This is a genomic window from Affinundibacterium flavidum, assembly GCF_014284175.1.
In the GTDB taxonomy this organism is placed as follows: Bacteria; Pseudomonadota; Gammaproteobacteria; order Burkholderiales; family Burkholderiaceae_D; genus Undibacterium; species Undibacterium flavidum.
Map to the genome: position 1 here is coordinate 57,672 of NZ_JACOGA010000001.1, position 57,671 is coordinate 115,342.

Here is a 57,671-nt window from a genome sequence, read left to right on the forward strand (position 1 = left end):
TTGGCGCATTCGATATTAAGTTTTATGTTTAATGCAGCGATATTGGGATTTTCTATCAACATCGCCGCTGGCATCGTTGGCAATTAGGCTTAACGGAAACGAAGTAGAGAGTGAATAACGAGTGAATTACCAGCGACGATGATCATGACCATGCTGACGGTCGTCCTCGTCATAACGTTCACGATACTCCCGATATCTACGTGAGTCATGGTGGCCACGATGTCGAATAATATAGATGGGTTGGGCATAGCGAGTTTCGACATATTGGTGCTGATAATACGGAATGGCAGAGTTCAGCGAAATGGGAATGCCGCCAATACGCATGTCGATTCCAAATGGCAAACGGACACCAGAATACCAACGTGTACCATCGAGCCAGAACCAGGTGCGTGAATGAGGGGAGTAATAACTGCGGTACTCGGGGTAGTAAATGTGTTCGTAGGTACGAACATTGCCAGACGGATAGCTGGGGCGATAATCATAACGATCATGTGCTGCTGCTTGCAAGCTAATTGCACTGCTAGCAAAGAGGAGTATGCCGAGTAAGCTATGTTTAAGGGTATGGGTTTTCATTTCTTGCTCCGAAAAGATCTGGGTATGTCCTTAACGATGCGGTGGCCAATTCGCCGACATGGATTTCTGATGAATTTGCAACAAGATGTTTCAGTTCGGCGTGTTCGGATTGTTGGTCTTTGCTCAATATGTACAACTGATTGAAATTTAAACAATCGAATTTTGCGAGAACTGCGTAAGTCTTGCTATGATGTTTGCTTTCCTCTTTTGCAGACACTTATAAGAATTGTTATGTTTGAATTTTTATCCAAATTGGTTTCCCGCCGTTCGTCGAATCAAGCTAAGGCGCAGATAGCTACCCAAACTTTGCAGCAAGCGCAAATCAGTGAAGTCAGGCAGAAAACGAAAGAACAAGAGCGGCAACAGTATCTGCAAAAAATATCAGCCAGTGTTAATAATGAAGCCAGTCTTCTCGATTTGCTGAGCGCATGCGACTTTGCTGATGGGCGATATCTGGCGGCGCAACACATACACACCCAAGAATATCTTGAGAAAGCTTTGCAAGTCACAAGAAAAATTGATAACCGTGCGGCCAAACTAATTCAAGCACGACTCGATGAGTTCCGTCAGCAACAAGAATCGCTAAGACTTGCACAGGCTTGTGTGCTTCAGGCAGATAATTTGCTGGCGCAGACAACGGTATTAGCAAACCAACTGGTTGAGTTGGATAAGCAAGCCGTGCAATTAGTTAATTTTCCAGTCGATTTACTTGCTTCTTTCGAAGACAAACGTCGCACTTTACAAACGCGCTTGAATGCTCAAGTTGATTTGCAAAGGCAATTATTGCAGTTGGTTCAAGACATTGATCAGGTGGGGGATTTGTCTGTAATTGATGGAGATGCTGCAGTCAGATCTTGGACACTGGTTCTGCAAGCGTGTATTTCCAGCCCTATTGCAGCCGCTTTGCCTAAGACATTGTTGCAGGACGCACAAAATAAGCTGACACATTTTGAAACGTCATGGAAAAAATGGCAGCAAAGATCCCTGGTCGGACAGGAAATGCCTGCACCGATCAAGCAGGAATCCGTTAGCCCAGAGTTTGCTGAGAACGGTGAATCGGCCGATCCGGCGCAAGCCGATTTGATTGCTCAAGCCCCCTTGGCCGCTTTTACGGAGCCAAATAAGCCGCTAATTAAGCCGCTAAGTAAGCAGCTAAGTAAGCAGCTAAGTAAGCAGCTAAGTAAGCAGCTAAGTGTAGGGGAAATTGAAGAATTGCTGAGTCGTTTTGAAGCGGCACTAGCTCAGGGAAGTGCGCAAACAGCGCGTCAAATCGAAAAAGAATTGCGTGAAATTGACACTAAACGCCATGATCGTCAATTAGGGTTAAGTGAAAATTTGAAAGAGCGTATTAATGCAGCTCGCAAAGAGCTTGCGAATCTGATGTCATGGGCAAAGTGGAGTGGCGCTGTTTCGCGTGATGAGTTAATTGCGACTGCGGAAAAATTAACGTCTCTCAGCCTCAGTCCGCAAGAAATCGTTGATACCGTTTCAGCCCTGCGCGAGCAGTGGAAGCAAATGGAGAGTACTAATGGCGGCGCACCAAAGGAATTATGGTTGCGCTTTGACGCTGCCTGTAAGTTAGTCTACGCACCTGCGGCCGCACATTTTCAGTCGCAGGCCGATTTGCGCAAAGAGAATCAGGTCAAAGCTGAAGCTTTGTTGAGTCAATTCGCTGATGATGCGGAACAGATTTTAACGACCTTAAATGATTGGAAAATGTTGCGTTCTAAGATTTTGGATATGCAACAGGCGTGGAAAAAAGTTGGGCATGTGGATCGTAAGGAAAGAGCGCGTCTGGATAATGAATTTGAACGATTATTGAATTCCTTAAAAGCACCTTTGGAGCAAAGGCAGCAAGAAGAAATTCAGTCACGCGAAAAAATGATTGCGGAAGTCGAGGCGCTAGATATTCATCAAAAATCCTCACAAGATCAACTTCGAAGCTTGCAGCAGCGTTGGCAGGTACAAGCGACCGCTGTTCCGCTGCAACGCAAAGATGAACAACGCTTGTGGGAGCGTTTTCGTGCAGCATGTGACGGTATATTTGAGAAAAAGCGCCAACTCGCAGAGTCTGCTGACCAACAACGTGAGAGCAATCTCAAAGCGAAGCAGGCGATTTGTCTGGAATTGGCAAATGCCGATTGCACTGAGCAACATGGTTTGCGACAAATAATGCATAAGGCGAATCTTGCCTGGCGTGAAGTAGGGTATGTGCCACGTGCGCAAGAACAAGCGATTGAGAAAGAGTTTCAAGCGCAGTTGCAACGTCTGCAGGCGGTAATTACGCATCTGCAAGCGCAAGAAGCGCAACAACATGTACAAAAAATTCAATCCGGTTTAGCTATTTGTCAGGCGTTGGATGTAGCGATGGAAGCGGATACTTTGTCGTCCGAAATGCGGGACAGCCTCATCGCTGAATGGCAAATGCTTGCTCTGCCTGCGAGTAAATTGGGAAAAACTTTGATTTCCCGATTTGATTGTTCAGTGAATAGTTCGAAAAACATGTCGAATACCGATTTAGCGCAATTCAAGAAACAACTGTTGGAGAACGTGAATCAGTATGATGCTCTGTGTTTGCATGCCGAGATCTTGTTAGGGATAGAAAGCAGCGCCGTAGCAAGTCAAGAACGATTGAAGAAGCAAGTTGAAGTACTACAGTCGGCATTGAGAAGTGCCGACAACAAGTCACAACTGCAAGACTTGTTGGCGCAATTAATGCGTTTGTCAGTCAGTCAAACCGAGGTGCGCAAACAGCGCCTGCAGAACGTGATTGCGAGCTTGGATTTGACACAGATCATTGCTTGATTTTTGTGCTTTAGAAAGGAATATTATGCAGCTATATAGTTATTTTCGTAGTTCAGCTTCGTACCGTGTGCGTATCGCGCTCAACTTGAAGGGGATTGATTGCGAACAGGTTCCCGTGCATCTGGTGAAGAATGGTGGTGAGCAGTTTTCTGAATTATTTAAGACAGTGAACCCAGAATCTTTGGTACCAGCTTTAGTCGATGACCATGAAGGACAACAAATCGCTTTGAGCCAATCCTTAGCGATTATGGAATATCTTGAAGAAAAATATCCTGCTCAGCCCTTGTTGCCAGAAGATATCGCTGATCGTGCTTATGTGAGAGCCTTATCATTGGCAATTGCTTGTGACATTCATCCAATTAATAACCTGCGTATTCTGAAATACTTAAGCGCGAATTTCGCTGTAACTGATGAGCAAAAAAATGCATGGTATCGTCATTGGTGCGAACTAGGTTTGAAGACTTTCGAGCAACGCCTAGAGCATGACGCACGGCGCGGACTGTTCTGTTTTGGTAATCAACCGGGTATGGCAGATTGTTGTCTAATCCCGCAGATTTATAACGCGCAACGCTTTCAATGTGATTTGAGTGCTATGCCGATTATTATGGAGATTAATCAACGCTGTCTGGAGTTGGATGCATTTCAACGCGCGGCACCTGCAGCACAAGCTGACGCTGAATAAGAAAAAAGTCAGGAATCTTTATAGGATTTCCTGACTTTGATCGTAACAAGACTTAATTAATTCGGAAGCGCACCTGAGTCTACGCCAGAATCCAGCACTTCATTGAGCATGCTGATTAAGATAGAGCGCGTTAGCTTAGATTTTGTCGCGTAGCCATCGATCGCATAGTTGCCCATGATATTTTCTTTGGCATAGCCTGGTTGCCCTGTTCTTAATACGATGCGTAAATTTTTACGGGATAAATCTTCGCGTAAAATATTCACTAGCTTTAAACCTGCATCAACAGTTTCCATCACAACATCTAATAAGATCAATGAAGTGTCAGGATTATTTTCTGCCACTTCTTGCGCCTCTCTTGCTGAAAAAGCATGTAAAAATTCCAGAGGCTTTCCATGAATTTCTACTCCGCTTAGCGCTAACACTGTGGTGTCATGTACATTGCTATCGTCGTCAGCGATCAGAATTTTCCAGGGAGATATCACCGATTTTGCAGGATCATTTTCATCGGTTTCAGTCAGGAAAATGATATTGTCTTCACTGTCGTCGTCAGACAATAAGATATCATCACCACAACTATCGACTGTTGCATGAACAGATGCATGAGCTGATGCATGAGATATCGCGGGCTTGCCACTCGATGTCGCACTGTGCCTGATAGTCGCTTGACAGAATGTGTGCGAATTCCAGCCGGGCTGTTTACTGCTATGGCGCGTTTCCATCAGTAGCTCCCTGAACGTGGATGTTTTTACAAACTTCAAATCAATAATATGTGATACACAGTAAGGAGACAAGCCTTACGTTGTGAAAAAAAGTAAAATCTGAATAGATTGTACTTGAGCCTTAACCTTGAAGCTTGATCAAAAGCTTGGTCAAAAATTTTCTTTGTTATTCTTTGAGTCTATGATTTCTGATAAGTTCACGTAAATGCCCATTATTTTGGATGTCTATTTGTTGTCCGCATATTATTTATTGTTGTTGCTATTTACTTTTCATTTTTAGTTTGGAAATCTACAAATTTTCCAAGAAACCTATCCAAATTTTGTTGATTGTTTATGAAAAAAATATTATTTCTTATGCTGCTTGCTCCGCTACTTGGCGGAATGGAATTGGTTTGGGCGAAGGATTTTTATGTCAAGAATCCCGCGATCGATGTAGAGCGTTACCGTTATTTCATTGAGTTGAATGACAATGATGCTCAGATTAAAGGTCGGGCAATGATACGGATTCATGCATTGTCCGCCTTGCGTGAGTTTGAATTAGACCTTGGGCAACGCGACGAGTCGGGGAAGGGCATGGAAGTCTCTTCAGTCCGTATGGCTGGCCAGACTCTGGTTGCACAGCAAAATGGCGACAAGCTCAAAATTCAGTTGGCCGAAACCTTAGTGGCGAACACGTGGTTTGAAATTGAAGTTACTTATCAAGGTGAGCCGAAATCGGGACTATTTATCAGCAACAATAAATTTGGCGAACGCGTTTTTTTTGCTGATAATTGGCCTGATCATGGCCATCAATGGCTGCCAAGTATTGATCACCCAAGTGATAAAGCGGCAGTGGAATTTATTATTACAGCGCCGATGCAATACGCCGTGGTTGCGAATGGCTTAAAGATAGAAGAGAGCAGTTTGGATGGGAATCGCAAGCTCACACATTGGCGTGAAGATGTACCGATTCCTGTCAAAGTGATGGTGATTGGCGTGGCTCGTTTTGCGATGCAAGAGAGCGCTCGCCTGAACGACATTTCTGTTACGAGTTGGGTCTTTCCGCAAAATCGTCAGGAAGGTTTTAACGACTATCAAGTCGCGGTCAAGGCACTCGATTATTTTCAAAAAAATGTAGGACCTTATCCTTACAAAAAATTGGCGAACGTCCAATCCAAGACGCGCTTTGGCGGCTTAGAAAATGCCAACACGATCTTTTATTTTGAGAATTCCGTCACTGGAAAAGGCGAACAAGAGGCATTGATTGCGCATGAAATTGCCCATCAATGGTTTGGCAACTCCACCACTGAAAATGACTGGCATCATGTTTGGTTAAGTGAAGGCTTTGCGACTTATTTTGCCAACCTTTATATCGAGCATACTTTTGGTCGTGAAGCTTTCGTCAAACAATTGTTAGCGAATCGGGAGAAGGTGCTTCGTTATCATCAAAAAGTAATGCGACCCATTATCGATACTAGCATTCAAGATCCCAAGTTTGTCTTGACGCCAAATACTTATGAAAAGGCAGCTTGGATGTTGCATATGCTCAGGCACCAATTGGGCGATCAGGTTTTTTGGCAGGGAATACGCGCTTACTACGCGAAATTTTCTGGCAAAAATGTGCTCAGTGCGGATTTTCAAACTGTGATGGAGCAGGTATCAGGTAAGGATTTGTCGACCTTCTTTCAACAATGGCTGTATCAAGCCGGCTACCCTAGTTTACATGTGCAATGGAAATACGACGCGCCTACCAAGACTTTAAAATTGCATGTGGAGCAAATGCAAACGCAGGCGCGATTTGACTTTCCTTTGGATATTGCTGTGCAAACTCGTGACGGCAAGATGGAATTACATACGGTGAGAGTAAATAATAAACTTCACGATTTTAGTATTCCTCTACAAGGAGAGACTAAAGCGATCAGCCTTGATCCTTTGGTAAAGCTATTATTTGAGGCTAAGATTGAAAACAGATAGTTGGTGCTAAATCAGAAACAAAGGTCAGAAGCTAAGTTGTATTAGTTCAGGCGCTAAGGTCAGTACCTATGGCTAGAAATGAAAAACGTCGGCGCAGAGTGATCAGAGCCGACGTTTTTTATTGCGAAGATTTTTTTAATAATTCTTCTTAGTAATCCGTGTTAATTGAGTGAGCAATCTGGTTACTCAATTAGACGCTTACTCTTTGGATTTCTCAGCGGATGCACTTGCTGCAGGTTTTGCAGCAGGCCAGGCCACACCGGTCCAACTCGCATTCAAAGCTTTTTGCTCTTCTGTCACGGCATCGATTGCTTTAAGTTTTGCTTTGCCTTTCACCTGGCGGCTAGGTGTGAGTGTAATTTCACGTAACTCATCACGGCGGAACACGGTAAGCTTGATCGGTGTTTGCTGTAACAGCCACAGCTTATCGTTAATATCTTTTGGCGTCAGGCGCAAACCGTTTGCTGCAACCAGCGTATCACCCGCAACTACGCCGGCTTTCCACGCAGGGCTATCACGTTCCACTTCGATCACGACGGGATGATCGCCAGTGTCGCGGGTACGCCACCCAGTGAACCATTCTTCTTTTTGTTCATCTTCTTTGCCACCCTCAACGAGGTAGCGCAGACCGACTTGCGGCAAAAGGTTTGTGAACGGAATTTCTCCGGTGCTGTCGACATATTTTGCCCACCAAGCTGACCAGTCATTGCCGGTAACATGCTTGAGAGCCGTACGAACATCGGCTTCAGAATAACCACCTTTGTCGACAGTGTGGTGTTGGTATAAATATTGATGAACGTGCTCGAAGCCTTTGGCGCCTTTGGTTTGATGGCGAATTTCGATATCCATCGCCCAGCCCAATAACATACCTTTGCTATAGATATTCACTGAAGCATTGCGGGCACGTTCGCCACCTGCGTCGATCCAGGTGTCAAAGCTGGATTCCGCCGCGCTCTGTTGGAAGCGACCAGGTTGATGTTCATATGCTTGTAAAGCCTTCGCAAACTCTTCCATGAATTCATCACGATTTTGCAGCCCGGCGCGCAAGGTCAATACTTCTTCAAAATAAGAAGTGTTTCCTTCAGCCATCCAAATTAAGCGCGAATAATTTTCTTTCTGATATTCGTAAGGCACCATTTCTTTTGGGCGATAGGCTTTCACATTCCATGTGTGAACGAATTCGTGAGCCGCAGTGCGAATAAAACTTAAGTACTCTTTGCGCGGCGCAAATCCCCAGCGCGATTTTTGTATCACCGTTGAATTGATATGCTCAGTTGCGCCACCCACGCCATCGGTCGCATGCACGATAAATAAATAGCGCTTAAATGGAAACGCGCCAAACATCTTCCGACCTTCTTCGACGACTTTTTTCAAATCGATCGCCATTTTCTTGCCGTCGTAATTGCCGCGTCCCCAGATCGCTAATTCGATGGTGTGACCGTCTACATCAAAACTGTGGAATTCATGCTCGCCAGTCTCAATCGGGGAGTCAATCAATACGTCGTAGTTCTTCGCCACGAAGCAGTGATCGCAGCTACCCTTGTCCATGCCTGAGCGAGAAATCCAGTTTGATGGCATATCTAGTTTGACGCTAATCGCCTGGCTGCGAAATGGTGCGGCGTACATCAAAATACCGCTGGCATCCAAGTACGCGTGGGTATCATCGATGTGTTGCGTGCGTTCGCCTAAAGCATTCGCATACACTTCATAAGAAATTTTGACGGTATCGCCTGGTTGGGTTTTTACCTGCCAGGTGCCTTTATCAGTTTTCATAAAACTGAGTGGCTTACCTTTTCCGTTCGTTGCAACAAATTGTCGAACATTCTTGCCTAGGTTGAGAATTTCGTAACGACCAGTACGCCAGATTGGCATTTGTACATCTAGCGATTTCCCGCTGACGGCTGGAAAGTCGATATTCACTTCCGCCAAATGTTGCGCAGGGTTGGTGATTTTGATTTGGTATTGAACATCCGCAAAGGCCGCAGGTGCTGCCAGGGCGCAAGTCAGTGCAAGTGAACTAAGTAGAGTCTTTTTCATTGTCTATTTACTTTGTTTTAATAGGTTGATCTGTGAAAAAAGCAGTGCATAGCAAGCATGAATGCAAACTAATTGATTGTCAACGAAGAGCGTAAAGTGAAAATTTATTTTTATTATTTGTGTGCTTCAAATTGACAATGTGAATCAAGATACAATCAATTTTAATTCGGAGTCGAAGCAAAAGAATGCCATTTGTATCGAAGTGAGGTAGCGAGAGATTAATTAATCAAGGCATTGACTGAGGAGAGTCAGGATATTGTAAATAGCGGATTCCTTCGCTTGGTGGAGATAAAAATGGAAAATTTAGAAAATATATTTTCAATCAAGCTTTGATCTTCTTTTTCATTTACGCATAAAGTAAGCTCGCATAAATGACGTGGTTTTCTGAATTCTAGAGAAGAGAAGGGGACTCGCCGCCCTGTACACTATGAGCCTGTGTGTTATGAAGTGGCGTATGGATAAAGGGTTTTGGTCTAATTAAAGCCAAGCAAAGTTATTGAGCACCTCACAAATCCGCTCTCACTATTTGCAACAATGCACTTTTTGTCGAGTCGGTTAAATATTTAACTTGGGAAACATACTATCTTGAGTCAGTATTCATGAGGGTTTCAATAGAGTTGAAACAAATTGCACATTTTTTCGTGGTCGGTTATCTTTTCATTTTGTAAAATTAAATCGCGTAGGTTCCGATGACTCGTCTCGTACTAATTGCCCTGATTCTCGCCGTCTCCATCGCCGCGAGAGCTGGCGAGCCCACCTCTAAAATTAGACCGTCAGAAACTAGACTATCAGAATCTGTCCTACGCGCGGAGATGGAGCGCGGGTGCAAGGAAGAGGCGGCAAAGAGGCGGCACACTTTTGACGACAGACGAACAACGCCATACTTGAAATGGGCCACAGGCCCGTATCTTGGAAATACATTTTGCGCGTGCATTGCCGAGAGATACGTGAGGAGATTACCTCAAGGAGGGCCGCGTGAGGAAGAGTCCGAGGTGGACAATTCACGCGTTCTCGAGGCGTCGTACTCGTGCCTTCTTGCGGAGTGGCAGCAGACGTTTCCAGATTGGTGTCCCGCAATCCTCAGTGAAATCAACGGACAGATCGGAAAAGGACGGACTAAGTCTTCGGCTCAAGTGTGCGGGTGCGTTCGGCAGCAGCTAGAAGCGTTGGAGCCGGGACAGCTTATGGATTTCGCCAAGGCAAATAGAGCCGACTACATAGAATTTCGCCGCACGGGCACTATTTCTGAGGCGCGGAGTCCGTCTATCTTCGCGGGACTAACCAAGTGTGGAGTTGGCTCTCGCCAAACAAATACACAAGCCAAGTAGCAGGAGCTTTTCGATGGCGAGACCTAACCCTTCCATCTAGCGGAAGCGCAACTGTATGCCACGCATGGCCCTCATTTCATTTTGCTCCATGCGCGTCCTGCCGCTGCGCGCCGCTCATGTCAAGCGTTATGTTTAAGGATAAATTTATTCTCAATCTAACCTCAAGCTGTCCGCTTGCGGTCAATCTCTTGTCTCGTTTTCCTAGTGAATACAGGGCTTTTTATTTGCCATGTCGATTGTCGCTTCAGGCGATCTTCGAGAGTTGAAAGCGGTTATAAGCACATGATGATTAAATAGTTAGATGAATTGCGCCAAGCGATTGAAATGGCAAAGGACGTGCGACCAATTCAATCATCAGAATTTTTATTTTGCAATCGTGATGGTAAAGGATATTTTAATGAGGCAACTGGTAGGGCAGGCGGCTGGGAATCCTTGTGGCGTGGATTTTTTGCTCGTGTAATGGCAGAAACCAAAATAACAGAGAAATTTACCGAGCATGACTTGCGCGCTAAATGCGCTAGCGATGCTAAAACCTTGGAACATGCGGCAGCTCTTTTGTCACATGCGGATAGTAAAATCACCGAACGAGTGTACAGGCGAAAACCTGAATTTGTGGAGCCGCTACGGTGAAAAATAGTAATTTGAATAGCGCAATCAGTTTGAATAGCGCAAAAAATAAGGCTCTCACGTGGAGAGCCTTATAAATTCTGGCGGAGAAAGGGGGATTCGAACCCCCGGTAGGCTATGAACCTACGCACGCTTTCCAGGCGTGTGACTTAAACCACTCATCCATCTCTCCGATTTCGTCAAACGCCTTAAATTGCTCTAAGCCATTTGGTAAGCTCGAAAGTATAACAGTCAAATACGTGTTTGTAAAACCTTTCTTCGATCCGTGCGGCATTTGTCGAGTGGGGATGCTAGGTGTAACGATGTTTTTTATTGAGCTCTTCGCGAGGATTTTACTGTCTCAAAGGCTATAATCTCGCCCCATGAACTTATTAAAAACTCTCGCTGCAATTAGCAGCATGACCATGCTGTCGCGTATTACGGGATTGATCCGTGATGTTTTGTTTGGTGCTTATTTTGGTGCTGGCGCCATGATGGATGCTTATGTCCAGGCATTTAAGATACCCAATTTTTTCCGGCGATTGTTTGCAGAGGGGGCTTTTTCTCAGGCATTTGTGCCGATTTTAGCGGAGTATCGCAATCAAAAAGGTGAGGATGAAGTCAAAGAACTGGTCGATCATGTGGCGACGGTTTTGGTTTGGGCTTTGTTGTTCACCTGTGTGATTGGAGTAGTCGGTGCGCCCGTCCTTGTCGTGATGTTTTCCTCGGGTTTCTTGAATTCGCCGACTAAATTTGATTTGACGGTGAACTTGACCCGCATCATGTTTCCGTACATCGGCTTCATGTCTTTGGTGGCTTTGTCGAGTGGTATTTTGAATACTTGGCGCCGTTTCAAAATTCCGGCGGTCACCCCCGTCTTGTTGAATCTCTCCTTTATCTGCGCAACCTTATTCTTGACTAGCCATTTGCGGCAACCGATTTACGCCTTAGGGATCGCCGTTTTTTTCGGTGGCGTTTTGCAACTGGCGATACAAATTCCATCGTTGATTAAAATCGGCATGCTGCCGCGTATCACGGCAAATCCGGCATTTGCCCTACGTGACCCGAAAGTCCGCCGAGTGTTGCGTCAAATGGGACCTGCGGTATTAGCGGTGTCGGCAACGCAAATTAGTATTATGATTAATTCGACTTGGGCGTCTTGGTTGCCTGATGGTAGTGCTTCTCAGCTTAGCTATGCTGATCGACTAATGGAGTTTCCATCGGCGATGTTGGGCGTGGCCTTGGGTACGGTGTTATTGCCGAGTTTGTCTAGTGCTAAAGCGAATGCCGATACGAAAGAATATTCAGCGCTGCTCGATTGGGGGTTGCGTTTAACCTGTCTATTAGCCTTGCCTGCTGCAGTGGGTTTGTTGACTTTGTCGGATGCCTTAACTGCGACTTTGTTCCACAACGGGAAATTTGATGCGCATGCTGTGCATGAAACTGCAAAGGCAGTCTCCGCCTATGGTGTCGGCTTGACAGGTTTAATTTTGGTGAAAATATTAGCGCCGGGCTTTTATGCGCAACAAGATATTCGTACACCAGTAAAAATTGCGTTGATCGTCTTAGCGGTGACGCAGGTATTGAATTTACTATTTGTGCCTTTTATTCAGCAGGCAGGATTGGCATTGTCAGTGGGTTTGGGGGCTTGTGTGAATGCCTTTCTGTTGTATCGAGGTTTGCGTCGTCGTACTATTTTCGTGCCCGAGGCAGGGTGGTTGAAGTTCCTGTTGAAATTGTCGGCAGCATTGGTGTTGATGGCGATTGTCGCTCTGGGATTATCTATGCAAGTTGACTGGATTGGTCACCAAGCGCATAAATGGATGCGTGCTGGAATGATGGGGGGAGTGATCTTGACTTGTATGCTGATTTATTTTGCAGCACTATTTGTGATGGGCTTTCGCGTACGAGATTTTAGAAAAGTATCGCGCTAGTTCCTTGTTTCATTCTGTATGGTGAGCGCCAATAAAAAAGAGAAGCATTGCTTCTCTTTTTTTTGTAGTGACGATCTAAGCAAGATTTAGCCAAGACTCAGCCAATATTTAACCGCCTATGGTTTCCCATTTTTCTAACGCAGCCATCAGTAATTCGTCAATTTCCGCAAAGCGTTCATTGAGTTTTTTGATGGCGTCTGGCGTCGCATCTTTATAGAAATCACCATCGGTTAGTTTTTCAGAAATTGCCTTTTGCTCGGCTTCCAAATTGCTGATCAGGTTAGGCAATTCATCCAATTCCTTTTGCTCTTTGTAACTGAGTTTTTTCGGCTTGGCTTCGGCTTTGACCGCTGGCGCCGTCATGCTACTTACGGGTGACTTGTTATCACTTTTCGGTTTGCTTGGCGCAGCCACAGCTTTGCCTGCTGGTGAGTTTTTGTAGGTTTCCCAATCGGTATAGCCGCCGATGTATTCTTTCCAAAGGCCATCACCTTCGGACGCGATTACTTGCGTGACCACGTTGTCGAGGAAGGTTCTGTCATGGCTGACTAAGAATACGGTACCTTCGTAATCTTCCAACAGCTCTTCAAGTAATTCTAGAGTGTCAATGTCCAAATCATTGGTCGGCTCATCGAGTACCAAGACATTGGCTGGCTTGGCAAACAATCGCGCCAATAAGAGACGATTACGTTCGCCACCGGACAAAGTCTTGACTGGTGAACGTGCACGCTCAGGTGCAAATAAGAAGTCGCCGAGGTAAGACATGACGTGCTTGCGCTGCCCATTGATTTCTACAAAATCGCTACCCGGGGAAATTGTTTCTGCCAAGCTGACTTCTTCATTGAGTTGCGTACGCATCTGATCGAAGTAAGCAATTTGTAGTTTGCTACCTTGCTTGACTGTACCGCTATCTGGTTGATCTTCGCCCAAGATTAATTTGAGCAAAGTCGTCTTGCCTGCACCGTTTTGACCGATCAAACCTATCTTATCGCCACGCATAATAATGCTGGAGAAGTCATTGACGATATTTTTAGGACCAAAGCTCTTGCAAACATTTTCCAGTTCCGCCACGATCTTGCCTGAGCGTTCGCCGGTCGTTACGTCGAGACGTACCTGACCTTGTTGATCACGACGCGCCGCACGTTGCAGGCGCAATTGCTCAAGGCGTTTTACCCGACCTTCATCACGTACACGACGGGCCTTAACGCCTTTGCGTATCCAAATTTCTTCTTGCGCCAAAAACTTATCAAATTTTGCCGCTTCAACTTCTTCGATTTCTAACTGTTCTTCTTTGCGAACTTGGTAGGTCGTAAAATTACCAGGGAAAGACGTGATCTTGCCGCGATCTAATTCGATAATGCGAGTCGTCACATTGTCCAAGAAGCTACGGTCATGGGTAATGAATAGCACGCTACCTTTGAAATCTTTTAGTAAGCCTTCTAGCCATTTGATGGAAGAAAAATCCAGGTGATTGGTCGGTTCATCAAGTAGCAATACATCCGGCGCGCTGACTAAGGCGCAAGCTAAGGCTACGCGTTTTTTCATACCGCCAGAGAGCGTGCTCATGATCGCATCTTTAGATAAATTTAATTTGTCTAAAGTCGTTTCAACTGTATTACCTAAACTCCAGGCGTCGGCCGCGTCGAGTTGCACTTGAATATCATGCATGCGCTCCATTAGCGCTTCATCATTATCACCACCGAACTGACCGGTGATCGCTTCGTATTCTTGCAATAGCTTTGGTAAATCACCTAAGCCAGAAGCCACTGCATCAAACACCGTCTGATCTGGATCAAATTGCGGTTCTTGCTCAACATAAGCAATTTTGATATTTTGCTGCATGACCAAGAGGCCATCGTCGAGCTTAAATTTGCCTGCGATGATTTTGAGCAAAGAAGATTTACCCGTGCCGTTACGTCCGATCAAACCAACCCGTTCTGATGTTTCGATGGAAAATTCTGCGTGATCGAGGAGGGCAACGTGACCAAAAGCCAGTTGTGCATTGCTAAGAGAGATGACTGCCATAAAAATACTTCTGCCGAGCTAAAAAGAGCCGATGCGTGTAGATGATAAAAACGAGGAAAGGCGCTATTGTACGCTAGTTGCATTCGGTTTCACCGATTGCGTTTGATCGCATTTGATTGTTGTTGGTCTGTCAGGTAAGATGGCGGGCTTCGTTTGTTGCGGTGTTTTTAATTTTTAACCAATGAACGAAGGAGTCCATGAAAAGGCTTTAGTCGGGATGCAGTGCAAGGCGACTCCCGCAGCAATACGAAAGTATTGCGAGGACAGCCAACACCGCAATGCGCCCGAATAATGCCTTTGCATGGATTTCGAAAGTCTCTCCGTAGCACAATGGATAGTGCACATGCCTCCTAAGCGAACTATTCTACGCTTAAAAAAATAAAAAACTGAATAAATTCAAGCATTTAAATACTTTCGAGTCCCTTCGTTTCCCCTAATTTCGTGTCCCAATTTGTCCCAAATTTGTCCCAAAAAGTTTAAGCTATTTTGTTCGGACGAGTGAAATTCGCCAAGACATATGATTGACGATTAAAATAACGAGTATTGCGAATGGAATTTACAGCTAGTATTTGACTGGGTGTGAAATGGTATCGCCAGCAGGAATCGAACCTGCATCTATCCCTTAGGAGGGGATTGCACTATCCATTGTGCGATGGCGACCCCAAGCCCATCATTATAACCTTTTCAGCAGTTTTATGAGTGAGAGAGAATGGAAATTCAGAACCAACTAATTGAACATCTCAAAGGCAAGACCAATGGCAAACTTGTGATGACCCCCAAGCAGTTGGCGGAAGAAATCCCCATCTCACCAAAACAGCAAAGCAAACTCAGGGAAGAAAAGAAGTTCCCGATTCCACATCAAAACATTGGACGCAATGTTTACTATTCCATTTTCCATATCGCTGATTTTTTGTTGACTGGCTCGGTGCAGCAAACTGCGGAGCCAGAGGTTAAACTCAAAAAAGAAAAAACAGCGCCGAAGAAGGTAAGCCCTCAAACTTCCAGTGTGAATTTGTCGCACTTATTTTTGCTCAGGGCATTCGCTGGAAATCTATTCGCTCAGGCAGAAGAGATTACAAATCTTGCTGAAAATATTTTGAAGTACCAAAATTCTGCCGAAATGGTTGAGCGATTTAGCGAAAAATTTAAGCCCAAAGGCACACTCAAAGATAGTGATGAAGAGAGCGATGGAAAAATTTAAGTTAGCTTGATAAGCGGTTTAGGGAAACAGCCAAGTCAGTCGGATGGCATTTTTGTTTTTTCAGCTTCACGACGTATACCGCGAACAAAATAAGAAATTGGTGTACCAAATTGTTTGCTCGGAGGTCGTCATAATTTCTTCATGTCTTCCAATAAGTTGGATTTCGTTTGTTCGCTGGGGTAGTGCTGTCTAATCTGTTGCTACTAGATTTTTATACGACCATTCCTCAGTATTCAAGAATTCTGCAAGGGTTGCGCCAAACGAAACTTGTTCTTTGACCGCCTTGGCCAGCACACCTCTTACCAAATAATGGCAATGGGGCAGTAATTCATTTTTTTTGAGGCTTAAAACATATAGGGCAATCGTGGTGATTATTTGACCTGCACTCAGGGTGATGACACTACTGTCCTTCACAATTGATTGATTGTTTGCTGTGACCCATTCGCCGGAGAACCTTTGTTCCCAGTTTGACCCCAAAAGCCGTTCCCAATTTTGCTCAGAGTCCGTTAGCCATTTGGGTATGTTGTCTATGGATTGAACATCTTTTGCTGTCAATGCCAGCACATTGAAGTCCTCATGCAATTCTTTGCTGCGGTCTTCGGATATTAAATCCCATAGCTTTTGAAGATCAATATCACGAGGAAACCGGTGCGAAAAGATGACCATGACCCGTTGGTGAAACGACCAACTTTCATCAGGGGTTACACCAGTGATCTGATAAATTTCACTATCCACCACTTGCTGGCAAATTTCCATATTACCTTCAAGAATTTCCCACAATGGAAATCCATCTGGTCCCGAGTAAAACACGTCGGCAGTGCCAGGCAGAATTTTTTCAACTTCTGCAATAAATTTTGATTCTGGTTCAGTCTTTCTATTGTCGTGGCGTGACCAGCGACTTGCATCCGTTAGCAAATTTCTAAATTGAAGAAAAACGACTAAATCAGAAATTTCATTCTGCTTTGCCGCTGCCATTACAGCTTCCATCCAAGTCTTAATTTTCAGTCCCTTGACGCCTACAAATGCGCCATTCACTTTTTTGCTAGTTTTCATCGTAGTGAACTATTGAGTAAATTCTTCATGATGTAAGTATCTCAAATGCCGTGTAAAAGTACTATTGGTAATTTTGAAAACAAGTTGTCTCCAAAAGATCTTTCCAACTCCTCATTCCATTGCCTATTCAGTTTTTGCACGTTATCGCCCATAACGTGCAATCAAATTTAATGCATTTTTTATAAAATGGCAGCAACACTTGTTAAGGGAAAAAATATGAACACTGAAAACAATGATGACTTTGATTTTGATCTCTGGCTTAGCGCATTTGAGTTCATCAGAATTGGTAGTTTGGCCGAAGCAGTTTTTGCACGTTATAGCCCATAACGTGCAAACAAATCCAATGCATTTTTTTATAAGATAACAACATCAACACTTGATAAAGGAAAAAAATATGAACACTGAAAACAATGATGACTTTGATTTTGATCTCTGGCTTAGTGCATTTGAATTCATTAAAACTTGTAGGTTGACCGAGGACGAATGGAACGACCATTACAACACCGTAACCGAGGACGAATTCACGAAAAACGGCTGCCCATCGTGCAAATATGAATGCGAAAAAGACTTTGGGGAGTTAACGCAATATGTGATTGGTTACTGGGATATGGGAGAGTTCAACGAGGTCATTTTTAGTGCCTTCAACGAAGAATTGGCGATAGAGTGGTTTAAGGAAAATTATGAGCCTAGAAGTCGCTACGCACCTTATATCGCTCGTTGTGAAACATTTTGCGAATCGGAAAGACGTATTAAATCTGGCGATACAGACCTTCCGTATGACGGACAAATAGATCGCTTTGAAAATTTTGGCAATGCCTATTACGAAGCACTATACAACTGATTAAGCAGTACATTCAGCGATAAAGAATCATCGCTCAACAAGGTAGTTTTGTAGCACAAGGAGAAGTAAATCAACATTTAAACGAAAGGAAATCGTATGCAAGTAATTAAAGAAGCAATAAAAAATAAACAAACTTTGATGATCTGTTACAAGGGATTGCCAAGAATCATTGAAGCCCATGTTTATGGCGCAAATTCAGCAGGACATGAATTCGTGCGAGGCTATCAAATTGGTGGGACAAGTTGTACTGATGAAGTAGGCTGGAAGCTATTGGACATCAGAAAAATTCAAGCTGTTACTATCATTCCCGATCAGCATTTTGCCAATCCAAGGCAAGGTTATGTCAGAAACGACCCTGCAATCACCACCGTCTATGCACAGGTGTAAAACAGCATAGAAATAATTAACCCACGACAGGTAACAATGAAAGTGGGTTAGTAGTTGCAAAAAATTAGCAACAAAAATACAGCGACGAAATTTCCAAAAAATAGAGCGACTTTGCCGGGAGTAGCGGCAATCCAAAATCTCAAGAGCAAATCTGAGATCTGGAAAAAAAACAAAACAATCCACTATTTTTAAAGGAAAAATTATGTCTATCAAACACAAAAAACACCCAGTCCGTTCCGCCATCTCCGGCATCCAAACAATCAAAGATGTCGCTGATGCAGCAGGCATTGTCTTGGATAAAAATCTTTCACCAATCAGCTTATCTCTTTGGGCAAATTTGACCGAGGGGTTATATGAGCACATGACGGGCGAAGCAATGGGCATTATGTTTGCTTTGATTATTGATATTGCCCACAAAGGCTATTCCGTTACTGATATTCAGTCCATCCAGTGCAATCAGTCGGGGAATAATTTTTCTTTGAAGTTGTACTTCAAGGACGAATCCGAATGTTCAGCGACTTTGCACTAATAGCGATTCACTCACAATCACAGCGACGCACCTATGTGTAGAACCCTGTTGCCGCAGGGTTCAAGGTGACACAACGGTTCAGGTCTGCGGGTGCAGGCTATGAAGTTCCACCGTATCCATGGAAAACAAAAACTCAAAATATTGGAGAACATTATGAACACAACAGACAATTTGAACGAAGAATTTTTTGACCCGTTTGGCGATACGCCTCCCACCGTGGGAGATTCAAATAGGGATGTTAAAGATGGTAAAACTGTCGATAAATTCAGTGGGATTGCAAGCGAATTGGCTTTGCTTCGCGACTTGCAAGAGTTCCGTAAAAAATATGCGATTATCAATCGGACAGGAAAGACTTATGTCTGCTGGGAAGACAAATTTTTGCAACAATTGGAATTCCAAAACATCGCAGACTTTCACAACTTTCATGCCCACCATTTTCATTTTATCCCACAAGGAAAAGCAAAATCAGGCAAAGTGCGTGAAGACAAGAAGGTGCTTGTCACACAAGCCTTCCTTGAAGATAAATTGACGACTCGCTATGAAGGAATCGTCTTTGATCCCTCAGAGTCGTGCGGTAAGCATTACTGGAATTTGTGGCGTGGATTTAAGGTGCAAGCCAAGCAAGGTGATATTTCCCTTTTCTTGGATTTAATTTCCGCCTTGTGCAATGACGATCAAACTTGTATCACCTATCTATTGAACTATTTGGCACACATGGTTCAAAAGCCTGCCGAATTGCCAGAGGTTGCCATCGTAATGCGAGGAACTCAGGGTATCGGTAAAGGCTCACTCATGAAAACGATTGGCGAATTTACCGATAACTATAAACACTTATCTTCAACCAACAGCTTAACTGGCACATTTAATGGTCATCTCTTGAATGCTTTCGTTATTTTTGCAGATGAAGCCGTGTGGGGTGGCGATAAATCAGCAGAAGGACGATTGAAAGCAATGATTACCGAAGGCACGAATACGATTAATGATAAAGGGCGACCTGAAATTCAAGTCCGTAATTATTCCCGTATTTTCGTTGCATCTAATGAGGAGTGGTGTGTGCCTGTGGGTGAGGAAGATCGTCGTTTCTTTGTGATTGATGGTAGCCCTCGTTATAAGGGGAAAACAAAGCCAGGTGAGTTCTTTTATCAATACAATGAGTGGATTAAGAATGGCGGTCGTGAAGCGATTTTTTATGCCCTTAAACATCGTGACATCTCAGGATTTTCACCACGAGATTTTCCAAATACAAAAGCACGTATGGCATTAATGATTCGTAGCTTACCGATGCCGGAGCGATTCATTTATGAAGTCTTGAATGGTACAGCCTTGGTGGAAGAAAAAACGATTGTGAAGACTCCTGATGGCTCCCATAGCCGTTGTTATCGCAATGCCTTTTATGCCGATTGCCTAGAATGGTGCGACAGCCAAGGTTTTCGGTTTATGCCTAGTGCAGATGAAATGGGGAAAGCCATGAGCAAGGTATTTGCCTTTGAGCAGGACAACCCTAACTGGCGATCCAATTGGAAGAGTAAAACACAAGGATATTTTTACCAATTGCCAAGCCGAGCAGAAAGTATGAAGCGATTCGCTCAAAATATTTGCAGGGCTGAGCCAGCGATGGTTTTCTTTGACTATGAAGATGAAAACGAGTTGAAAACCAACGACGATAAATCCAATATCGTCAGTTTTCAGAAGCTGGCTTAGTTATTTCAAGCTGCAACCACCAAAGAGCCGAAAGGCTCTTTTCCATTTCTGGGACTGCGATATTTGATCATGCGGAATGCGCAGAACCGTAAAAATTAATGCCGGCAATACTCTTATTGTGAAACATATGCTGGCATTAGCTTTTCAGCGAGAAGAACCGTAAGAGTCAACAGTCATGCATGTTTCATGGAGTAAAACAGGTTCTGCACGAATGATTGAAATTAGGTGCAAGTAAAAAGCTCTATCGCTTCTCAGCTCTTCTTCTTTATATCAATTATTTAGAGTAGAACCGCAGAACCTATGGGAACAGTAATGTGTGCCAATGCTGTCAAGGTCCTATGTAATTTTTTTAAGAGTAGAACTGCGCGGAACGATAATGCGACATTCTCGCCGAAGATAATAATTTGCTTTTTTAAAAATTGCAGTGATCAATTTTTTATAACGAAAATTTGCAGCCTGAAATACTAAACAAGCGATGTGCAAAATAGTCAATTAAAAAAAATTATCGTCGTGCTGATGTTTGAGGTGTCAATAATCTAAGGGCGCCGTGCTTTAGAAATGAATCGCCTTTACTGTTCCTGTCTCTCAGTTCTTCAAGAAGCTCCCTCATAACAGATATCGTAAGTAAGCTACCTTTTGAAAATTTCAGAAGATCTTGATTCTCCCTATATCCAGATATTTCAAATGGATTTCTTTTCCAGCTTGAATAATTACTGATTAAATCAGATCTAAAATTTTTGGAGCGCTCATGGGGATACCAAGTTCCATAATCATGTCGGTAATTAATTTTGTTGCGAACAAAGGAAAGCCAATTGGATGAATGGTTATGATTGTCTGTTTGGAGGATCTTACGCAAATCATCTAAAACCAAAGCTACATCTTGACGCTCCGACACAGTTGACGCACTAGATTTACTAGAGAGTACCTTTTGCTCAAGTTCCCTAAGAAGAATTCCAAATTGTTTCCAAGCATCCTCATGCGATCCCTTGGCTTGTTTACTCATACGAAAGACGTTGTTTGCAACATCAATTTCTACTCGATATAGTTCATCGGAGACCCTGCTATTTGTATTACCCGTGCTATTGATAATTTTGTTTAAAGTCTTAGATTGTGCCGAATCAATCTTTGGAACACAAATTGCAAAAATTCTGCAAATTGCATGACATGCAAAAAAAGATGCGTAATAACTTCTTATAAGCGACCACGCAGTTGATCGAGTCAATTCGTTTGGGTTATCTATGCCGTAAATTGTTTCGAAGGCAGCGATTGCCATTCGGTTAATATCGTGTGCAACTGCATTCTTCAACTCATCAAAATCAATCGGCACAAAGAGCAAATCTTGATTGCTGTCAACTCCTTGAAAAACATATTTACCTTCACTTAACCATGCTTTGAAAGAAGTCGTTGATTTGCCAGAGACTTCATTTATACCCGCCATCCAATATGGGCGAAGAACTTCTGCAAAAGTTGACATTAATTACGTCCGATTAAAGAGAAAATGCTTTCGATAAAGGAGTAGTCATCAATTCTACGATTGCTTTATATGATTTTAACCTCGTAGAAATTTGCACCTTAGTAATTTTTGCAAAAACGGGTTGCAGGACTTCAATAAAATTCTCCATTTTGTAGTCTCCTTCGAACCGATCTTTAACCCTAGAAGCAACTTCTGGGAAAAATGATATAAAGGCTTTAAACGCTGTCGGATTAACTAACAGTTCTTGAGCACCAAGCTTTTTTAATCCTCTATAAACTGCCGATAAGTAGGCGTTAAAAATTTCATATAACTCGTCAATATCTTTACCTAGCAAAATATCATTAACCGTCAAGAAACTGGCGTTAAACGTAGTACGTGTTAGTTTTCCTCGAGCTTTTTCATGAGGTGAAAGAAGTCCAGTTAGTACACTATCTGAACTCTGATGAAAGGTGTCAAAAAGTTCGCGTAGTAAAGATTCGCTATCTTTTTCCAAGTCGGCAAGGTGTTTTATATCGAGCAAAAGTTCATTGGGAACGGGCTTCTGCTTGGTGTTGATATCAATGAATAAGCGCGTTTCCTCTTTTCGAGAAAGTTTTTCATAAATAATTACGGGGACTCGCAAATGACTTGTAGCAAGATTGTATCCCCAAATACGGTGCTGTCCGTCAAGCACTAGAAATGCCTTGGGGTGTTTTTGGAATCGTAATGCACGTCGCCCAGCTTTTATCTCTAACTGTGCTTCTTGTTGCGCCGACAAAATAATAGCATTTGGCACAGTGCCAAAGCCACTATCAACATAATCCGCAATTTCTTGGGCCCTTTTCTTATCTAAGACCCGTTGAAAGCCTGTCTCAGGATCTTCATCTCGGGTGGTGACAAAGCATGTTTTTGCTAGAACATCCGAGGGTAAAGTTAGGCTATAAAACTTATATTTGTTCTGAGTAATAAGACTAAATGTAGCATTTACTTCTTCATATTGTTTTTCGGCCATATAAACTCTCGATTGATAATAGGTATGTTCCAAAGTGTGGGACATATGTCAAAGAAGTGTCTCGCATCGTGTTTGTGTAATTTCTAAATAACGACGAGAAACATCAATACCAACGGATTTTCGTCCATAAGATAAAGCAGTATACATTGTCGTACCAGTGCCACAAAAAGGATCCAATACAATTCCATCTTCAGGACATGTTGCTTGTATAGGAATCTTGCATAAATCAACTGGATAAGGGGCAAAATGTTCAGTTATTCCATGCTTCGTCACCGGCAATATGTCCCATACATCACTTAATTTACTTCCCTTTGGATGATACTTAAGAAAGCAAAAACCTTTGTCTCGTAATTCTCTCGCTCTGCCTGAAACCTTGTGGTCATCAGAATGAGTTGCTCTATGGTGTCCCCTGATAACCATTCGAAAATCTGCGATTTTCCCACTCACTACGTCGGTCAGCATTTTATCTAAAGCTGAAAAGGCGGCTGCTTTTTCTTGCTCCGTTAGTTCAGTCGACAATTCAATTTGTCTTTTATACCGGACTCCAGAAACACCAGTTGCCGATACGATTGCGCCCTTAATTACTTTAGACTTTCGAGGTCTAGATCGTATCGCGTCAGAGTCGTAAAAGTAGCCTTTGGGTTGTTTTACAAAATGGAATAAATTTTCATGGACATTCCCAAGACGATCTTTTGTATTGTCCATGCCCCCTTTTAATTTATTCCAGATCACGCTGTTGCGTAAAATCCACCCTTGGTTATCAGTCAATTCAAAAGCAATTCGCCAAGGAACCCCAACTAATCCTTTTCCGTTATAACTGTCTCCAATATTTAACCACAGAGATCCTGTTGGTTTTAGTACTCGTCTGAGTTCGAGAAAAATCATACTCAACTTTGATAAATAATCGTCAAAGTTTTTCTCTAATCCTATTCCACCACTATCATATTGACGTTTTCCCCAATAAGGTGGTGATGTCATTATTAAGTCTATCGATTCATCAGGGAGTTTGGAAAGCACAGTTAATGCATCACCTAACAGCAACAACGGTTTAAGGGGTAGGTTCTGTGAGACATATTTTGAAAATGCTCTTCCAGGATATTTTTCTATGATTTTGGACATCAATATGAAGGTAAATGACAAAAAATATTGATCGAGTATCGCACAAGTTAATTTTGTGATTTCAAGATCGCTTTTGTAGTTCAAATGGCACTTTTTAATTTTCTGTAATCATGATACATCTCAATTGTTATTCTGTCGAAAAATCAATCAGTCCAAAGACAAACCATTGAAGCCAAAGTCAGAAGAATCATTTTCTACTCCAAACAAGGCATAGTCTCTTGGTTCCAGCATGCCAGCCGAAATCAATTCTTTCCCCAGTTTTTTCAAATCGTTATCTGCCAGCTTAATCACATAAGCCCCTGCCAAAATTTTTCGTCTGGTATCGCGTTTTCTTTCTTCCATAGCCTCACGATTTTTTGTCTGCTGAATTCGGGCTTCAAGCTCCGCTTTCTGTTGAAGTAATTTATTCAAATTCGGTTTGCTCATTTTTTTCATCTCCTATTTTTATTGTTTTGGCGTTGACATTTCAAATTCACGCAGTAGTACTACAAATAACAAACAAAAAAGAAACGTCAAGAGCAAAACAGCGAAATGCGCACTTATACGTCGTTACTCGACGTGTGCTCAAAGCTGAAAGCGAAAACGTTCAGGAGAATTGAAATATGGCGATTTACCACCTGAGTGTAAAACTCATTACCCGTACCACTGGAAGAAGTGCCACCGCAGCAGCCGCATATCGTGCTGGTGAGAAAATTCTAGATAACCGCACTGGTCAAACTTTTGACTATTCCAGAAAAAAGGAAGTCACTTATCGCCGTATCTTCGCACCACCGAATACACCGCAATGGATGAAAGACCGTGAACAGCTTTGGAATGCCGTAGAGCAGTCTGAAATCCGAAAGGATGCGCAAGTGGCCCGCGAGATAGAAGTCGCCTTACCGATAGAATTAAGCCCGTCACAGCACATTATTTTGCTCGAACGATTTGTACATACACAGCTCACCAGTAAAAAAATTATTGCGGACGTTTGCATTCACAATAAAAAGGGTAATCCACATGCCCACATTCTGCTCACTACCCGCGACATCAATATCACCAATGATGGCTTCGGCAAAAAGAACCGCGATTGGAATAGTAAAGAGCAATTGGAAGAGTGGCGCGAGCAGTGGGCGAAGCACTGCAATAGAAGACTGTCCATCGCAAGCAGCAAATCCCGCATTGACCACCGTAGTTTGCAAGATCAGGGATTAGACCAAATCCCAACCGTGCATGTCGGTGCAAATTGTCATGCAATGGATAAACGATGCATAACTTCAAAACGAAAGGAACTCAACACACTAATCAAGGAGAAAAATATGAGTAACGAAAAAAATAAACAATTCATCGCTTCATTAAAATTGGAGGGGGAGGCGGAACTAGTTCAAGAAGAGATTGTTCAAGCAAAAAAATCTAAGCACTTGTTCCTAAACCCTACCGACTTCAATAATAGTAAAAAATACCGCGAGGCGATTTTTGCAAGAACCTACATTCCGATTTTGTTGGAGATATTTGCAGACCATTGCACTGGGGTGGATGAGATTGAAACCGATATTGGCACATGCTTTCGAATCAATCTTAATGGCGGCGGAAAAGTCTTTGATTATGGCAGTCAAATCAAAGTGGCGAATGGTACGGATGAAGAAATCAAGGTCGCGATAAAGTTAGCGGTAGAAAAAGGCTGGCAGGGAATCCACTTAACGGGTAGTGATGATTTCAAGTCAAAAGTGTTCGTTGAAGCCGTTTTGTCAGGTGCATTCCCACCAGAAAAAATCACGGGCTATAAACCTAGCAAAGCAGATCTTGAAGTCGTTCGCGATTGCAAACCTACATTAAAGATTACCAACGACAGCAGTGTGATAAAAAGCTATGTCGTTGAGAAATCAGATGGCAGTGGCACAAGTAGTGCTGAACAAGCTCACCTTCCACGATTGAAAATTTGACTTAGATTGCTGGACAGTCTCATAATAAGACTAAATTTAGTCCAAAATTGGATTTATTGCTAATTTAGCACTAGGAGCAATCATGAAGCTGTCCGAGCAAATCAAACCAATCTCATTCTTGAAGGCAAATGCCGCTGAGATAGCAAGGGATTTCAGCGAAAACCACAGCAACCCTCTGATTATTACTCAGAACGGCGAAGCGAAGATGGTCGTCATGGATATCGATAGTTATCAGAAGCAACAAGAAACCATGGCACTTCTAAAAATCCTCGCACTAGGCAACAAACAAATTGAAGAAGGTAAGTTCCAAGATGCCGATTCTTTCTTTGCTGAGATGGACAAGGAAAACCAGCAATGAGCTACAAAGTCCAAGTCTTAGCTTATGCCAAGGACGACTATCGTGAAATACGCGGCTATGTGAAGAGAAAATTTGGCGATCAGGTTTGGGTGGCTGTCGAAGCTGACTTCAAGAAAGTGCTCAAACAGATAGCCGAGATGCCACTTGCTGGCTCTGTTCCTGAAGAAATTGAAGCGATTGGACTTGTTCATTATCGTCAACGACTAGTAGGACAAACAAGAATCATCTATCAGATAAAAGAAGAAGAAATTTTCGTCCATATGTTTGTCGATACGAACAGAGATTTTCCCACTGTCCTTTACGACAGGCTAATGAGCAGATAAATGCTCACATTAATCGAAATACCAATCTGGTAACAAAAAAATCATTGATACCGTACACACACCGTGTTTTAACATTCAAATATAAAAATCTATGGCAATCAAAAAATCAGAACTCTACTCCTCCCTATGGCAAAGCTGCGATGAACTACGTGGCGGTATGGATGCCAGTCAATACAAAGACTATGTTCTGGTCATGCTGTTTATTAAATACGTTAGCGACAAATATGCAGGTGTGCCGTTCGCGCCGATTACCATTCCAGCAGGTGCCAGCTTTAAGGATATGGTGTCACTGAAAGGAACCAGCACCATTGGCGACGACATCAACAAGAAAATTATTGCACCCTTAGCAGATGCAAATAAATTGTCGGACATGCCCGACTTTAACGATGCCACTAAGCTGGGTGACGGCAAAGAAAAAGTAGAACGACTCACTAACTTGATCGCTATCTTTGAGAAAAAAGAACTCGATTTCAGTAGCAACCGTGCCGAGGGTGACGATATTCTAGGCGATGCCTACGAATACCTGATGCGCCACTTTGCCACCGAAAGCGGCAAGAGCAAAGGTCAGTTTTATACACCTGCCGAAGTCTCAAAAGTTTTGGCACAAATTCTCGGTATCGCCAATGCGAACACCAGTGCCAATACCACCGTATATGACCCGACCTGTGGTTCAGGATCATTGCTATTAAAAATTGCTGACGAAGCTAAAACAGAAGTCACGCTGTACGGTCAAGAAAAAGATGCTGCCACCAGTGGTTTGGCACGCATGAATATGATCTTGCACGACAATCCAACAGCCGAAATCAAGCAAGGCAATACACTGGCTAATCCATTGTTCTTGAATGAACAAGGCAGTCTCAAAACCTTTGACTATGTCGTCGCTAATCCACCGTTCTCAGATAAACGCTGGGGAACGGGTGTGGATGCTTTGCACGATATTCACACTCGTTTCCAAGAATACGGCGTGCCACCTGCCAAGAATGGTGACTATGCCTATTTGCTACACATTATTCGTTCGCTCAAAAGTAGTGGTAAAGGTGCTTGTATTCTGCCGCACGGTGTTTTATTCCGGGGCAATGCCGAAGCCGTAATTCGCGAAGCCTTGATTCGCAAAGGAATCATTAAAGGCATTATCGGTTTACCTGCCAACTTGTTTTACGGCACAGGCATCCCCGCTTGCGTTATCGTGATTGATAAAGAAAATTCACACAATCGCAAAGCCATTTTTATGATTGATGCCAGTAAAGGTTTTATCAAGGACGGCAATAAAAATCGCCTGCGTGATATGGACATTCACCAGATTGTCGATGTATTCAATAAGCAAACAGAGATCGATAAATACAGCCGTATCGTGCCGTTTGATGAAATTGAAAAGAACGAATTCAATCTGAATATTCCACGCTATATCGACAGTTCAGAACCAGAAGACTTGCAGCATATTGATGCCCACCTGCTTGGTGATATTCCCAAGGCGGATGTGGATGCACTTCAAGCCTATTGGGATGTTTACCCGAATCTCAAAGCAAGTTTATTCACAGCATCGAGCCGCAGCAACAACTTCTATGCGCTCGCGGTCAATAAAGACGCCATCAAAACCACGATTTATCAGCATCCAGAATTCGTGCAATTCATGGCACAGATGAATGGCGTGTTTGAGCAATGGCAAACCAGCACCACCGCAATGCTCAAAGATTTACAGCAAGGACATCACCCCAAGCAAGTGATTCATGCGATAGGTGAAAGCTTGCTCGCTGCCTATACCGACAAAGCTTTACTGAACAAATACGATGTCTTTCAGCATTTAATGAATTACTGGTTTGCGGTCATGCAAGACGATTGCTACCTGATCGCCAGCGATGGCTGGAAGGCAGACACTTATCGCATTCTGGTTGAAAACAAAACCACCAAGAAAGTCAGCGACAAAGGCTGGACTTGCGATCTGGTGCCGAAAGACTTGGTGATTAACCGTTATTTCGCGACAGATAAAGCAGCGATCCAGGCTTTGGAAGCGGAGAGCGAAAGCCTCAGTAGCCAGATCACCGAACTGGAAGAAGAACACGGTGGCGAAGATGGCTATTTTTCCGAACTCGATAAAATCAATAAAGCCAATGTCGCTGCACGCCTGAAAGAAATCAAAGGTGATGCAGAAGCAAAAGATGAAATCGCCGTTCTGAGAAAATATCTGGATGTAACCGAAGACTTAGCCGCGATCAATAAAAAAATCAAAGAAGCGCAAAGCAAATTAGATGCCGCAGTACTGGCACATTATCCGACGCTGACCACAGAGCAAATTAAGGTTCTGGTGGTGGATGATAAATGGATGCGAACCATCGCCAAAGATATTCATACCGAGATGGATAGAATCAGCCAGCGATTGACACACAGGATTAAAGAGCTGGCGGAACGTTATGAAAAGCCGTTGCCCGCGCAAACTGAAGCAGTCGCAGACTTAGAAAAAACAGTGCGGGCGCATTTGGCGGAAATGGGGTTTGTATGGAAGTGAAATCGGGCTATAAAAAAACTGAAGTTGGGATCATTCCGGAGGATTGGCTCGTTAAAAAATTTAGCGACCATGCGGATTTTTTTTCAAGTAAACGTATTTTTGAGAGAGACTATGTTTCTTCGGGTATTCCATTTTATCGAGGTAAAGAAATATCATTACTTATTGATGGCGAAAAATTAGTTGAAGAATATTTCATAAGCGAAGAGAAATATGAGTCAATTAAGCGTCAGTTTGGTGTGCCACAAAAGGGGGAAGTTTTAATTACTGCGGTAGGAACCTTGGGAAACGTATTTCTAATTTCGTCGACAAATCCATTCTATTTTAAAGATGGAAATTTGATTTGGTTGCGGAATATTAAAGAAATTGATTTAGATTATTTTGTCGCACAAATCCGCAATAATCGAAAAAGTATAATTAGCGGTGCAATAGGAAGCTCTCAAAAGGCTTTGACTATGGTTGTATTGAAGGAGACACAGTTCGTTACTCCCTCTGACATCAACGAACAAACCGCCATAGCCAATGCCCTAAGCGACGCCGATGCCTTGATAGGCTCGCTGCAAAAACTCATCGCAAAAAAACGCCAGATCAAACAAGGGGCGATGCAGACCTTGTTTAATCCTTATGAAAATGGGGTGTTGAAAGCGGGTTGGGAAATGCGAAAATTGGGTGATATTTGTAGTCCTTCAAAAAATCGATATAACCCTTTACTCGCTAAAGAAAACTGCAAATGTGTAGAGCTAGAACATCTTTCACAAGGAAGAGGTGTGTTACTTGGGTACGTTGACTCAAAATTACAACGCAGTCAGAAAGCAGTATTTCAAAAGGGCGATGTCTTATTCGGGAAGTTACGCCCCTATTTGCGTAAATATTGGTTTGCCGAGTTTGATGGCGTATGTTCTACAGAAATCTGGGTATTGAAGGCCAGCAATGACATAAAAAGCGAATGGCTTTATTACTTGATGCAGTCTGACAGAGTTATAGAGGCAGCAAATCAATCTACTGGAACGAAGATGCCGAGAGCAGAGTGGCATACAGTTAAAAACGTAGAGATATATATTCCAACTAATGACGATCAACAAAGCGAGATCGCTAGCATTCTATTGGAGATGGATATGGACATTGCATCCTTAGAAACCAAGCTCGCCAAATACCAGCAAATCAAACAAGGCATGATGCAGAACCTGCTGACAGGAAGGATACGATTAGTATGAGTCTCGCCCCAACTTCTAGCGGTGCTATTGGTAAGCCAGAGCGTGCTACACAAAATCGTGTGGTGGCTTTGTGTCAGAACACCTTAGGCTATATCTATCTGGGCAATCTGGAAGATAAGGCTGATAACAGCAATATTGATGAAAGTTTGCTGAACACGTATCTGCGCAAACAGGCGTACACCCCTGAGCAAATCAACCGTGCCATCTATGCTTTGCGCATCGCCGCCAATAACCATAGCCAGAACCTGTACGCCAATAACAAAGCTGTGTATGGCTTATTACGCTATGGAGTGGATGTCAAAACCGAAGCCAGCGCACCGACCGATACGGTGCAATTGATTAACTGGAAACAGCCTCAACAAAACGATTTTTATATTGCCGAAGAAGTGACCGTGTATGGTAATCATGAAAAGCGCCCAGACATTGTGCTGTATGTGAACGGCATTGCGATTGCGCTGCTGGAACTCAAAAACAGTCGTGTCTCGATTGGCGATGGCATACGTCAAAGCTTGGTGAACCAGAAGCCTGAATTTATCGGTGATTTTTTTAGTACGGTGCAGTTTGTGTTTGCTGGCAATGATTCTGAGGGGCTGCAATACGGCACCATTGGCACACCCGAAAAATTCTTCTTGAAGTGGAAAGAAGACGAACAAGACAACGACGGCTACAAGCTGGATAAATACCTTAGCAAAATCTGCGACAAACAAAGGTTGATCGAGCTGATGCATGATTTTGTCTTGTTTGATGGCGGTGTGAAAAAGCTACCGCGTGTGCATCAATACTTTGGCATCAAGGCGGCGCAAGAGCATGTTCGTCGGCGTGAAGGCGGTATTTTGTGGCATACACAAGGCAGCGGCAAAAGTATTTTGATGGTGCTGCTGGCGAAATGGATATTGGAAAACAATGCCAAAGCCCGTGTGGTAGTGATTACCGACAGGGATGAGTTAGACAAGCAGATTAAGCGTGTTTTCACTGATGCCGAAGAAAAAATAGAACAAGCCAAGAGTGGTCGCGATTTGATGAGCTTGCTGGCTAGCCCCAGCCCACGTTTGATTTGTTCCTTAGTGCATAAATTTGGTAAAAAAGACGTAGAGAATTTTGAGCAATTCATCAAAGAATTAGAAAGCCAACCTACCCAAGCCGTGGGTGAGTTGTTTGTGTTTGTTGATGAATGTCACCGCACACAGAGCGGCAGATTGCACCGTGTGATGAAAGCTTTATTGCCCAATGCGGTGTTTATCGGCTTTACGGGCACACCTTTGCTAAAAAAAGACAAATCCACCAGCCTGGAAGTGTTTGGTAAATACATTCATACCTACAAATTCAACGAGGCGGTAGAAGATAAGGTGGTATTGGATTTAGTCTATGAAGCACGTGATATTGACCAAAAACTGTCATCACAGAAAAAGGTCGATGAATGGTTTGCTGCAAAAACCCGTGGTTTAAATGACTTCCAAAAGTTTGAACTGAAAAAACAATGGGGCACGATGCAAAACGTGCTGAGTTCACGTTCTCGCATGGAAAAAGTCGTTGCCGATATTATTTTTGATTTTGGCGTGAAGCCGCGTTTAAGTTCGCAAGCAGGCAATGCGATTTTAGTGGCATCCAGTATTTACGAAGCCTGCCGCTATTACGAGTTATTTCAAGGCACTTCACTAAAAAACAAATGCGCGGTCATCACTTCTTATAATCCACAGACCAAAGACATCACCACGGAAGATACGGGTGCGAATACCGAAACCGATAAAGAAACCATTTACAAAATTTATACCGAGCTATTGAAAGATGTCGCTGCCAAGCCGGGTATGAATAAGACCGAAAGCTATGAAGAGACAGCGAAGGAATTGTTTCTGAAACAGCCTGCTAACATGAAGCTGCTGGTGGTCGTTGATAAATTACTTACTGGCTTTGACGCACCGAGTTGCACTTATCTGTATATCGACAAGCAAATGCAAGACCACGGCTTGTTTCAGGCGATTTGCCGTGTCAATCGTCTTGATACGGACGATAAAGAATTTGGCTACATCGTTGACTATAAGAAGTTGTTTGAAAAAGTTGAGAATGCAGTCGCCGTCTACACCTCAGAGCTGGACTATGACGGTTTTGAAAAGGACGATTGCGATATTTTGTTGAAGAATCGCCTTGAAACAGGACGCGAGCGTTTAGACACTGCCATTGAAGAACTAGCTTTATTATGTGAACCAGTTAAGCCACCCAAAGGCGATCTGGAACATATTCATTATTTCTGCGGCAATACGGAGGTCGCCAGTGACTTAAAGGAGCGCGAAGTTCAACGCACGTCGCTGTATAAAGCCATCGTTACCTTGATTCGTGCCTATGCGAACATCGCTGACGAAATGCAAGAGGCTGGATACAGCGAAACGCAGATTCAAGACATCAAGGCTTTGGTGGATCACTATCTGAAATTGCGTGAGTTAATTCGCCATGCCAGCAATGAAGTGCTGGACTTAAAAGCCTATGAAGCCGATATGCGGCATTTGATTGATAACTACATTCAAGCCGATGTACCAGAAGTGATTTCACCTTTTGGTGAGATGCCTCTGATTGATATTATCGTCAATAGTGGTATCGCAGCAGCCATCAACGCACAGCCTGACGGTATTAAGGGCAATAAAGACGCGGTGGCTGAAACCATTGAAAATAATGTGCGTAGCAAAATCATCAAAGACCATTTGCTAGACCCTGCTTATTTTGAAAAGATGTCTAAGCTGTTGGATGAAATTATCAAACAGCGTAAGCAAGGTGCATTAGATTACGAGGACTATCTCAACAATATCGCGGAGCTTGCCAAGAAAGTCGCACAAGGTTTTGCACCGACTACACCGCCAGCTTTAAACACCCAAGGCAAACGGGCAATCTACAATAATTTGGGACAAGATGAAGGTATTGCCTTAGCTGTTCACCAAGTGATGGCAGACTATGCACCCGATAATTGGAAAGACAATCGGGCGAAAGAGCAGATCGTCAAAGGCAAGTTGTACGAGGTATTGGGTGATGTGGAAAAAGTGGAAGCGATTTTCCCGATATTGAAGCAACAGCACGAGTATTGACGCATTTTAAGAACAAGTAAGCATGAGAACCGCCACACATCAATTCAAGCTGGGCAATATTCCCGTTGCCGTGAGCATGAAAGATATTAAGAACGTGCATTTGAGCGTACACCCGCCAGAAGGACGGGTGAGTGTGTCTGCTCCGTTAGGGATGACGAAAGATACGATACGTGTGTTTGTGATTTCTAAACTAGGGTGGATTAAACGTCAGCAAACCAAACTCAGACAACAAGAACGTGAAGCCCCAAGGGAATTCATAAATCGTGAAAGCCATTATTTCAATGGTGAACGATACCTGCTAAAAATCGTGCCTCTCGCACCCTCGCAAGGTGCTGCACATGTTCAACTCAAACACAAAACCATGGAGTTGCATATACGCCCCGATGCGAGTACGGAATTACGAGCGACAGTTTTCAGTGAATGGTATCGGCGACAATTGAAATTAGCTGTGCCAAGCATCATCGCCAAATATCAAAAAATGATGAAGGTAGAGGTGGCTGAATTCGGCATCAAGAAAATGAAGACCAAATGGGGCACATGCAACCCGAATGCCAAACGAATTTGGCTCAATTTGGAACTGGCAAAGAAGCCCCCAGAGTGCCTGGAATATATTGTTGTTCATGAGATGACACATCTGCTTGAACCGAGCCACAATGACCGATTTGTCGCACTGATGGACAAGTTCATGCCGAAGTGGAGATTTCACAAGGATGAGCTTAATCGTTTGCCTGTTCGGCATGAGAGTTGGGGGTATTGAAAAGAGGCTGCCGCTTGTGTAGGAGCCCCCAAATTAATTAAGACATTAAATTTTGGGGGGCGATTTAAATATTCGTCAGTTCCTTATGCCGTTTAACTGCATTGATTTAGAGAAAGTAGATTATCAGTCCACTTGCCGTCGGCATAGGTTCTAATATGCGCTCTCCGACCAGGTGTTGCCTCGACAACGCCAACCTGCGCAACATTGCCTCGTGAGTCCTTTACATAAAATGTATCCGTGTTACTTCGGATGCGTCGAATCACATCTTCAACGGTGAGCCGCTTCATTGACCATGCTGAATTCCCAACATGAGTTATGTGCTCGTGTGATGATTGTGGATTGGTTTTTGTAATACAAGTGATTTGACAATTTGCCATAGTCGTTCCCTATAAAGTTAAAAAATATTGGGAAGAACGCCTGAAACCAGACAGTATGCTTGACATACCAATGGTATTGACAGAAACTTTGTCTCGTTAACTCAAAGGACTGCCATTTCGTAGTTCTTTTTCAAGGGCGGTTCCTAGGCCGTCCTTGATTCCCAAAAAATAAATAACACTATATGTAGTGAGCATTATTTATTTTCGACTAAGTCTAGTGGTGTTTTTTGTCGTTTGCAAGCAGTACATCCTTTTTGAGAAATATATTTTCACTTAGGATATATTTCAAACTACTGTATATAAACGCAGTATATAATATTGGGCTACGTTCTGTTTTTTTAAATAAATTAGTTTAAAAAAGTGCCATTTGGTACATGTGCACGTTTAATTCAATGACTATGCCCGCATTCGCGTTGGTTTTCCTTCCTATCTAAAATAATTTCTTGCCTCTTCCGCGAAGCCTTCAAGAATTCGCTGCCCGACGAACAATCAGATTTTGTGCGATTGTTGATTGCGGATTGCCATACAAGGTCGCCAGCACGTCCTAAAATGCAGGTGAGATTGCATCACCAGTGCCAAACCCCTTGAAGTGATTAGCAAGCCCCAACGCATGCCCAAACTCGTGAGTCACAATGTCCTGTGTCACGTCGCAGTGACCATTTCCAAGATTGATGAATACAGGGCTTGATGCAATTCCATACTCGCCGTTGGGCTGGATCATATTTCCGATACCGGGACCTTCTGAAACATTTGCGCAGTAGCCTTGATAATTGGTCGTGCCCGGCGGGACATAAGATGTGCCATAGCTGATCTGAATGAAATTCTCATTAGCCGGCTTCACTGAAACTGGTTCTAAAACCAAGACGTTCCTCAACTTCGTGTTGATTTGTACTATGGCATTGTTCACCTTGTTCGCATAGTCCTGTTCTGTCGTATTCCCATTAGTCGGTGCTGGAATATAGACGAGAACATGTCGGTTTGGTGTTGATAGCCACCTCCAAGTTCCTGGTGGTTTTTGCAGTGAAATAAAGTTCGAGAAAAAATCAATATTGCTGGATTTGAGATTGACAATAATCTCGGTATCAGTTGCGGTGGTGACGGTAAGCTGATTATTGCCATTACCGCTGCCTGAATTACCACCGCCACATGCTGATAATGCGACAGCAAATAGAGTTGCTGTCATGAAGCTGAATTTCATGTTGTGATCCTTGGGTTTAAATTAATCTTTGAAAATCGGAGTGGTGATCTGGCGACAGCTCTTTGGTCGCTTCAACTGATCAGCGTCGATAAAAAAAGGTCCTGAACTCGTCGTCCCTGCGAATACCAAATTCTAGTTCCACATGAACATATGAAGATTGGGCATGTCCGCTGTTGCAACTGACTGATTTCGTCATGACACTAAAATCTTTATTGACCAACTTCTGCTTTCATTTGCTTAATCAAATTTGATTTTTTTGAAGCAAGCCAGAATAGATACAGGCTGATTGGCATAGTCAGAATAAAACCGAGCATGATTATTCCTATGATGATCAAGCCATTTTTTTGTTTCGAGAATGCAGATGGAATAAAACCAATTGGCTCTTTGTTTTCGGTTTTTATTCCGTAGATATACAAGGGATAACTTGCCTTATCGTAAAACTTCACCAAATACAGTTCCATTTCATCACCAACATTTAAGTAGTTATCAAGAGTAGAGCTGATGGCAACATTCTGAATGGTTGTTGTACGACCGTTTTTTTCTTTAATCTCAATTACGGTGTAGTTTTTTGCCAGATTGGTTGCGATTGAATTCCCCAGCATTGTGATAATACCGCTTATTTTTTTAAAATTTTTAGCCATATTTTCCTCGTGCATGATTTGATAGCAAAGTTCTTTCGTTTGGTAGTAGACCTAAAAAATCAATTAAAAATGATTTAATATGTCATTTTACAATAACGCATTGAATTATTCCAAGGTTGACGTAAAAAGATCACACTTCATGCTCTACTATGACGGGGTGTGTCATGCCACAAGAAGAAATTAGCCCAGAAAAACAATTGGCTCGTGAAGTCGGCGGGATCATTGCGATTCGCAGAAAAGCCAAAGGATTGACTCAGGCACAATTAGCCGAGCACATGGAGATTGAGAAAGAAACCGTCAGCAGAATAGAGACAGGGCACATCGCGCCGACACTGGCACGCCTGGCTCAGATTGCCAAATTGTTGGATTGCGAAATCAGCGATTTGCTGAAAATCAGTACACCTGATGTGAGTGACCACGCATTGGCGCTGATGAATCGCATGGAAAGTTTAAGTGAAAGTCAGCAGACTATCTTGTTGGATTTATTCGGTAAGGTTGCACTTGCTATGGGCAAGCTGAGTGCCAAGGATAGAAAAGTGGTGGAGAAATTTCTTGGGGATGTTTTGTAGCGCTCCTTTGAAAACCACATGGACAGCCCGGACAGCTTGGGCAAAGGAATCCTAACACCTTGACTATCAGTGTTCGACCTGTCCAAGTCGTTCAAGTCAATTCGAAAGGTTATGATGTTGAAGTTAAGTTAAAAGGGGCATTTACACAGAAATTTTTAAAGGCTCGCTCAACGCCCCTACATTTTTATTTTCCTGCTTTTTACTCGATCAAAAGATCTGTTGGCTTGACGGTTAGATGTTCAATTGACCCAATCTGACGAGAATGAAATTGCTGAAGATGATTGTTTATGAATTTCTCACCGCTGTTTGCAAGGCTGCTTATGCTTTCGTTAAGCGATCTCAAGTCAACTTGCAACTCTCCCATTAAATTAGTAGCGCCATCAATAACAGTAGAAAGCTTTTTTTCTACCGCCGCCATCAATATTTTTTTTGCAGCGGGATTATCAACAAAATCTTTTTCTATACGAGTAAAATCATGCGCAGCTTCCAGTAGCGCATCATCCTGAAGTGCCTTATATTTTTTTACTTTTTCTACAATTAAATCGTGTGCTCTCGATCGCAATTCCAATTGCATTAATCCGATAGCATTGGTTGCATTAATGTTGAGTTCGACAAATTGTTGCCGATATTTTATTATAGATTCAGTTAGCCGTTCAAAGCGTGCAACTTCTTGATCTTTGATCCATTCGTCTAATTCAATAGAGATTTTTTCGATCTCAGTTTCTCGTTTAATGGCCAAGTCCGTGTCGGCTTGACGTTCCCTAATGCGCGCGTCTGATTCGGCAGAAATTTTGGCTAACTCGAATTCCTTTTCAAGTTGATGTGCATTTGACTTTGCAGTCTCGTTTCGTTCGTGTTCCCAATTGCGGATGGGTTCTTTACAATAATCCGCAAGAATTTCAAACGGCTTGGCTATCACACCACCCAAAGCCGACAGTTTATCCATCCAGCTCATTTTTTTCCCCTAATTTTTGCGCAAATATTCTTTCAAACAAAGCTTTTTCCTTATGCTTTGCAAATAAAAGTCTTTTGTAACGGGCATCATCCTTATTTGAAAAATCGAACTGTCCGGCTAGCAAACTGTTTGTTTCTTCAATTAGATCTTTCACTAAACTCCATTCGGAAGAGCGATTATCCACATCATTAGTCAATCTCAAATGATCAAGTAATTGAAGCACACATTCTCTAAAGACTATTCCAGTTGAGCGTGGTGTTTGTTCTTGCAAGCTGTCGAACAGCTCGTAATGGAATGCGATCCACGACATCTTAAATCGGCATCGTGCCAACGCCATAAGCTCTTGGTTATTTTCATATTTGAATAGATCAGTGTAAAGTTCGATGTCATTGTGAGTGAAGTCTGCGACAAGCTTCTCCCTCCCCTTTTTGAGAAGATCTAAGGTCGAAGTAAGTGCCGTGAGTTCCATTACAAATTAGATCTCTGAATTATTTTCGATTTCTTTCATATTTTTTCGCGCACCGCCACGAATCTTTCCAATCGTATCAATTGTTTGCTCTTCGATCAAACCGCTACTAAGGTCGAGACTTCTCGTGTAGCTACCAACTAAGTCTTTGAGCCATACCGCCGCTACTTCTGGTTCTACTTGCGACTCTTTAAACGTAGTGGACACTTCTTTTAGAGTATCGGCAAAAAATTTTGCTCTCTCTTTTCGTAGGTCTTCTTGGATTGAACCCGCAAATTTAATTTCTTCTTTGAATTCCTTCACTAATTGCAAATAGTTTTTTTCATACTCGAAAAGAATTGCGAGTCGCGACTTCATTTCGGCCAATCTGTTTTTTTCTGCAAATCGTGTCGCGATAGTAGTCGCAAGCTTTTCTCTTTTTGGCTGTTCAATTTCGTGTTCAGCCATACATTGCATTATTAGTGCGTACAATTCTTTATCCATGCTTCATCCCAAAATGTTGTGGTGCTTTACGTTAGCTAAGTTCGAATGAAATTACTCATAACGGCAAAGAATACGTAAAGTTGTTTTATTTCGCTAAAAGTACCGAAATATTATCATAGAAGGAAAACATGAAATGAAAGATTTCGATGAGTCTCCATGACAATAAAACGTTTGTGCCTACTCAAAATCTTGGCTCGGTGTTGCAAAAGTGTTTGGGAACTTCGAGCCCATAATTTCTTACTAATCATTGCGAAGTGCGCAAATACTACATAGGTGGAAATCCTTTCAAATACTTACTGGCTTTTATTTTGGTTTTGCACTGAAAAATATTCGGGAGGAGCCTTTAATGCCTTATTCAGCATAGCTTTCCTTACAGGTTCTGCGGTTCTACACTAAATAATTTATATAAGGAGGCGGGAGTAGAAAGCCTATCGCGCCTTTTCCTTGTACCAAAATTCAACCTTTCGCGCAGACCCTATTTTTCAGCTAAAAAGCCTTGATTGATAACGATTTCTTGGTTCTGCTCGGAAAATAGCCAATACCAGTAATGGTCGTCCAAAAAAAGCACATGGGCAGTTTGGGTAAGAAATTCATGCAACTTGACTATCAGTGTTCGACCTGTCCAAGTCGTCCAAGTCATTTCTTAAATCTCTTCAATAAAATCCACGGCAATACCATCCAAAGCCAATTCCATGGCATCTCTGTTTGTGCCCATTAATCTATCTGCACCACCTTTTCCCCGTCTCGCTAAAAACGCCAAGATTTGCACGTCGGAGAATCAAAACAAGCATTCCCCCTTCGGGATTTTCTGCAATCGGTTCTCTCTTCGTTGCGACTGCGATTTTGACAAATTGCTTGCATTGCTTCTTGTCCAGCCATGCCATTCGTGGCTTAGGCGAAACGACTCAAAAATGATGCAGACAAATGAGTTGTGAAGTCTGCAAAAACAGAGCAAATCAAAATCAAATTCAGGCTCAACCAGCCTAAAAACGATACGAAAGCAGAGAACACCATGAGCACATTTTTTGCACAACCTTATAGCTTGGATGCAGTTGGTTTTTACTTTGATACTTTGGAAGCATACACCGAGAAATCGGAATGCTTGCTGGACACTTTCGGCAACCTTGTGGAAGAGTTCGAAATTCAGTTTATTGATGGTGACGACTGTGAGTTATTTTCAGCCTGTGGTATGAACCAAGGCAATTTGGCTACATGGTTTGAAACGATCGTTGACCTGAGTGACCAAGAAAAAACAGCCTTGTTTTATTTGAGCAGTGTTTTGGGTTACAGCTTGGAAAATGCTTTGAATAAGCTGGAAGACGTGAATTTATCAGGGGGTAATTTGAAGGATGTAGCCGAAACTCTGTTTGACGAATTCTACTTAAACGATGTACCAGAATCAGTCCGTGCTTATATTGATTACGAAAAATATGCTCGTGACTGTGAGCTTGGCGGTGACTTATGCGAATTTGACTTTAATGGCACGACCTGGACATGTACGAATGCATCAAGTTTATGATAATGGTGGTTTGATCGGGGGAGGGCGCATTAGTGCGCCTCCTTCAAATTGTAGAGTTATTTTCTAGCGACGCCCACAATTTCGCGCCGACCTTATGCGGACGAAGGTTGGCATATCGTTTCAACGTATCCAGTTCAATATGCCCCGTTATTTTTGAGATTTCAATGTCGGATAAGGTGCTATTTTCAAAGAACCATGAACAGCCTTCGTGCCTCAAATCATGTAAGGTTAGATTCTTTGATTTCGCATTTTTACAGATGATGCGGAAGCGGGTGTAGAAATAATGTGGTCCTGCCCAGAATGGGAAAATAAGATCTTCGTCTGATTTTTTCCATTTCATCATTTGATTTTTGATGAGGTGAAATAGCTCAGGGCGCATCGAGGCGTAACGATCTTCCGCTCCTTTTTTGTTGGCGGTTTTTTGATGTGCCTTTGGAATGAAAATATACGACTCTTCTGGCTTCTTCTCGTTCAGCTTGATATCTTTCCAGCGAATAAGCATTGTTTCGCCAATCCTGAATGCGGAAAACGTCAGGAATTGGATTAGGCATTTTGATGCTTCTGCATTCACATAAAGCTGGTCGCAGGCTTGAATCAATCTGTCTAGCTCCCCATCTTCCAGTCGTCTGGTTCGTGGATTTTCCCAACTTGGTGGCGGGTCTACATCGTCAAAAGGCTTAGAGTCAAAGTGGTAGTCATTGATTTTGCTATGCCACTTCAACGCGGTTCTAATATCGTAGTAGAACTTGCGAATGGTAGATGACTTATAGGTCTTCTTCACGACTTCACCGTCCGTGTTTGTCGTACGATTTCCATCAAAACCTTTGGTCCCTTTTTTCTTGGTTTTCTGGTCGGGGATTTCTTGCGCTAGTTTGAAATTGATGTAGTCCTGAAAACCTTTTGTTTTGAAACTGGCTAATGGGACATTGCCAATTTCTTGGGTGATTTTTCCCAACCTCTGCTTCTTGATTAAAGGCATTGAAGGTTCGCCTTCAATGTAGTCCTGAAAAATTTCACCCAAGGTGATTTTCTTTGCCTTCAATGCGGAAACACTTTCACCTTTCAGAATTTTAGAGTCGGTGAGGGTGATGAACTCTTTTGCTTCTTTCAGGGATGCAAAGGTTTGCGAGACGTTGACACCGTTTTTACGAACTTTGGCTTGAAAGGAGAAGCTGCCATTTTTCTTGGCTCGTTTAACGATGGTGCCTGAGCCGACCTTCATGCTTGTTTCTAGTGGTTTTGTTTGCAGTCCCATGCTGTCCCGTGTTGTCGCTAAATATCGATTTGTCCCAAATTCGTCCCATTTTAGCGTTTTCTTGGTTTTAATGTCTATAACTAATTGATAAATATGGGTAAATTTGAAAAGTAATCTTTCCCTCCTAAGCGTGGGATACAAGTTCGATTCTTGTCGGAGGGACCAAATTCCTTATCACTACGCTTCCGCACGTCTTTTCAATTGTCGAAATGCTACAGTTGATCTCAGCACAAATTTCCAGTCAGACATAAATCAGGTAGCATGACGGTCTAACAAAACAAGAGAGATTAGGCTTCAATCTTTAAGATTGCATGCCTTCAAGATTGCACAACGATAATATTTTGAGAGACTGATATGGCAAAAGCATCATTTCAATGGGACGACCCGCTGTTATTGAGTTCCCAATTGAGCGACGAAGAGCGCATGGTACAAGAGGCCGCACGCGTTTATTGTGAAGAAAAATTGGCACCTCGTATTTTGGATGCTTTCCGTCATGAACGCACTGATCCAGCGATTTTCCGTGAAATGGGTGAACTTGGTTTGCTCGGTTCTATGATTCCTGCGGAATACGGTGGCGCGGGATTGAATTATGTTTGTTATGGTCTGGTTGCGCGTGAGGTTGAGCGTATCGATTCTGGTTATCGTTCCATGATGAGCGTACAGTCATCGCTGGTGATGGTGCCGATCAATGAGTTTGGTAGCGAAGCGCAAAAGCGCAAATATCTTCCAAAGCTGGCGACTGGCGAGTGGATAGGTTGTTTTGGTTTGACTGAGCCTGATCACGGTTCTGATCCCGGCAGTATGGTGACCCGTGCCAAAACGGTAGATGGTGGTTATTTATTGACTGGTGCCAAAATGTGGATTACGAATAGCCCGATTGCTGATGTGTTTGTTGTTTGGGCAAAAACGGATGATGGTCGTATTCGCGGATTTATTTTAGAAAAAGGCTGGGAAGGTTTGTCGGCTCCAGCCATTCATGGCAAGGTTGGATTGCGTGCTTCGGTGACCGGTGAAATCGTCATGGACGAAGTGTTTGTTCCCGAAGAAAATCTGATGCCGCATGTGGAAGGCTTAAAAGGTCCTTTCACTTGTTTAAATTCTGCTCGCTATGGTATCGCTTGGGGTGCTTTGGGTGCAGCGGAGTTTTGTTGGTATACCGCGCGTCAATACACGATGGATAGGATGCAGTTTGGCCGTCCATTGGCAGCGAATCAATTAGTGCAGAAAAAATTGGCTGACATGCAGACCGAAATTACGCTTGCTTTGCAAGGCTGCTTGCGCCTTGGACGCATGAAAGACGAAGGTACTGCAGCGGTTGAAATCACTTCCATCATGAAGCGTAATTCTTGCGGCAAGTCTTTAGATATTGCGCGCACAGCACGTGACATGTTGGGTGGCAATGGCATTTCAGATGAATTCGGTATTGCTCGTCATTTGGTGAATTTAGAAGTGGTCAATACTTACGAAGGCACCCACGACATTCATGCCTTGATTTTGGGACGGGCGCAAACTGGGATTGCGGCTTTTTAATTGTTGTTCGCTTTGACACTCTTAGAGATCGAAAAAGTGATGGTTTATAATGGAGGGATAAAAATTACTCAATAGAGTGGATTTAATTCTGAATGACGTACTTTAAGCACAGCCTGCCGTATCGTCATTCCCGCGTAGGCGGGAATCCAGTGGCGTGAAAACGCAAAGACACTGGATCCCTGCCTACGCAGGGATGACATCCCGACATTTTGAGTTCTTCTGAATGTGATTTAGTGTCCTTTTATATTGGAGTCGCCCCCGCGATGCCATTTCAGATAATAGAGATATACCGTGACTTTTTTACAAAAACTTTCGAGCGCTTGGACTGCTAACAATTCCCTGTTATGCGTAGGTTTAGATCCTGATGTGAATAAATTTCCTGCAGAATTAGCGGGACAATCGGGTGCCATTTACGCGTTTTGTAAAGCAATCGTCGATGCTACTGCAGACTTAGCCTGCAGCTTTAAACCTCAGATCGCTTACTTTGCTGCCTTACGCGCAGAAGATCAGTTAGAAGCAATTTGTCGTTACATCAAAACGACTTATCCCAATATTCCTATTGTGTTAGATGCGAAGCGCGGTGACATCGGTGCCACTGCCGAACAGTATGCGCGTGAAGCTTTTGAACGCTATGACGCCGATGCGGTGACGGTGAATCCTTATATGGGCTTTGATTCAGTGGCGCCATACTTGGAGTGGAAAGACCGTGGTGCGATTGTGTTGTGCCGCACTTCAAATGCAGGTGGATCTGACTTACAATTTTTGGATGTGGGCGGTAAGCCTCTATACCAACATGTCGCGCAGTTAGTTGCGGATATGTGGAATACCAACGGTCAGTGCTCACTCGTTGTTGGTGCAACCTTTCCCAATGAAATAGCACAAGTACGAGCTTTGATTGGTGACATGCCTTTGTTGATTCCAGGCGTTGGTGCACAGGGTGGGGACGTAGAGTCAACGGTACGCGCGGGTCGCACAGCCAATGGTACTGGCATGATGATTAATTCTTCACGGGCGATTTTGTATGCGAAGCCCGTGGCTGGTGAATCCTATGCACAGGCAGCACGTCGTGTGGCATTGGAAACACGAGATGCGATTAATCAATTTCGCTAAGTCGACTTATTCAACCAACTCGGTCGATTCACAAAATAAATTCACTAAGTCGTAAATTGAATCGCTTCAAGAATAAATAAAAGGCGCGGAGAATGAAATTTCTTCGCGCCTTTTTAATATTCAAAACATCTTTTTTGCGTTGCCATCAGGATCATCTCTTTAATTTATTGTGAGATTGATTTTGCTTGGGAACTAAATTTCTTCTACATACCGCAGCAATTTATTGAGTGAATGCGCCACAGTTTGTTCACGCACTGCGTGGCGATCTCCACTGAATACTTTACGCTCAGTATGTGTGATTCCACCCACACGCCAGCCAAAGCAGACCGTGCCAACTGGCTTGCCGGGTACAGCACCGCCAGGGCCAGCGATACCTGTGGTGGAGATCGCAACATGCGCTTCTGAATTTGCTAATGCACCTTCAGCCATTGCTGCGGCGATCTCTTCACTGACTGCACCATGTTGTGCTATCAAAGAGGCGGGGATATTCAGCATTTCGGTTTTTGCAGAATTGGAATAGGGGACGAATCCGCAATCAAACCATTCCGATGAGCCGGCGATCTCTGTCAATTGATAGCAAATACCTCCGCCAGTGCAAGACTCGGCGACCGATAGTAAAAGCTTCTTGGATTTAAGCGCGTCGCCAACTTTTTCTGCGAGTTCTATCATGTCAGTCATGGCTTAGTCTCCTTAGGTTTGATTGATCATTGTCATTCATCTTTTGGGATGAGTGGCAGTTAGAAATACTTTACCACTTTGTTCAAACTATGCGTTTATTTTTATGTGCAGTGTGTGGTGAGATAGTGAAATCGATAGTGAAACATTGGCGAAGATCATCGCATGTGAAATTTCAATTTGTTTTTGCTGAAGGGATTTCCAGCTTGCGCATGACTTCTTTTTGAATGTTTTCTATACTTTTATCACTCTGCATTTGTTTTAATGCTGCAGTCAATTTGGGAACCAGTTGTTCGTGCTTTTTATGAAGATAATGAAAGACGGCGAAACTCGCTAGTGCGGGTCTTAATACATGTACATCAGTCATATTCAATTCTTTTAAGACCGCAAGCCCTGATGATCGGTTTGCGACCACAATATCACTGCGACCCAAGCTCATTTTTAAAAATGCTTGACGCATGGTTGCGGCTTGTTCGACCCGCATCCCTTCGGTATTTTGTTCTATGATTTTGATCCCTTTGACGTAGCCTATGACGAATGGGCGCAGACTTTCCCAACCATGAACCACGAAATCAGTTGCTTGCGTGAATATGACGATTTCATAGGTTTGTAAGGGGACTGGTACGATGATCAAATTCGGATAATCACGTTCCATACCAATCTTGCGATAGAGCTCACCGTCAGTTTCTCCATTGTTTGCACTGTAAAGTGAACGTTCGCCAGGAAATTTTTTGACGGTAAGCGACATACCTACACGCTGATAGGCTAAGCGTAGAATTTGTTCGGCAATTTCCGTCGCCGGATCATTTTCTAATAGGGTTGATACTTGTATGACATTCGTGCGAGTTTGTGAAGCTGCGAATGATAGGCTAGAGCAGAGTGCCAGAGAAAGCAAAGTTCTACGTTGCATGACTACCTCGCATCGATAATGTTGAGGGCGTGCTTGACCTCTTTAGGATACATCCTGCGCACAAATCTTGAAAGAGAAAAGGTCTTGATTTATCGCTAAAGTGCAGGCTAGTCAATCAAAATACAACTTACCAGTTGTGCCAGAAAGCCAGTACAAGAAGTGCAAAAAATGCCGCAACGATATCATCAAACATCACACCAAATCCGCCTTTGAATTGTCGGTCAAAATAGCCTATAGGTGGCGGCTTGAGCATATCAAAAAATCGAAAGATCACGAAAGCCCAAAACTGCGCGCTTATTGGTGCCGGAGTAATCAATAATAATACCAACCAGAAAGCGATAATTTCATCCCAGACCATGCTGCCATGATCGGCTACGCCAAGATTTTTTCCCGTAACATCACATGCCCATACGCCAATGAAGTAACCAATGACGATGATGCCGCCCCAAGTGAGTGGCGTGAATATTTGAGGCCAGCGTACGCTAAGCACGACGAAACTTAGCCACGCAAATAATGTTCCCGCCGTGCCAGGCATAATGGGTGATAGTCCGCTGCCGAATCCTTGCGACAACAGATGCGCCGGATGGGCAAGCATGAATGCTGGCGTTGGTTTTAGGATAGGGTTAGGATTCACGTCCATAGTCGTTAAGGTGTGGTGAAATGATCGAAGGAAGTTAGAGCCATGTTAATGGCCTCAGCATTTGTATCACGCAAGCGCAGTCCAAGTTCTGCCTCAATTATGCCAACACGCGTGACCGCAGTTTGACTTGCTAAGCCTGCCGCAATGACGGCTTGACGTTGATGACTTGGCGCAGTGAAACATAGTTCGTAGTCATCGCCACCATTCAAAGTAAATTCCCGACGTTTTTCTTGTGTTTGTTTTTTCAATACGGGACCAGCAGGTAAGCTATCGACATCCAAGTTGGCGCCCACATGCGAGCGATCTAAGATATGGCCGAGATCGCCAACTAATCCATCAGAAATATCTAAGGCAGCGTTGGCAATCCCACGTAATGCAATACCGAGCGCGATTCTTGGCGTTGGTCTATGCATGCGACTGGCAGCTTGTGAATGCTCTTCATCAGTAAGCGTCATTTCTTTCCAATAAGACGCCAAGGCTAAGCGTGCATCTCCCAAGCTACCTGAGATCCAGATATCGTCGCCAACTTGCGCCGCATCACGACGTAATGCCGATCCGGGTGGTAATTCACCAAATATGCTGATGCAGATGTTAAGTGGGCCTTTGGTCGTATCGCCACCGATTAAACGGCATTGGTGTAGGTTCGCTAGGCTTAATAAACCTTGTGAGAAACCAGCTAACCAATCTGGATTCGCTTCAGGTAACGATAGTGCCAAGGTAAATGCCAAGGGTTTCGCCCCCATGGCCGCCAGATCTGATAAATTGACAGCCAAACATTTATGACCCAAGCCTATCGGCTCTGCGTCTGCAAAGAAATGTCGGCCCGATACTAAGGCATCAGTTGAAATCGCCAACTGCATTCCCGGACTAGGATTGAGTAATGCGCAGTCGTCACCAATGCCCAAGGCGAAGCGGGAATCACCGGCGTAATCCTGCACAAAATATTGTTTGATAAGATCGAATTCTGAAAGCATGTGGCATTGTAACGAAAGCGCTTAGTGCGAGGGAGAAAATGTCGTCTTCGTTCGCCATCAAAATGCATCTAACATTGTTAAGGTAGCTTGATATGCCTAAGATTTCGCCTCGTGTGCAATTTGAATATCGCTAAAATTCAAGAACATGCTGACACCAGGTTTCACTTCGACACGATAGGCGCCTTTTGCCTTGTTTAAGCGCATAGATAAAGCGGTTAATTCCCATGCCCGCTGTTCTGTGCAACTGACGCTACCGCGCGTCAATTCTTTGGCTTTTTGCTCTTTGCCAAATTCTCTGACTATGCTGGCATTGCGCTTAAGTGCAGGTAACACGGAAGGGTGATTCCAGCCCCACATGAAAGTGCTATCTTTATGATGAAAAGTACCGACGATTTGAGCTGCCGCCAAAGCGAAAGTGCCATCCTCGAAGCTCAATAATAACTGTCCATTATTTTGGTCCAAGTGCCACGACTTTTCTTCTCCCAGCCGCCATGTAGAGTTATGCAACATATTCGCCACTTGCGCTTCGTCTGCGCTGGCTGCGATGTAGGCATCCAGATTGTTTTCTCGGTTGAATAACTTGACCATCGCTCTACACCGTGCTCAATGACAGACTTAATGAGAGATTTGATTTGATCATGTTTGCCCTGTAGGCATCGGTGCGGTAGGTGAAAGCATTTTTAAGTTGGTCTTGAGTTTTCATTATTTGAATTGCGTACATCTCTTACCTCATTGGCTTCCATTACTTAACTTGTCTTGAAATCTATCATTTGTGTAGACGCCGTAGTGATTAACAACTTCATCAAAATCCTTGCGAGATTGAGTAAAAACAAGTTTGAAAGGAAATTTTTATCATTATTTATTTTGCTAAGATTGGTTTCTTGGCAATAGCAATTGAGTATTGGAAAATACTGTAAATCAGAGGATTACGCAAATGAAGTTTTTAAGTGGATGTAAGTCGAAAACAACACATATTTGTTCAGAAGCGATCGCAGAATGCTCAATTACATCTGACTTGGATTTGGTATTGGTGTTCGGCCACGCATTAGCACCTCCTCAAATTTGATTTATACGTAATTTGTACGCCATTCATTCGCAATGAATCATGTCATTAAAAAATTTTAATTTACCATCTTGATAATCAAAAGTTATCGACTAAGCGTGCTTTAGTAAATAACCGTGATTACTTATGCAAAAAAGTAATGGAACGCGTATAAATACGTATGAAGCAATTGTTGCCTGTCTGCTAGAATCATTAACCCCCTCATTTGTCAGCTTAAGAAGGAATCAACTCGCATGGATTCAGCAGATCAAAAAGAATTACTTCGTCAACAATTGCGTCAGGCAGCGTTGGAGTATCACGAGTTTCCAACACCGGGCAAGATTAGTGTTACGCCTACAAAACAATTAACAAATCAGCGTGATCTAGCCTTGGCTTATTCGCCAGGTGTTGCTTCTCCATGCGAGGAAATTGTGGCCGATCCGGCTGCGGCCTTTAAGTACACCGCTCGCGGCAATTTGGTTGGCGTGATTACCAACGGAACCGCGGTTCTGGGCTTGGGCAATATTGGACCACTCGCTTCAAAACCCGTGATGGAAGGTAAGGGTGTTTTGTTCAAGAAATTTGCAGGCATCGATGTTTTTGATATCGAAATTAATGAGTCTGATCCCGATAAGTTGGTGGATATTATCGCCTCTCTAGAGCCGACGTTTGGTGGTATCAATTTGGAAGATATCAAAGCGCCAGAATGTTTTTACATTGAGCGAAAATTGCGTGATCGTATGAAGATTCCGGTCTTCCATGATGATCAGCATGGCACGGCGATTATTGTCGGCGCTGCGATTTTGAATGGCTTGAAGGTAGTTGATAAGAGTCTTAAGAATTGCAAGCTTGTGGTATCAGGAGCAGGCGCGGCTGCTTTAGCTTGCCTTGACCTCATTGTTGATCTGGGATTTCCGATTGAAAATATTTTTGTGACGGATCTGGCAGGTGTCGTTTATAAAGGACGCGCTGAGCTCATGGATCCGGATAAAGAACGCTTCGCCCAAGAGACGACCGCACGTAGTTTGAAAGAAGTGATTGTTGGTGCGGATATTTTCCTAGGACTATCCGCTGGCGGTGTATTGAAGCAAGACATGGTTAAGTCTATGGGTGACCGTCCATTGATCTTAGCGTTAGCAAATCCAACACCAGAAATTTTGCCGGAAGAAGTTAAAGCGGTGCGTGATGATGTCGTCATGGCGACCGGTCGTTCTGATTATCCAAATCAAGTCAATAACGTCTTGTGCTTCCCGTATATTTTCCGTGGCGCTTTAGATTGTGGTGCAACCACGATTACGCGTGAAATGGAAATCGCCGTGGTGCATGCAATTGCTGATTTAGCGCAAGCTGAACAATCCGATGTAGTGGCTTCTGCGTATGGCATTTCTAATTTGTCCTTCGGCCCTGAGTATTTGATTCCCAAACCGTTCGATCCGCGCTTGATGATCAAGATCGCACCTGCCGTTGCAAAAGCCGCTGAAGAGTGTGGCGTCGCTGCACGGCCAATTCAAGATATGCAAGCCTACAGCGATAAATTGCAGCAATTTGTTTATCACAGTGGCACTTTCATGAAACCGCTATTCCAAATCGCTAAGAAGGCACCTGATTCTCGTAAACGTATTGTCTTTGCAGAAGGCGAAGAGGAGCGTGTTTTACGTGCAGTGCAAGTGGTGGTCGATGAAAAACTGGCGAAGCCTATTTTGGTTGGACGTCCACATATTCTTGAAAAACGCATAGAAAAATTTGGTCTGCGTTTGCGAGCAGGTGTTGACTTTGAAGCGATTAATCCAGAAATGGACGCTCGTTATCGTGATTACTGGCAGACCTACCACCAAATGACGTGCCGTCAAGGTATTACTGAACAATATGCGAAATTAGAGATGCGTCGCCGTCACACCTTAATTGGCGCGATGATGGTCCATAAAGGCGATGCTGATGGCATGATCTGCGGTACTTTTGGGATTGGTAGTTTGCACCTGTTCTACATCAATCAAGTGCTGGGTAAACGCGCCGGTGTGAATGTCTATGCGGCGATGAATGGTTTGGTATTACCTGATCGTCAGTTGGTGTTGGTTGATACGCATATCAATGAAAATCCAACAGCTGAACAAATTGCAGAGATCACGATTTTGGCTGCTGAAGAAATGCGTCGTTTTGGCTTGCAACCGAAAGCAGCATTGCTATCACATTCTAATTTTGGATCTAGCAATAGTGAATCCGCGAAGAAGATGCGTTCTGCATTAGCTATCGTGCAACGCGATGCTCCTGATCTGGAAATTGACGGTGAGATGCATGGTGATACTGCTTTGGATTCTGATTACCGTCAAAAAATGATGCCAACTTCGACTTTAAAAGGGGACGCGAATTTGTTGGTGATGCCAAATATTGATGCTGCGAATATTGCCTATAATTTATTGAAAACGGCAGCAGGTAACAATATTGCAATCGGACCTATTCTTTTGGGATGCGCAAAACCAGTTCATATTTTGACCTCATCGGCTACCGTACGGAGAATTGTTAATATGACGGCATTATGCGTCGTCGATGCAGTCGCACAGCGTTAAAAATCATCACTAATCACGTAAAACCGCCAAATATTTGGCGGTTTTTTTTTGCGTCAAAAAAGGCTTATTAATCTAAGCGTGTTAAATATATCAATAATACCACTTTTTGATTTCTTGTGGGAAATTTATAAAATTCCCAGTAGGAAATGTTTGTTTTTGCCAGTTTAAGTAATACCACTTTTGCTGTTGTATTTTTGATCCGTATTTTTTAGTATAAACACCTATGATAAATACATTCGTTATGTAAATTTAAAAAGTAAGAAATGGTGGATTTTTTCAATGTTTTGTTCATTCTTTTAAGGAATCTCAATATTTAATTTTGTTATTATTTTTTGTTCTAGCTTTAAAATTACTTGTATAGTCAAATATGTATGTTTTCAATCTTCTCCAGCTCTGTTCTACTAGCACTGCCGCTTGAGATTTGTCAAAAATTCTAGAGATCAACGACAATCTCAAATAAGAAGAGCGTATTGCCACTACAACCCATAACCACTGTAGTAAAACTGGCAATAAGAAAATGGGGACTAAAGTCAAAAGCTTTGGTCAATTCAATACTTAGGGAGTTTTTCGACTAGAAGGTAGGAAACAAGATGAAAAAAGGTATTAAATTACAAGCAGTTGTACGTCCAACATTGTTGGCAACATTGATCGCAGCTTCTTTCGGCGCATCTGCAGCAGATCGCGTTGATTTAGGCACAATCGGTGCTCGTGCTAATAATTCTTTGAACGCAGCATCTGCCAGAACAAATGAATTGTTAGGTGTAGGTACAAACGATTTGAAATCTTTGCGTAGCCAAACATACGGTAGCAAAGTTGTAACACGCTATGAGCAGTTGCATCAAGGCGTACCTGTCTGGGGTGAGGCAATTGTTGAGCATGTAGACAGCGCAAAATCTTTCGCTTCTGCAGATGCACGTTCATTCCATGGTACTTTGATCACTAACCTCGCACGTGACTTGCCATCAGTAAAACCTTTGTACAATTCAACACAAGCAATTGGTTTGGCAAAAAACGTTAAAAATCCAAGCAATACATACAACGAACAAGCAAAATTGTTTGTAAAAGTTGGCGCAAACAATGTTGCTAAATTGGTTTATTTGACTTCTTACGTCACTATCGATTCCAAAGGTAATCCAAGCCGTCCACACGCTTTCGTTGATGCGAATTCTGGTGCGATTCTGGAACAATGGGAAGGCATTACTCACTTAGACGCTGGTGGTCCAGGTGGTAACCAACGTATCGGTCAATATACTTACGGCCCAGCTGGTAGCGGTGCGACTTACGGCCCGTTGGTTGTATCAAGCTCTTGTCAAATGACGAGTACCAATGTTGATACATACAATATGAATGGTGCAACATCAGGTTCTGGCACCTTGTTCTCATTTACTTGCCCAACAAATAATTACAAAACAATCAATGGCGCATACTCACCATTGAATGACGGCCATTTCTTCGGTAACGTCGTTTTCAATATGTATCAAGCTTGGTTAGGCCTGCGTCCAATTTCCAGCAAACTCCAAATGCGTATTCACTATGGTACAAACTATGAAAATGCATTCTGGGATGGTACAGCAATGAGCTATGGCGATGGTGGTTCTACATTCCATCCATTGGTATCATTGGGCGTTACTTCACATGAAGTTAGCCATGGTTTTACAGAGCAAAATTCTGGCTTGGTATACTCCGGTATGTCTGGTGGTATGAATGAAGCTTTCTCTGATATGGCTGGTGAAGCTGCCGCATGGTATATGCGCGGTACTGGTACTTTCAAAGTTGGTGACGATATCAAAAAAGGTTCTGGCGCAATGCGTTACATGGATAATCCAGAACAAGACGGTATCTCCATTGGTCATGCAAGTAAATACACAAGCAGCATGGACGTTCATCATACAAGCGGCGTATTTAACAAAGCATTTTACTTGTTAGCAACTAAATCTGGCTGGACAGTACGTAAAGCTTTCGAAGTAATGGCAGACGCGAACCGTTTATACTGGACTGCAAACAGTACATTTAACCAAGGTGCATGTGGCGTAGAAAAAGCTGCAATTAATCGCGGTTATGCAGTTGCTGACGTTACTGCAGCGTTCTCTTCTGTTGGTGTAACTGGCGGTTGCGGCGGTACAACTCCTCCAGCAGGTGGCGTATTAACTAAAGACGTTGCAGTGACTTTCTCAGCAGCGGTTAATCAATCAGCAACGTACACTTTCGTAGTGCCAACAGGTGCAACGAATTTGACGTTCAAGATGTCTGGTGGTACTGGTGATGGCGACATCTACACGAAATTAGGTTCTGCACCGACAACAACATCTTATTTGGCAAAATCTGACGGTGCTACAAATGCAGAAACGATCACTGTAGCATCTCCAACTGCAGGCACTTACTACTTGTTGGCAAACGCAGCTTCTGCAACTAGCGGTGCCTCTATCGTTGCTAGCTATCAAACTGGTGGTACAACACCAACTGGTACAGCATTGGTGAGTGGTACAGCACAAAGCGTGACTTTGGCGACAAATGCATCTAAGTTGTATTACATTACTGTTCCATCTGGCAAAACTAGTTTGACATTCACATTGTCTGGCGGTACTGGTGATTCTGATTTGTATGCACGTATGACAACAGCGCCAACAACTACTAGCTACACTAAGAAATCTGATGGTTCTACTAATACAGAAACTATCACTTTCAGTGCTCCTGCTGCTGGTACTTACTACTTGTTAGTGAATGCTTATGCTGCAACTAGCAACGCAAGTGTAAAAGCGGTCGTGCAATAATTTGTGCATTAAGTTTTAATGCATGCATCAAGCGAACTCTGATTATTGAGTTTGCTTGATGAGAATAATTTGATCAGGCGAAAATTTCGCTTGATTGAATTATCGAACTTGAGTCATGTGACTAAAAGGATCAAAAAGCCGTCGATTTTTTTTCGACGGCTTTTTGTGTTTTGGAGCGGTTAAACTGAGGGGAAGTTTTTAATTTCTACAACATTGGCCGAGAATGCTTGTGAATTGAAGTACTTAAACACCTAAATGTTTTTTAAGTAGTCATGGGTACTAATTACTTGGATTTTTCTATGTTGTGGTGCTGCGATATTTGTCCACATCCAATTGTGGTGTTGAATAATTGTTTCCGCGGTCAGGTGTGGGCGATTCGCCGTTGTGTGTGCGTCCGAAAGAGCGATCACGTCGTACCCTTGAGACAAGCTGGCACGTATCGTCGTGTCAACGCAAAATTCTGTTGCCAATCCACATAGCGTTAGACTCGAACTACCTAATTCTCTTAGTAGTACCTTTAGATTGGTATTTGCGAAGGCATCGCATGCGGTCTTATGAATATAATGGTCACCGTCGACTCGAATAAGATCTTGATGAATATCCCACTCTTTACTGCCGACGCGTACGTTCTCATCCTCATGCTGTACGAAGATGACGGGCCATCCAGACTGACGAAATTGCTTTGATGTTAGGTTAATTCTTTGCTTAATCGCTTCTATATCAAAGCGTGGATGTTCGTCTAACCATGCGTTTTGCATGTCGATAATTAATAGGGTTTGCATAGGCGTTTTAAGTGAGGAATTAATAGAATTTACGTTGAGTATGGCAGAGTTAGTGATGGTGCGGCCAGGGAACATCGTTGGGGAAAATTACTATCTAGGCATCGCATACCCTGAAAGCCACGCATTTTGTGACTTCAGGACTTCAATTCATGTACAAAACCCTTAGCAAGGATGAATGTGTAAGTCGGCAAACACTTTTCTCAAAAAACTTTGAATGGTGTGGGGCATAGTTTGAAATTGGAAATTGGAAATTTAAGATTTGAGATGCAATACGATTTTCTTTTAGAAGCTTATGTTGACACAGAAGAAAGTATGCATGGCTATTTTAGACGTAGGCGCCACAAAGAAGTAATCTCGGCGGCACGTGCAAGATGAAGAGGGTCGTTACTGTCGCTGGCTTTCGCATGTTGCGGACGAATATCCAATTTGCCAATGACAGTTAATCCGCCAGCATCAATCCAGCCCCAGAATTCTTCAGCAGTACGTAAGCCAAGATGTTCGGCTAGATCAGACATAATTAGCCATGCTTCTCCAGTGGCTTCGAGATGTTTTGCTACACCTAACAAAAACGCTTTTAACATGCGGCTTTCCGGGTCGTAAATCGCATATTCAATCGCTGCATTTGGGCGGGCTGGTATCCACGGAGGATTGCAGACGATCAAAGGAGCGCGCCCTTCAGGAAATAAATCGGCCTTGAGCAATTCAACTTGACCGGCAAAGCCCAAGTTTTGTAGATTTTCAGTCGCACAAGCCAAGGCGCGTGGATCTTGATCGGTCGCGACGATTTTCTTGATGCCGCGATGTGCTAACAGTGCCGCAATCACGCCAGTGCCTGTGCCTATGTCGAAAGCCAGATCATGGGTGGGTAACGGAGCCTTAGCAAATAATTCCAAGTATTCACCACGGACAGGTGAAAAAACACCATAGTAGGGATGTATCTTGCTCCCTAAAGCGGGAATCATCACGCCATTCTTGCGCCATTCATGTGCGCCGATAATGCCTAATAATTCTCGCAATGAGACAACAAAAGCGTGTTCAAACTTTCCATACACTTCGGTGCATGCCTGTGCAACATCCGGCGCACGTCTCAATGGGATGGAAAAATCAGCGTTGATTTGGATAATCAACATCGCTAAAACACGAGCGCGTTGCGATTGCGCTTGTCGATATAAATGAAAAGCTAGCGCGCCTGTCGCGACGGGCTTGGCATTTTTTTTTGCAGGTTTTTTATCTATTCTCCGAGCAATCGCCTGCAGCAGATTTTTTGCATTTTGGAAGTCACCACGCCAGAGCAAAGCTGTACCTTCACATGCAAGGCGATAGGCAGTTTCTGCGCTCATCGTATCATCCGCAAGTTGTATCCGTTTGGGAGCAGCGGATGCATTTTCGGAATGCCAATGCAGGCTATGCGTGCTTTGATTTTCTATCCAGTGTATGACTGGTAATGAAGAGTCCATAAGGTGTCTATAAATGCCTGTTAGTGCATGTTTAAGTGAAAATGCTAGTAATGAAAAAAATATATGGCAGTGAATAGGCGGCAGTGTAACAAATTCGCGCGAGGGATTTGTTGAACGTACTGATTAAAGATTATTGAATGTGTAAATGTCGTTGATTTGAATAATTTCTCAGGCGATCAGTTTGCTTTTTATCTGACAAAGTTGATCGCCCTACAAGTAACTATTTCATAGAATGGACTGATTTAGCGATTGTTAAAAAGCGAGGATAAGGATGAAAATTGCTGCAAAACGGCGTCAGTATCAAAATTATCTGCATCTGTCACTTGGCCATTCGGCGTTAATTTATCTATTAGTCCGGGGAGAATGTTTGCAAGGTCGCTGGCAGTATCTGAAGTCGAAAGCCCACTGGCATTCGCAAATTGATCCAAGTGCCCACCACCTAATGCCTGCTGTATTTGCTCAGCAGAGATAGGTAAATTTTGACCTGTCCCGACCCAACTACCTATGAGTTCACCAAATCCGGCATTTTGGAATGTGCCAATTAGCCCCTGTAAACCTCCGTTTTGTGACTGATTGAGCATACTGAGTGCAGCTTGTACTAACATTTGCTGCGAGTTACCTGAACTTGATTGTACATTACCTAACATACCTAATGCAGTGTCTAAGAGTCCCATGGGATTTCCTTTCGTGAATAGTAGGGTGCTTATGATATGTTAAAAGATATGTAAAAACTGTGAACTATGTTTGCTTGTTTGATTATTTGATGCTTCAGCATAATCATCACGAGCGGTTAAAGTGTGAATTGAAGAATGGAGCTAAATACCGGAGATCTCAATGTGATCGCGTAGTAGCTTGTGCGTGGATTTGTAATTGGTGTGAAGAAAAGTAAAAGGGTAACCAATCTAAAATTGACTACCCTTTTACACAAGTATTGAACGCCTATTTTTTAGCGATCCAGTTTAATTTGTACGCGTTACCGAAGTAATGCTTACTGTAGTAACAGGGACGTCAGGGTAGTTATTTTTTGATCCAGTCGGAACAACTCTGATTTTGTCGACGACATCCATCCCAGAAATGACCTTACCAAATACAGCATAGCCGCCACCGCTAGTATCGAGGAAAGTATTGTCAACTACATTAATAAAGAATTGGGAAGTCGCTGAATTGAGTACATTGGTACGTGCCATTGCAATACTGCCACGCACATTACTTAAGCCATTGTTTGCTTCGAGCACAATCGGCGCATAGGTAGAGGCTTGCACCATATCGGCGGTGAATCCACCGCCTTGAATCATGAAATTACTGATGACACGATGAAAGATTTTGTTGCCATAGAAGCCGACATCGGTGTAGCGCAAGAAATTTGCTACAGTGATCGGTGCGTTGTCTGGATTCAATTCAACGATAATCGTGCCGAGGGTGGTCACAATTTTGACTGTTGGTGCAGGTGGTGGCGATGTTCTTAGGTCGAACGACGTATCAGTGACGCCGATTTTATTTTTTGCGGCGCTGATGTCCGTGGCTGTAACTGCTGCAGCAATTTCCATACCTTTGCTGATAGATTCTGCCGGACTATTGTAATTAAGACCTTGCTCAATAGAGAAGTAGGTACCAACGGTCACTTTATTATCGAGCAAATCTGCTACCCAACCA

General features: G+C 43.2%; 49 protein-coding genes and 2 tRNA genes (2 of these 51 cut by a window edge). 24 read left to right on the top strand and 27 right to left on the bottom strand.

What is annotated here, in order from left to right; all coding sequences use genetic code 11:
• Positions 1 to 87, top strand: partial view of a DUF1345 domain-containing protein gene (locus tag H8K55_RS00245; RefSeq protein ID WP_186940021.1) — the 3' end only. It extends 576 nt beyond the left edge of the window; 87 of the gene's 663 nt are visible here — the last part of the coding sequence; its start codon lies beyond the left edge, outside the window; it ends in the stop codon at positions 85 to 87.
• A gap of 39 nt (positions 88 to 126) precedes the next feature.
• On the opposite strand, the gene H8K55_RS00250 is transcribed toward H8K55_RS00245, so the two are convergent.
• Entirely contained in the window at positions 127 to 573 is a 447-nt protein-coding gene (locus tag H8K55_RS00250) for a hypothetical protein (RefSeq protein ID WP_186940022.1), read from the bottom strand.
• A 231-nt stretch (positions 574 to 804) separates the two neighbouring features.
• Between H8K55_RS00250 and H8K55_RS00255 the strand changes: the two genes are divergently transcribed.
• Entirely contained in the window at positions 805 to 3,378 is a 2,574-nt protein-coding gene (locus H8K55_RS00255) for a DUF349 domain-containing protein (RefSeq protein ID WP_186940023.1), read from the top strand.
• A gap of 25 nt (positions 3,379 to 3,403) precedes the next feature.
• A complete protein-coding gene (gene maiA, locus H8K55_RS00260; protein ID WP_186940024.1) occupies positions 3,404 to 4,060 on the top strand; it encodes a maleylacetoacetate isomerase in 657 nt (218 codons plus the stop codon).
• A gap of 56 nt (positions 4,061 to 4,116) precedes the next feature.
• Here the strand turns inward: maiA and H8K55_RS00265 are convergent, their stop codons facing one another.
• A complete protein-coding gene (locus H8K55_RS00265) occupies positions 4,117 to 4,779 on the bottom strand; it encodes a response regulator (RefSeq protein WP_186940025.1) in 663 nt (220 codons plus the stop codon).
• Between the two features lie 333 nt (positions 4,780 to 5,112).
• On the opposite strand from H8K55_RS00265, the gene H8K55_RS00270 reads away from it, so the two are divergent.
• Complete coding sequence (locus H8K55_RS00270) at positions 5,113 to 6,732, top strand: M1 family metallopeptidase (protein WP_186940026.1); 1,620 nt, start codon at positions 5,113 to 5,115, stop codon at positions 6,730 to 6,732.
• A gap of 198 nt (positions 6,733 to 6,930) precedes the next feature.
• On the opposite strand, the gene H8K55_RS00275 is transcribed toward H8K55_RS00270, so the two are convergent.
• On the bottom strand, positions 6,931 to 8,769 hold the full coding sequence (locus H8K55_RS00275; protein WP_186940027.1) for a M61 family metallopeptidase: 1,839 nt from the start codon (positions 8,767 to 8,769) through the stop codon (positions 6,931 to 6,933).
• Positions 8,770 to 10,403: 1,634 nt separating this feature from the next.
• Between H8K55_RS00275 and H8K55_RS00280 the strand changes: the two genes are divergently transcribed.
• Complete coding sequence (locus H8K55_RS00280) at positions 10,404 to 10,727, top strand: site-specific integrase (RefSeq protein ID WP_186940028.1); 324 nt, start codon at positions 10,404 to 10,406, stop codon at positions 10,725 to 10,727.
• Positions 10,728 to 10,805: 78 nt separating this feature from the next.
• Here the strand turns inward: H8K55_RS00280 and H8K55_RS00285 are convergent.
• Positions 10,806 to 10,896, bottom strand: a tRNA-Ser gene (locus H8K55_RS00285).
• A gap of 190 nt (positions 10,897 to 11,086) precedes the next feature.
• Here H8K55_RS00285 and murJ point away from each other — a divergent pair.
• Positions 11,087 to 12,637: a murein biosynthesis integral membrane protein MurJ gene (gene murJ / locus H8K55_RS00290; RefSeq protein WP_186940029.1), complete on the top strand. Its 1,551-nt coding sequence runs from the start codon at positions 11,087 to 11,089 to the stop codon at positions 12,635 to 12,637.
• 108 nt (positions 12,638 to 12,745) lie between these two features.
• Here murJ and H8K55_RS00295 read toward each other — a convergent pair whose 3' ends face one another.
• A complete protein-coding gene (locus tag H8K55_RS00295; protein WP_186940030.1) occupies positions 12,746 to 14,662 on the bottom strand; it encodes an ATP-binding cassette domain-containing protein in 1,917 nt (638 codons plus the stop codon).
• A gap of 585 nt (positions 14,663 to 15,247) precedes the next feature.
• Positions 15,248 to 15,322 (bottom strand) — tRNA-Arg (locus H8K55_RS00300).
• Positions 15,323 to 15,371: 49 nt separating this feature from the next.
• On the opposite strand from H8K55_RS00300, the gene H8K55_RS00305 reads away from it, so the two are divergent.
• Complete coding sequence (locus H8K55_RS00305; protein WP_186940031.1) at positions 15,372 to 15,863, top strand: hypothetical protein; 492 nt, start codon at positions 15,372 to 15,374, stop codon at positions 15,861 to 15,863.
• 189 nt (positions 15,864 to 16,052) lie between these two features.
• Here H8K55_RS00305 and H8K55_RS00310 read toward each other — a convergent pair whose 3' ends face one another.
• On the bottom strand, positions 16,053 to 16,916 hold the full coding sequence (locus tag H8K55_RS00310) for a hypothetical protein (RefSeq protein WP_186940032.1): 864 nt from the start codon (positions 16,914 to 16,916) through the stop codon (positions 16,053 to 16,055).
• Positions 16,917 to 17,310: 394 nt separating this feature from the next.
• On the opposite strand from H8K55_RS00310, the gene H8K55_RS00315 reads away from it, so the two are divergent.
• The 4 genes from H8K55_RS00315 (at position 17,311) to H8K55_RS00330 (ending at position 20,374) form a co-directional block, all read left to right on the top strand.
• Positions 17,311 to 17,757 carry a hypothetical protein gene (locus H8K55_RS00315; protein WP_186940033.1) on the top strand — a complete coding sequence of 149 codons (447 nt, stop codon included), beginning with the start codon at positions 17,311 to 17,313 and terminating at the stop codon, positions 17,755 to 17,757.
• Between the two features lie 96 nt (positions 17,758 to 17,853).
• Positions 17,854 to 18,144 carry a hypothetical protein gene (locus tag H8K55_RS00320; RefSeq protein WP_186940034.1) on the top strand — a complete coding sequence of 97 codons (291 nt, stop codon included), beginning with the start codon at positions 17,854 to 17,856 and terminating at the stop codon, positions 18,142 to 18,144.
• Positions 18,145 to 18,346: 202 nt separating this feature from the next.
• The gene (locus H8K55_RS00325) at positions 18,347 to 18,673 is read left to right on the top strand and encodes a hypothetical protein (RefSeq protein WP_186940035.1); all 327 of its coding nucleotides are present in this window, start codon (positions 18,347 to 18,349) and stop codon (positions 18,671 to 18,673) included.
• Positions 18,674 to 18,844: 171 nt separating this feature from the next.
• A complete protein-coding gene (locus tag H8K55_RS00330; protein ID WP_186940036.1) occupies positions 18,845 to 20,374 on the top strand; it encodes a primase-helicase family protein in 1,530 nt (509 codons plus the stop codon).
• A gap of 502 nt (positions 20,375 to 20,876) precedes the next feature.
• Here H8K55_RS00330 and H8K55_RS00335 read toward each other — a convergent pair.
• From H8K55_RS00335 to H8K55_RS00350, 4 genes are all read right to left on the bottom strand, one after another.
• Entirely contained in the window at positions 20,877 to 21,848 is a 972-nt protein-coding gene (locus H8K55_RS00335; RefSeq protein WP_186940037.1) for a hypothetical protein, read from the bottom strand.
• Positions 21,849 to 21,861: 13 nt separating this feature from the next.
• On the bottom strand, positions 21,862 to 22,839 hold the full coding sequence (locus H8K55_RS00340; RefSeq protein WP_186940038.1) for a DGQHR domain-containing protein: 978 nt from the start codon (positions 22,837 to 22,839) through the stop codon (positions 21,862 to 21,864).
• A 48-nt stretch (positions 22,840 to 22,887) separates the two neighbouring features.
• Positions 22,888 to 23,958, bottom strand: a complete 1,071-nt coding sequence (locus tag H8K55_RS00345; RefSeq protein WP_186940039.1) for a DNA-methyltransferase — start codon at positions 23,956 to 23,958, stop codon at positions 22,888 to 22,890.
• A 147-nt stretch (positions 23,959 to 24,105) separates the two neighbouring features.
• The gene (locus H8K55_RS00350) at positions 24,106 to 24,384 is read right to left on the bottom strand and encodes a mobilization protein (protein ID WP_186940040.1); all 279 of its coding nucleotides are present in this window, start codon (positions 24,382 to 24,384) and stop codon (positions 24,106 to 24,108) included.
• Between the two features lie 176 nt (positions 24,385 to 24,560).
• Here H8K55_RS00350 and mobQ point away from each other — a divergent pair, with 176 nt between their 5' ends.
• The 7 genes from mobQ (at position 24,561) to H8K55_RS00385 (ending at position 34,100) form a co-directional block, all read left to right on the top strand.
• Entirely contained in the window at positions 24,561 to 25,877 is a 1,317-nt protein-coding gene (mobQ, locus tag H8K55_RS00355) for a MobQ family relaxase (RefSeq protein ID WP_186940041.1), read from the top strand.
• 82 nt (positions 25,878 to 25,959) lie between these two features.
• Complete coding sequence (locus H8K55_RS00360; protein ID WP_186940042.1) at positions 25,960 to 26,235, top strand: type II toxin-antitoxin system Phd/YefM family antitoxin; 276 nt, start codon at positions 25,960 to 25,962, stop codon at positions 26,233 to 26,235.
• Complete coding sequence (locus H8K55_RS00365; RefSeq protein WP_186940043.1) at positions 26,232 to 26,558, top strand: type II toxin-antitoxin system RelE/ParE family toxin; 327 nt, start codon at positions 26,232 to 26,234, stop codon at positions 26,556 to 26,558. The genes H8K55_RS00360 and H8K55_RS00365 overlap by 4 nt, the downstream gene beginning before the upstream one ends.
• 91 nt (positions 26,559 to 26,649) lie before the next feature.
• Positions 26,650 to 29,061, top strand: a complete 2,412-nt coding sequence (locus tag H8K55_RS00370) for a type I restriction-modification system subunit M (protein WP_186940044.1) — start codon at positions 26,650 to 26,652, stop codon at positions 29,059 to 29,061.
• Complete coding sequence (locus tag H8K55_RS00375) at positions 29,052 to 30,272, top strand: restriction endonuclease subunit S (protein WP_186940045.1); 1,221 nt, start codon at positions 29,052 to 29,054, stop codon at positions 30,270 to 30,272. The genes H8K55_RS00370 and H8K55_RS00375 overlap by 10 nt, the downstream gene beginning before the upstream one ends.
• On the top strand, positions 30,269 to 33,343 hold the full coding sequence (locus H8K55_RS00380) for a type I restriction endonuclease subunit R (protein WP_186940046.1): 3,075 nt from the start codon (positions 30,269 to 30,271) through the stop codon (positions 33,341 to 33,343). The genes H8K55_RS00375 and H8K55_RS00380 overlap by 4 nt, the downstream gene beginning before the upstream one ends.
• A 22-nt stretch (positions 33,344 to 33,365) precedes the next feature.
• Positions 33,366 to 34,100, top strand: a complete 735-nt coding sequence (locus tag H8K55_RS00385) for a M48 family metallopeptidase (protein WP_186940047.1) — start codon at positions 33,366 to 33,368, stop codon at positions 34,098 to 34,100.
• Positions 34,101 to 34,192: 92 nt separating this feature from the next.
• Here H8K55_RS00385 and H8K55_RS00390 read toward each other — a convergent pair whose 3' ends face one another.
• The 3 genes from H8K55_RS00390 to H8K55_RS00400 form a co-directional block, all read right to left on the bottom strand.
• The gene (locus H8K55_RS00390) at positions 34,193 to 34,477 is read right to left on the bottom strand and encodes a DUF3892 domain-containing protein (RefSeq protein WP_186940048.1); all 285 of its coding nucleotides are present in this window, start codon (positions 34,475 to 34,477) and stop codon (positions 34,193 to 34,195) included.
• A 544-nt stretch (positions 34,478 to 35,021) separates the two neighbouring features.
• Positions 35,022 to 35,675, bottom strand: a complete 654-nt coding sequence (locus H8K55_RS00395) for a zinc metalloprotease (protein WP_230408433.1) — start codon at positions 35,673 to 35,675, stop codon at positions 35,022 to 35,024.
• Positions 35,676 to 35,884: 209 nt separating this feature from the next.
• Complete coding sequence (locus H8K55_RS00400; RefSeq protein WP_186940049.1) at positions 35,885 to 36,316, bottom strand: hypothetical protein; 432 nt, start codon at positions 36,314 to 36,316, stop codon at positions 35,885 to 35,887.
• Positions 36,317 to 36,480: 164 nt separating this feature from the next.
• Here H8K55_RS00400 and H8K55_RS00405 point away from each other — a divergent pair, with 164 nt between their 5' ends.
• Positions 36,481 to 36,885, top strand: coding sequence for a helix-turn-helix domain-containing protein (locus H8K55_RS00405; protein WP_186940050.1), 405 nt, complete (start codon positions 36,481 to 36,483; stop codon positions 36,883 to 36,885).
• 199 nt (positions 36,886 to 37,084) lie between these two features.
• Here the strand turns inward: H8K55_RS00405 and H8K55_RS00410 are convergent, their stop codons facing one another.
• From H8K55_RS00410 to H8K55_RS00420, 3 genes are read right to left on the bottom strand one after another with little or no spacing between them, the layout of a single operon-like run.
• Positions 37,085 to 37,840 (bottom strand): hypothetical protein, encoded by a 756-nt coding sequence (locus H8K55_RS00410; RefSeq protein WP_186940051.1) that lies wholly within the window; start codon positions 37,838 to 37,840, stop codon positions 37,085 to 37,087.
• Positions 37,824 to 38,309: a hypothetical protein gene (locus tag H8K55_RS00415; RefSeq protein WP_186940052.1), complete on the bottom strand. Its 486-nt coding sequence runs from the start codon at positions 38,307 to 38,309 to the stop codon at positions 37,824 to 37,826. Before H8K55_RS00415 ends, H8K55_RS00410 begins: the two co-directional genes overlap by 17 nt.
• A 6-nt stretch (positions 38,310 to 38,315) precedes the next feature.
• Positions 38,316 to 38,789 (bottom strand): nickel transporter, encoded by a 474-nt coding sequence (locus H8K55_RS00420; protein WP_186940053.1) that lies wholly within the window; start codon positions 38,787 to 38,789, stop codon positions 38,316 to 38,318.
• Positions 38,790 to 39,801: 1,012 nt separating this feature from the next.
• Here H8K55_RS00420 and H8K55_RS00425 point away from each other — a divergent pair.
• Positions 39,802 to 40,308, top strand: a complete 507-nt coding sequence (locus tag H8K55_RS00425) for an antirestriction protein ArdA (protein ID WP_222612299.1) — start codon at positions 39,802 to 39,804, stop codon at positions 40,306 to 40,308.
• Between the two features lie 43 nt (positions 40,309 to 40,351).
• On the opposite strand, the gene H8K55_RS00430 is transcribed toward H8K55_RS00425, so the two are convergent.
• Positions 40,352 to 41,563, bottom strand: coding sequence for a site-specific integrase (locus H8K55_RS00430; protein ID WP_186940055.1), 1,212 nt, complete (start codon positions 41,561 to 41,563; stop codon positions 40,352 to 40,354).
• Between the two features lie 354 nt (positions 41,564 to 41,917).
• Between H8K55_RS00430 and H8K55_RS00435 the strand changes: the two genes are divergently transcribed.
• Both H8K55_RS00435 and pyrF read left to right on the top strand, forming a co-directional pair.
• Positions 41,918 to 43,093: an acyl-CoA dehydrogenase gene (locus H8K55_RS00435; RefSeq protein ID WP_186940056.1), complete on the top strand. Its 1,176-nt coding sequence runs from the start codon at positions 41,918 to 41,920 to the stop codon at positions 43,091 to 43,093.
• Positions 43,094 to 43,384: 291 nt separating this feature from the next.
• A complete protein-coding gene (pyrF, locus tag H8K55_RS00440) occupies positions 43,385 to 44,203 on the top strand; it encodes an orotidine-5'-phosphate decarboxylase (RefSeq protein WP_186940057.1) in 819 nt (272 codons plus the stop codon).
• A 192-nt stretch (positions 44,204 to 44,395) separates the two neighbouring features.
• Here pyrF and H8K55_RS00445 read toward each other — a convergent pair whose 3' ends face one another.
• The 5 genes from H8K55_RS00445 to H8K55_RS00465 form a co-directional block, all read right to left on the bottom strand.
• Positions 44,396 to 44,881 (bottom strand): CinA family protein, encoded by a 486-nt coding sequence (locus tag H8K55_RS00445; RefSeq protein ID WP_186940058.1) that lies wholly within the window; start codon positions 44,879 to 44,881, stop codon positions 44,396 to 44,398.
• Between the two features lie 172 nt (positions 44,882 to 45,053).
• Positions 45,054 to 45,788, bottom strand: a complete 735-nt coding sequence (locus tag H8K55_RS00450) for a substrate-binding periplasmic protein (RefSeq protein WP_186940059.1) — start codon at positions 45,786 to 45,788, stop codon at positions 45,054 to 45,056.
• 127 nt (positions 45,789 to 45,915) lie between these two features.
• The gene (locus tag H8K55_RS00455) at positions 45,916 to 46,428 is read right to left on the bottom strand and encodes a phosphatidylglycerophosphatase A family protein (RefSeq protein ID WP_230408434.1); all 513 of its coding nucleotides are present in this window, start codon (positions 46,426 to 46,428) and stop codon (positions 45,916 to 45,918) included.
• 5 nt (positions 46,429 to 46,433) lie between these two features.
• Positions 46,434 to 47,402, bottom strand: a complete 969-nt coding sequence (gene thiL / locus H8K55_RS00460) for a thiamine-phosphate kinase (protein WP_186940060.1) — start codon at positions 47,400 to 47,402, stop codon at positions 46,434 to 46,436.
• A gap of 96 nt (positions 47,403 to 47,498) precedes the next feature.
• Entirely contained in the window at positions 47,499 to 47,990 is a 492-nt protein-coding gene (locus H8K55_RS00465) for a DUF6882 domain-containing protein (RefSeq protein ID WP_186940061.1), read from the bottom strand.
• A gap of 708 nt (positions 47,991 to 48,698) precedes the next feature.
• Here H8K55_RS00465 and H8K55_RS00470 point away from each other — a divergent pair.
• Positions 48,699 to 51,008, top strand: coding sequence for an NADP-dependent malic enzyme (locus tag H8K55_RS00470; RefSeq protein WP_186940062.1), 2,310 nt, complete (start codon positions 48,699 to 48,701; stop codon positions 51,006 to 51,008).
• A 590-nt stretch (positions 51,009 to 51,598) separates the two neighbouring features.
• Positions 51,599 to 53,779, top strand: a complete 2,181-nt coding sequence (locus tag H8K55_RS00475) for a M4 family metallopeptidase (protein ID WP_186940063.1) — start codon at positions 51,599 to 51,601, stop codon at positions 53,777 to 53,779.
• 251 nt (positions 53,780 to 54,030) lie between these two features.
• Here the strand turns inward: H8K55_RS00475 and H8K55_RS00480 are convergent, their stop codons facing one another.
• From H8K55_RS00480 to H8K55_RS22405, 4 genes are all read right to left on the bottom strand, one after another.
• Positions 54,031 to 54,561 (bottom strand): isochorismatase family protein, encoded by a 531-nt coding sequence (locus H8K55_RS00480; protein WP_186940064.1) that lies wholly within the window; start codon positions 54,559 to 54,561, stop codon positions 54,031 to 54,033.
• A gap of 320 nt (positions 54,562 to 54,881) precedes the next feature.
• Positions 54,882 to 56,018, bottom strand: a complete 1,137-nt coding sequence (locus H8K55_RS00485; RefSeq protein WP_186940065.1) for a methyltransferase — start codon at positions 56,016 to 56,018, stop codon at positions 54,882 to 54,884.
• 242 nt (positions 56,019 to 56,260) lie between these two features.
• Complete coding sequence (locus tag H8K55_RS00490) at positions 56,261 to 56,692, bottom strand: YidB family protein (protein ID WP_186940066.1); 432 nt, start codon at positions 56,690 to 56,692, stop codon at positions 56,261 to 56,263.
• A 285-nt stretch (positions 56,693 to 56,977) separates the two neighbouring features.
• A protein-coding gene (locus H8K55_RS22405; protein ID WP_186940067.1) for a peptidylprolyl isomerase crosses the window boundary here: on the bottom strand, positions 56,978 to 57,671 show its 3' portion. Its footprint extends 686 nt past the window's final position; 694 of the gene's 1,380 nt are visible here — the last part of the coding sequence; its start codon lies beyond the right edge, outside the window — the gene reads right to left on this strand; it ends in the stop codon at positions 56,978 to 56,980.

Excerpts from the sequence above, each read along its gene's own strand:
- H8K55_RS00270 (WP_186940026.1), top strand. The coding sequence starts at position 5,113 with ATGAAAAAAATATTATTTCTTATGCTGCTTGCTCCGCTACTTGGCGGA.
- H8K55_RS00450 (WP_186940059.1), bottom strand. The coding sequence starts at position 45,788 with ATGCAACGTAGAACTTTGCTTTCTCTGGCACTCTGCTCTAGCCTATCA.
- H8K55_RS00455 (WP_230408434.1), bottom strand. The coding sequence starts at position 46,428 with ATGGACGTGAATCCTAACCCTATCCTAAAACCAACGCCAGCATTCATG.
- maiA (WP_186940024.1), top strand. The coding sequence starts at position 3,404 with ATGCAGCTATATAGTTATTTTCGTAGTTCAGCTTCGTACCGTGTGCGT.
- mobQ (WP_186940041.1), top strand. The coding sequence starts at position 24,561 with ATGGCGATTTACCACCTGAGTGTAAAACTCATTACCCGTACCACTGGA.
- H8K55_RS00275 (WP_186940027.1), bottom strand. The coding sequence starts at position 8,769 with ATGAAAAAGACTCTACTTAGTTCACTTGCACTGACTTGCGCCCTGGCA.
- H8K55_RS00305 (WP_186940031.1), top strand. The coding sequence starts at position 15,372 with ATGGAAATTCAGAACCAACTAATTGAACATCTCAAAGGCAAGACCAAT.
- H8K55_RS00485 (WP_186940065.1), bottom strand. The coding sequence starts at position 56,018 with ATGGACTCTTCATTACCAGTCATACACTGGATAGAAAATCAAAGCACG.
- H8K55_RS00410 (WP_186940051.1), bottom strand. The coding sequence starts at position 37,840 with ATGAGCTGGATGGATAAACTGTCGGCTTTGGGTGGTGTGATAGCCAAG.
- H8K55_RS00425 (WP_222612299.1), top strand. The coding sequence starts at position 39,802 with ATGAGCACATTTTTTGCACAACCTTATAGCTTGGATGCAGTTGGTTTT.
- H8K55_RS00320 (WP_186940034.1), top strand. The coding sequence starts at position 17,854 with ATGCAAGTAATTAAAGAAGCAATAAAAAATAAACAAACTTTGATGATC.
- H8K55_RS00405 (WP_186940050.1), top strand. The coding sequence starts at position 36,481 with ATGCCACAAGAAGAAATTAGCCCAGAAAAACAATTGGCTCGTGAAGTC.
- H8K55_RS00370 (WP_186940044.1), top strand. The coding sequence starts at position 26,650 with ATGGCAATCAAAAAATCAGAACTCTACTCCTCCCTATGGCAAAGCTGC.
- H8K55_RS00435 (WP_186940056.1), top strand. The coding sequence starts at position 41,918 with ATGGCAAAAGCATCATTTCAATGGGACGACCCGCTGTTATTGAGTTCC.
- H8K55_RS00380 (WP_186940046.1), top strand. The coding sequence starts at position 30,269 with ATGAGTCTCGCCCCAACTTCTAGCGGTGCTATTGGTAAGCCAGAGCGT.
- H8K55_RS00335 (WP_186940037.1), bottom strand. The coding sequence starts at position 21,848 with ATGTCAACTTTTGCAGAAGTTCTTCGCCCATATTGGATGGCGGGTATA.
- H8K55_RS00340 (WP_186940038.1), bottom strand. The coding sequence starts at position 22,839 with ATGGCCGAAAAACAATATGAAGAAGTAAATGCTACATTTAGTCTTATT.
- H8K55_RS00445 (WP_186940058.1), bottom strand. The coding sequence starts at position 44,881 with ATGACTGACATGATAGAACTCGCAGAAAAAGTTGGCGACGCGCTTAAA.
- H8K55_RS00475 (WP_186940063.1), top strand. The coding sequence starts at position 51,599 with ATGAAAAAAGGTATTAAATTACAAGCAGTTGTACGTCCAACATTGTTG.
- H8K55_RS00345 (WP_186940039.1), bottom strand. The coding sequence starts at position 23,958 with ATGTCCAAAATCATAGAAAAATATCCTGGAAGAGCATTTTCAAAATAT.
- H8K55_RS00470 (WP_186940062.1), top strand. The coding sequence starts at position 48,699 with ATGGATTCAGCAGATCAAAAAGAATTACTTCGTCAACAATTGCGTCAG.
- H8K55_RS00490 (WP_186940066.1), bottom strand. The coding sequence starts at position 56,692 with ATGGGACTCTTAGACACTGCATTAGGTATGTTAGGTAATGTACAATCA.
- H8K55_RS00415 (WP_186940052.1), bottom strand. The coding sequence starts at position 38,309 with ATGGAACTCACGGCACTTACTTCGACCTTAGATCTTCTCAAAAAGGGG.
- H8K55_RS00250 (WP_186940022.1), bottom strand. The coding sequence starts at position 573 with ATGAAAACCCATACCCTTAAACATAGCTTACTCGGCATACTCCTCTTT.
- thiL (WP_186940060.1), bottom strand. The coding sequence starts at position 47,402 with ATGCTTTCAGAATTCGATCTTATCAAACAATATTTTGTGCAGGATTAC.
- H8K55_RS00255 (WP_186940023.1), top strand. The coding sequence starts at position 805 with ATGTTTGAATTTTTATCCAAATTGGTTTCCCGCCGTTCGTCGAATCAA.
- H8K55_RS00325 (WP_186940035.1), top strand. The coding sequence starts at position 18,347 with ATGTCTATCAAACACAAAAAACACCCAGTCCGTTCCGCCATCTCCGGC.
- H8K55_RS00480 (WP_186940064.1), bottom strand. The coding sequence starts at position 54,561 with ATGCAAACCCTATTAATTATCGACATGCAAAACGCATGGTTAGACGAA.
- H8K55_RS00375 (WP_186940045.1), top strand. The coding sequence starts at position 29,052 with ATGGAAGTGAAATCGGGCTATAAAAAAACTGAAGTTGGGATCATTCCG.
- H8K55_RS00420 (WP_186940053.1), bottom strand. The coding sequence starts at position 38,789 with ATGGATAAAGAATTGTACGCACTAATAATGCAATGTATGGCTGAACAC.
- H8K55_RS00295 (WP_186940030.1), bottom strand. The coding sequence starts at position 14,662 with ATGGCAGTCATCTCTCTTAGCAATGCACAACTGGCTTTTGGTCACGTT.
- H8K55_RS00400 (WP_186940049.1), bottom strand. The coding sequence starts at position 36,316 with ATGGCTAAAAATTTTAAAAAAATAAGCGGTATTATCACAATGCTGGGG.
- H8K55_RS00395 (WP_230408433.1), bottom strand. The coding sequence starts at position 35,675 with ATGAAATTCAGCTTCATGACAGCAACTCTATTTGCTGTCGCATTATCA.
- H8K55_RS00315 (WP_186940033.1), top strand. The coding sequence starts at position 17,311 with ATGAACACTGAAAACAATGATGACTTTGATTTTGATCTCTGGCTTAGT.
- H8K55_RS00465 (WP_186940061.1), bottom strand. The coding sequence starts at position 47,990 with ATGGTCAAGTTATTCAACCGAGAAAACAATCTGGATGCCTACATCGCA.
- H8K55_RS00265 (WP_186940025.1), bottom strand. The coding sequence starts at position 4,779 with ATGGAAACGCGCCATAGCAGTAAACAGCCCGGCTGGAATTCGCACACA.
- H8K55_RS00430 (WP_186940055.1), bottom strand. The coding sequence starts at position 41,563 with ATGGGACTGCAAACAAAACCACTAGAAACAAGCATGAAGGTCGGCTCA.
- H8K55_RS00365 (WP_186940043.1), top strand. The coding sequence starts at position 26,232 with ATGAGCTACAAAGTCCAAGTCTTAGCTTATGCCAAGGACGACTATCGT.
- H8K55_RS00310 (WP_186940032.1), bottom strand. The coding sequence starts at position 16,916 with ATGAAAACTAGCAAAAAAGTGAATGGCGCATTTGTAGGCGTCAAGGGA.
- H8K55_RS00360 (WP_186940042.1), top strand. The coding sequence starts at position 25,960 with ATGAAGCTGTCCGAGCAAATCAAACCAATCTCATTCTTGAAGGCAAAT.
- H8K55_RS00385 (WP_186940047.1), top strand. The coding sequence starts at position 33,366 with ATGAGAACCGCCACACATCAATTCAAGCTGGGCAATATTCCCGTTGCC.
- H8K55_RS00350 (WP_186940040.1), bottom strand. The coding sequence starts at position 24,384 with ATGAGCAAACCGAATTTGAATAAATTACTTCAACAGAAAGCGGAGCTT.
- H8K55_RS00390 (WP_186940048.1), bottom strand. The coding sequence starts at position 34,477 with ATGGCAAATTGTCAAATCACTTGTATTACAAAAACCAATCCACAATCA.
- murJ (WP_186940029.1), top strand. The coding sequence starts at position 11,087 with ATGAACTTATTAAAAACTCTCGCTGCAATTAGCAGCATGACCATGCTG.